Here is a 57,671-nt window from a genome sequence, read left to right as displayed (position 1 = left end):
GAACAATACCGAAATTAATATCGAGGCACTGAATTTAAACAGTTATTTAAACAGGGTACTCAACATTGTTAATGCCTATAGCAACAAGAATGATGTCACAATAATCAACAATGTTTCTCCTGAAGCAGTGGTTCATTTTAATCCGGCCTATCTTGAAAGTGTATTACAAAACCTGAGCAGCAATGCTATCAAATATGCAGATCCTAAAAAACCACTGATCGTTGAGTTTAATTTTTTCAAAGAAAATGGAAGAAAGGTATTAACCGTAAAAGACAATGGTTTAGGAATTGATCTTAAGAAACACGGAGATTTAATTTTTGGAATGTATAAAACATTTCATAAGCACGAAAAAGCAAACGGTTTGGGCTTATACATTACAAAAAATCAGATTGAATCTATGAATGGAAACATTACAGTAGAAAGTCAGGTAGGAGAGGGGACAACTTTTAAAGTCTTCTTTAAAGATTAAGGGTGCTGTGTCCAGCATTATAAATAGAATTTCAGATTACATAAATAATAATTTTTAGAATGGAAAAATTTATCGTTATTAAAAAAGCCAATGGAGAATTTCAATTCGAGTTTGTAAATAAAAATGGTGAAACTATTTTAAGCAGTGGTGATTATACCCGAAAATTCATGTGTATGAAAGGGATTGAATCAGTAAAAGTTAATTCACAGGACAATACAAAATTCTTCCGAAAAACAAATTCAAAAGATGAAAGATACTTTAATCTTAAAGCCTTTAATGGGAAGATTATCGGAACAAGTAAAATATTTAAAGACAGAGATTCCCGTGATGAAGGAATTCTGGAGTTTAGAAAACATGCACCACACGCAATTGTAGAGGATCACTCTAATACAGTCCTGGCAGAAAGTGCTGCATTTTAGAACGATTTAATAAAAACCGTTTGCCATTCGGTTTGATTTTATGGTATAGTGAACTTTATCGTTTTCCGGATTGTAATAACGGAATCGTTTTTTAGATAATTTAATTGGTATATTACACGTCTAAGACCGCTATTGCGGTCTTTTTTGTTTTTAGTAGACTCTAACTATAAGGTTAAAAGCCGAAAAATGGATCAGTTATAAGTTGAAGTGTAGATAATCTGAACAGTAAGAAATCTGGTTAGATTTGCTCTGAAAGAGCTTTAGCAATAACATAATGTGCAGCACTATGAATGATAATGGAAATTATAGGTTACGCCCTGAAAGGGCAAAAGCCTGATCGAAAAGGAAGGCATCCACATATTTTGTATAAGATTCTTTAAGAATGCGAGCGTTTTTTTTGAATTTGTTGGGGATGAAAATTGCTTTTGCCCCTTCAGGGCAATTCTGTATCTTGATCTAACACATAGTGCTTTGCACTATGCTGTTGCTTTTCAGACTTTCAGCCCTTTTTTCCGCAGCTTCTGTTCTTGATCTGCTATAAGCTGAAAAACATTTGCGTCTTTGTTACTTGTCCGTTTTATTTTATTACTTTTTTTATTGTTTTTTTTGTAAAAAAAAGAGATTAATATTTTACAAATAGTAAAAAAATGACTTTACAAAGAGATTACGCTTAATCAGGACTTAACTTTAGCTCCATGGAGTATTTTATCCGTTACTTTCCTTGAATTTCCTCGCTTCAAAGAGGTAAAGCCACCATTATTCGGTCAATATTTCAAGGATTATAAAGCTATTTTTTTACAAATACTTAACAAATTACACCCCTTAATTTTCTTTTCTTTAACAATTAGATAATTTTCAATTATTTACTATTTATAAAATTCATTGTTAATTTGCTTGTATAAATTTAATATTTGTAAACAAATTTAATCATGAAAACAATTTACAAGGCAATTTTATTTTTTTCTGTTGCACTTTTTACTCAAAACATGATGGCTCAAAAGGCAAGCATCAGCGGAACGATTACCGACACGCAGTCTCCGCTTCCGGGCGCGACCATTATATTGTCTGATAATTTAAAAGCCACAACTGATTTTAGCGGCTATTTTACTATTCAGGATGTGAGACCAGGCAGCTTCGAATTAGAAATCTCTTATATAGGATATGAAGTAAAACGTATCCAGATTGAAATTAAAGACAATCAAAAACTGAATTTAGGTACAATTCAGTTGCAAACCAATTCAAAAGAACTTAATGAAGTTGTGGTTAGCGGAATGACCCAAAGAAATAGTGAGGCGCGAGCATTGAACATGCAGAAAAAATCAATGAGTATTGTAAATGTAATTGCTGCCGACGGGATTGGAAAACTTCCGGATCGTAATGCTGCCGAAACTGTACAGCGTATGCCTGGAGTGTCGATAGAGCGTGATCAGGGTGAAGGTCGTTTTGTATCAGTGAGAGGATTGCCGCCGTTTTGGTCGTCGACTACCATTAACGGAAACAGAATTCCAACTGCCGAAGAAGAAACCACTTCGCGAGCTACCGCATTTGATTTTTTCCCTTCAGATCTTATCGCTTATGTTGAAGCTACCAAAGCGCTTACACCGGATATGGATGGTGATGCGATTGGCGGAAGCGTCAATTTTACGACACAAACCGCTCCAACTAAAAGAACCATTAAAGCAAGTGTTTTTAGCGGATACAATCAAAAATCTGATAAAGGAATTTATAGTGGATCGCTTACAATAGGGGATAAAAGTAAAAACGGAAAGTTCGGATACATTATCAATGGTACGTATTGGGACAGAAACTGGGCAACCGATAATTACGAGGCCAGAAGACAAGGTGATCAGGGAGTTTATAGATTAGAACTTAGAGACTACACGGGAGTTAGAAAAACTACTGGTTTAAATGGTGCAATGGAGTTTAACCCTTCATCGAGAGATAAAATTTTCCTGAAAATTACTTATGGCGGACTTACAGATGAAGAAACGCATTACAAACACCGTATTAGATTTGATAAATTCAACAGCACAACAAATGCGTTAACGGTGGAACAACAAGACATTCACAACCAGTTAATGACGCAGTTTTTAGGTCTTGATCTGGGAGGAAAACATCAATTGGCAAACGGAAAATTAGATTGGAGTCTGGCTTCTTATCGAAACAGATTCAAGTACGGGAATATTCCAAATACGGAAGACAACAGTTATTTTTTAATTCAGTTCAATCAAACCGGAGTAGGTGTTAAACCTGAATATTTAAAAACAGTACCGCTTGCCAATGGTGGAGCAGGAGGACCAAGAGCTTATTGGGCAGCTGATGGCGGAATTATGGATCCAAACAATCCAAAGTCAATATTTGATTTTTATTCCGATCCAAATTTTAAAACGGATCCGACAAAAATGAAGTTTTCTACTTTAGAACTTTACAAAATCAGTATCGTAGAAAGAGACAATATTATTGCTGCCGTTAATTACGAGCATAATTTTAATGAGAATCTTAAAATGAAGTTCGGAGCGAAAGTAACAGATAAAGATCGTATTGCCACTTTTAGAGACGAGTATTACAGCTGGACAGGTTCTCCAACCCCTTATTTATCCAACTATTCCTCTGATTTAATTCTTCAACCGGGAGGTACAGATTATTTAAGGAAAGAGACAGGTACTTTGATTGGAAATAGTTTTGGTCCGGTTTTATCGACAGACGGAATGACCAAATTGTTTACTACTTCAAAAGGAAACCTGGTTTTAAATCCTGCTGATTCTCAGATTCCGGAACTTGGAAAAGGATTAGGAAGAAACTTCAATGTAGGGGAAACGACTTCTTCTATCTATGCGATGTCAACTTATAATCTGTCTAATAAATGGACTATTTTGGGAGGTTTGCGTGTAACTAATACCATAACACAGGTAACGGGTAAAACAGTAGAAAATAATGTGGTGGTTGATGCTGAGAATACTAAAACCTATACCTCAGTACTTCCAATGTTGCACGTAAAATATACTCCGATTGAGAATTTGAACCTTCGTTTTGCCACAACGAGAACATTTGCAAGACCTAATTTTGGAGACATTTCACCAGCAGGTTCACTCAATACGATTGATGGAGAATATGCAGGAGGAAATCCGAATTTGAATCCAACTTATTCCTGGAACTTTGATTTGTTAGGGGAGTATTTTCTTGACGAAGTAGGAATCATTAACGCCGGAGTATTTTACAAATCGATTACAGATCCAATTTTTGACGATACGTATCAGGGTACTATTAATGGAATTCCGGATATAGAAATCAGTTCACCTGCTAATGGAGGAAATGCATGGATTGGGGGAGTTGAATTCGGAATTACCAAGAGATTCAGCTTTTTACCGGGATTCCTGAAATATTTTGGAACTCAGATCAATGCAACGCTTATGAATTCTGAAATGACTTTAGGAAAAAATGCTAACAATCCTAACGGAAGGAAAGTATCAACACCTTATCAGGCAAAAGAATTATATAACCTGCAATTGTTTTATGAGAGCGGTAAACTGAATGTGAGAGCAGCTTTCAACCACAAAGGAGCCTATGCCACAAGCTTTGATGCCAATGCTAAAAACACTGACATGAATGATATTTATTACGGTAAATACAACTCTCTTGATTTCTCTGCTTCTTATAAAATTGGAGATCATTTTACCATTTTCAGTGATGTAAACAATGTATTGAACGAGCCTTTGATGTATCATTTTGGAGAAACACCAAACCGTCCGAAACAGGTAGAATATTATGGGGTGAAGTTTAATCTTGGTTTAAAATATAATTTATAGACAACTATAAGTTAACCCGTTGGATGTGGGCAGATTTTATTTTTACAGTTTATTTTTTTTAATCTGCCGCAACCAACGGGTTTTTATAACAACAGTATATACTTCATATTTATAACACACTACTATCTTAAATTTTAAGAACTAATGTCTAAAAAAGCCTCTAATTTCAGGTTTATACTCAAAGCGTCCGTAGCTGCATTTGGCACGTACTTTTGTATGTACGCTTTCAGAAAACCTTTTACGGTTGCCACTTTCGATCAGTTGTCTTTTTGGGGAATCGATTATAAAATTCTGCTCATTTTAGCACAAGTCTTAGGTTATACTTTCTCTAAGTTTTTAGGAATCAAAATCATATCCGAGTTAAAATCAACAAAGAGAATTTTATACTTAATCAGTTTTATAGCCATTTCAGAATTGGCTTTACTGGGCTTTGCTTTGGTTCCGGCGCCTTATAACATTCTGTTCCTGTTCATCAACGGATTGCCTTTAGGAATGATTTGGGGAATTGTTTTCTCTTATATCGAAGGCCGAAAAACAACTGAATTACTGGGGGTAATTCTATGTTCGAGTTTTATCGTTTCGTCAGGAGCGGCAAAATCTGTGGGAGTATTTGTGCTGAAGGTTTTGGGGTGCAATGAGTTTTGGATGCCTTTTGTTTCGGGATTACTTTTCATTATTCCGTTGATTGTATTCTCATTGTTTTTGGAAAAAATCCCCAATCCGGACGACGAAGATTTAGCTATGAAATCCAAACGCAGACCTTTAGATAAAAAAGAACGTACTTCCTTGTTTCGACAATTTGCTTTTCCGCTGACCATACTGATCATTTTTTATGCGATGCTAACAGCAATGCGTGAATTCAGAGATAATTTTGCCAGAGAATTATGGGATTCTTTGGGATACAAAGAGAGTATTTCGATTTATATGTACTCCGAAATTCCTATAGCGATATCTGTTTTGGTCATTTTAGGGTTTTTAGGAAGTATGAAAAACAACTACAAAGCCTTCAAAAATTATCATCTGGTATTGCTCACAGGCTCTGTACTTATAGGGATTACAACTTTATTATTTCAAAAACATTTAATGTCACCACTTCCGTGGATGATGATTTCGGGATTTGGAATGTACGTTTGCTACATTCCGTTCAACGGTTTGTTTTTTGACCGTATGATTGCCACTTATAAAATAGACGGAAATACCGGATTTTTAATTTACATCGCCGACGCTTTTGGTTACTTAGGAAGCGTATTGGTATTGTTTTTCAAAAATTTTGGAGACAAAAATATTTCCCTGTTAAGCTTTTTTACCACCTGTATTTATCTGCTCTCTTTTGTTGGGATCATCACCACCATCATGTCCTTTAACTATTTTAAAAGGAAGTTTAGAAAGAGGGCTGAAATTCATACGGCTATCAGTTATGAGATGTGAGATGTGTTGAGAAACCTGAAACTTTCAACTTGAAACCTGAAACAACAAACCATAAACCAAAAACAAATGAATAATTAAACAGTAAAACAATTTAAAACACAAACACAAAAATGAAAGAGAAGTATGATTTAATAATTATCGGGGCGGGAGTTCTGGGCACATTTCACGCCTACCATGCCCTGAAAAAAGGAATGTCAGTTGCTATTCTGGAAAAAAACAGCAAGCCGGAAGGCGCGACCGTTAGAAATTTTGGACAGGTTGTACCGTCCGGAATGGATCGAAAATGGCAGAATTTCGGAAAAGAAAGTTTAAAGATTTATAAAGATATTCAATCGCAGTTTGACATCAGCCTTCGTCAGAACGGAACTGTTTATCTGGCTTCAAATGAAGAAGAAATGCAGCTGATCGAGGAATTGCATCAGATTAATATTTCGAACGATTACGAATCTAATTTACTAACCAAAGAGCAATGTCTGACTAAATATGATGGTTTACGTGCCGATTATTGCAAAGGAGGATTGTTTTTTCCGCAGGAAGTAACCGTTGAACCTTCCACAATGATTCATAAATTGCATCAGTTTATGACAGCCAGTCTGGGACTTGATTTGTTTATGAACACTACTGTTGTAGAAACTCAAGACTTAAAGGATGAAGTAATCGCAAGAACTGCGGCAGGAGTAATATACAAAGCTTCAAAAATCATTATTTGCAACGGAAGTGATTTCAAAATACTTTATCCTGACATTTACAACAACAGCGATCTGATTGTTTCTAAATTACAAATGCTGCAGACGAAACCTCAGAATAATTACAGACTGGACGGCTCTATTTTAACGGGATTGACCATCAGAAGATATGAATCATTTGAAGAATGTAAATCGTATCAAATAATCAAAGCAAAGGAAAATCCGGATAGCTTTGAGAAAAAGTACGGCGTTCATATCCTGTTCAAGCAGGCGCTTGACGGCTCGGTAATTTTAGGAGATTCACACGAGTATGCTTCCGCAAAAGATGTTGATTCTTTGGGATTTGATCTGAATATGGACATCGATCATTTTATGATTGAAGAAGCCAAAAAGATAATCGATCTGCCTACTTATGAAATTCAAAACAGATGGTTTGGAATGTACTCGCAATGCAAAACCAAAGATATTTTCGAATACACGGTTGGTAAAAATATTCACATCATAACCGGAATAGGAGGCAAAGGAATGACAGGAAGCGCAGGATTTGCAAAACACAATATTGATACGATTTTTAATGTTTAGGGAGTTATGAGTTATGAGTTGTGAGGGAAATTATTAATCATAGTTTATAATCTGCATTTATAGTGCTTTTTAGAGTAATGAACAATAAACAATAGATTTTAGACCATCAACCATCAACCAAAAACTATAAACTTTAAAAAAAAAAAATACACAAAATGAAAATTAATGAAATTGAAATGGTTGTTTTTGATATGGCAGGAACAACAATAAATGAACAAAATATAGTTTACAAAACATTACATAAATCCATCAACAACTTCGGGATTGAAGTTTCTTTGGAATCGGTATTGTCATTAGGAGCGGGGAAAGAGAAGCATCAGGCGATAAAGGATATTTTAGAATATAAAAACATTGCTGATGAGAATAAATCAGATGCAATATTCGAATACTTTAAAGAAACACTGGACAAGGAATATCTTTCAGCTGCGGTTTTACCTATTGAAGGCGTTGAAAATGTTTTTGAAAATTTAAAAAGAGACGGTGTAAAAGTAGTACTAAACACAGGCTACAGCAGTCATGTTGCGAATACCTTATTAGAAAAGTTAAACTGGAAAGAAGGAAAAGAATATGATGCCTTAATCACCGCTGATGATGTAGTGCTGGGACGCCCTTTTCCGGACATGATACACAAAGCCATGCAGTTATTTGCGATTAAAGACGCTTCAAAAGTACTAAAAGCAGGAGATTCTGCGATAGATATAGAAGAAGGTAAAAATGCCAAATGCGGTGTAACTATTGGTGTTTTATCCGGCGCACAAACCAGACAGCAGCTTGAAGCAGCCCAGCCCGATTACATATTAAATTCGCTGGCATCGCTTTATAGTGTTATGAGGTGAGGTCAAATGTGAATAATGTTAGATGTTAGATGTGAAAAGTAACAAGTAACAAGTAACAATTATCAATTATCAATTAACCATTAACAATTAGTAAAAACAATATCCCTGCAGGAAAAGTTTCAAACAAGTAAATAAATAGTAACCATAAAACAATTCAACCCAATGAAAAAGATTTTTAGATTAAGTTACATTACAATTCTTGCAAGTGTGCTTTTGGTCACTTCCTGTACAAACGATTCAGCGCTTCCAAAAGAGGAGCAGACGATTAATGGTAAAACAAATTCTAAAACCGGCAAATCTGCTTTAAGCAGTGGTACCAGAAAATTACTTATTATAGGAATCGACGGCTGTCGCGGGGATGCCTTAATGGGAGCCAATACTCCTAATGTTCATGCTTTATTGCCCAATGCGGTTTACAGTTTAGACGCTTTGACTGAGGCTCCTACGTGGAGCGGAAACGGCTGGTCGACGATGCTTACCGGAGTGACCCATTTAAAACATGGTGTAACCGATAATTCATTTTCAAGTCCGAATTTTACCGCGTATCCTAGTTTTTTGAAACGACTTGAGACGTATAATTCGGCCTTAAGAACCATGTCGATTGTACATTGGGCACCTATTAACACCTATATTGTGGATGGTATTGATGTAGAAAAAACGCTCACTACCGATTTGGCCGTTAAAAATGAAGTGGTGGCAGCGCTTACAAACGACAATCCGGATGCCTTATTTTTACATTTTGATGATGTGGATCACGCAGGACACAGTTACGGATTTTCGCTTAATGTGCCACAATATAAATCTTCAATCGAAACCACGGACGGTTACATAGGTGAAATCTTAACGGCTTTAAAGAGCAGACCTAATTATGCCAATGAAGACTGGTTGGTTGTGGTAGCACCGGATCATGGAGGTATTGTTACAGGTTCCAGCGGATCTCATGGCGGAAGTTCTTACGAAGAACGAAACATCTTTACCATATTCAACAATAAAAACTTTACTTCGACTAAAATCGAAAAACCGGTGGATCCCACTACAACGATAACAGGTAAGTTTGTCAATTTTAATTCCAATTCTATTTATGCTTCAACATCCAATGCACTTTACAATTTCGGAACTTCAAGTTTTACAGTGGAGTGTCGGGTAAAAACATCAGGATATAGCAGTGATCCCTCACTGGTTTCAAATAAAAACTGGGTGAGTGGTAAAAATCGAGGATTCGTCATCTGCGCCAATACCGGAGGAACATGGAAGGTAAATATTGGGGATACTCAAAGTCGTGTGGATATTTCCGGAGGGACGATCAATGACGGGAAATGGCATCATCTGACACTTGTGGTAGACCGTATAGCCAAATTGGTTAAAACGTATCAGGACGGTGCTTTTGTGGGACAAGCTGCCATCGGAGCCAGTTTTGGAAGCCTGACTTCTGGATTGCCTTTCGCAATAGGACAGGACGGAACGCTCACTTATGGTGCCAATGTAAACGGAAATATTGCTGAGGTGCGCGTATGGAACAAAGCGCTATCTGAAACTTCGATTTTAAATTATACCTGTTCTTCAGTTACGGTTTCACATCCGGATTACTCCAATCTTATTGGATATTGGAAAGGAGATAACGGATCAGGAAATAGTTTTACCGATTCAAGCGCTCAGCAGGTAAACCTTGCATTTCCAAATACTCCTACATGGATAAGCAGTACAGCTACCTTAAAATGTGGTACCGCAACAGGAGCAGTTCCAAAGATGGTAGATATTGCCTATTCTTCATTGCAATGGTTTGGTGTACCCATTAATACAAGTTGGTCATTAGACGGCCGTTCATGGCTTCCGACAGCGAACTAAAAAATTTGTGTTTTTTGTTTTTTAAAGGGTTATCTTCATTTTTGAAGGTAGCCTTTTTGATTTTAACCGCAAAGAACGCTAAGGTGTTGCAAAGGGTTCGAAAAGTTTTGCAGATTTTACCGCAAGGAACGCTAAGTTTTTTTACAGGTAAGACTTTTTAAAAAAAGGTAAGGTTCGCAAAGCTTTGTAGATAAAACTGTGCGAACCTTGCGTAGCATCTTTGCGCTCTTTGCGGTAAAAAAAAATCTAACTATTGCTCTCAGAATAAAAATAAAGCACCAGCATTACACAGTTTTCTGCTGTTCTGTTTTGAGGCACGTGCGGATGTCTTCCGTTGAAACATAGCGAATCACCTTCATTGACAACCACTTCCGCATCATCAATAATATAAGTCACACTTCCTTTAATGATATATTTGAATTCCCAGGCATCTGTAATTACTTTTTCGCGTTTACAGTTTGGTTCCACGTCAAGGATTACAGCCTCAAAACCAATGGAGTTAATACTTTTACTGAAAATATGATAATAGTTAAAACCGGTAGTTTCGGCGCGGTCTTCTTTTTCTATCTTTTGATAATCTTCTTTTTTAATATGAATGTATTTCGCATTCTTGGTATTTTCAACGCCTTCGAAAAAATAACTCACATCTGTATTTAAGGATTGTATCAGTTCAATTAGAACGGGTAGGGAAGGAATTGTTCTTCCGTTTTCAATTCTGGAAATTAAACCGTTACTAACTCCGGCTCTGCTGGCCACTTCGTGTATGGTTAATGAATTTTTTTTCCTGATTTCTTTTAATCTTTTTCCAATACCAATTAAAAAATCTTCCATAATAAAACTTCGGTTTAATAGGGTAAATATAACACAATTAGCGGGTGAGTTGCAAAAGAAGGGAATTCTTAATGTAAACTTTTATATTTTCTGTAGTTAAGCTTATGGCATACGGATGAAACTGATTCGTTTCACGAAAACGCTGATGAACGCGGATTTTTAAAAGAATAAAAATTCACTATTATATTAAAATAATCCCATTTAATTTAAAACAAATAAGATCCGTGCAAATCCGTGTCTTCGTCTTGCGAATCCGTATCATCCGTGTACTTTTTTTAAGTACCACTTCAAAACAAAAGAGAAGTTTTATAAAATAGGAAAGAAATCAATTCACCGTTACATTTCTCACCCTTGCTTTTTTAATGAGATTGAGAGAGTCCCTGATTAGCGATTTCATTTCTAAAGATGGGGCTTTGCGCATTTCATGTCGGTTTTGAATTGGACCTTCTATGTCCATTTTAGCAGCCTGTAAATGGGTTTCGAATGCTCGGAGCACCTGATTTTCGATAGTAGAATGTTTTTTGTAGTAATAGATCGCATTGTGCAAATCCTCGATATGACCGGTAAAATCTAAGATTGCTCTTTTGGATACCGCCCGATTGTAGTAAATAGAAAACTCCAGAGGATCAGTTTCAATGGCTTTGTCAAAATCCTCAATAGCATTGTAATGGTAATCCAGTTTTTGAAGACAATTTCCTCTTAAGGCATAAACACCCTGATCAAATCCGGAATTGATGGCACAGTTTAAATGCAACAAGGCATCCTGAAACCGGTTCGATAAATAAAATTGTCTGCCCTTTTCCAGATGAAGAGAACCATCATTAGAAATGGGCTTTGAAAGTCTTTCCGTAAACTTTTTTATTACTGAAGTGTTGAACCATTTCATGCTCTAGAGATTTTAGCCAACAGATTAAACAAGTCCTAAAAAGATGTATTAGAAATGGGGGGAATAAATTTAGATAAATTTTTGAAATATAGCAACTTACGATTGTTTTTATTTCGCAGAACACAGGAAAAGTGATCGAATCATCCGATAGGTAAGAAAATTTTTCCAAAGAAATATAACAGCTGAATAAAGCGATTTTTTTCGTCAAAAAGCTACTTTTTCTTTCTGCCAAGCCAAATGATTAATCCTGTAATGGGTAATGTCGCAGCAAAAAGACAAACCAAAAAAGCAATTATTTTAGTGGTTAATCCATAAACACTTCCGGTATGAATAGGATACATCAAACGTTTCAGTTTGTCACCGTTTGAATAGGATTTGTAAGGTCTGTTTTCAATATTTTCCGCCGTATACTTATCAAAATAAGCCGAACTGGATTGATGTGGAATGATTCTTCCCAGATCTTCCTTCAGAACTGTGATACTATTGATCGTATCTAAAGGCATTCTGATTTGGATATTGCCGGTATAAGGAAAAATACTGTCGGTCTTATCATAAATGCTTTGATAAAAAGCAGTGTTATTAAGTTTAGGGTCTATTTTAGTTGGATTTTCAACTTTTAAAGACATTTTTTTACTGGTGGTACCATCAGCGAGTAAATAAAGACCATTTTGAAACCAGTCGAAGGCAAACGACAAACCTGTTAACGAAATAATGAGTAAAGCTAAAAAGCTGTAAAAGCCAAAAGTAGAGTGAAAATCCCAATTGATTCTTTTGAAAGAACCGCTCCATTTAACCTTTAGTCGCTGTTTTAAATTTTTAATTTTTTTCGGCCACCACAACACTATACCTGTAATTAGCATCAGAACAAAAATAATACAGGAAGATCCCATAATTAGCTGTCCGGCATCGCCCATTAGTAATTGTCTGTGAAGCGAAAGTACCACTACAAAAAATCGGCTTTCCTGAGGGGTCGTGGCGAGCACTTTTCCGGTATAAGGATCAATAGAAAAAAACTGTGCCTTTTTATCTGCATCCTTTGCCAGAATCTGGAAGGTGCGCGAAGGATCATTAAAAGTAGAAATTCGGGTGATCTTTTTGATGTTGTATTGTTTCTGAAGGACATCTGTACAGTAATCAATCGTTTTTTTGGTTTTCCCTATTGAAGAAACCTGATAGTATTGAGGATTAACAAATTGATCAATCTCCTTTTCAAAAACTAAAATACTGCCGGTTAAGGCTGCAATAAAGACGATTAAACCTGAGCCAAGTCCCAGCCATAAATGTATTTGTCTGACTGTTTTTTTTATTCCTTTCTTCATTTAGTAGCTTATTTGGTTTTGTTGGCATTCTGGTTCACACATTAATAGTGGCATTTTTGATTCGGATTAAATTTGAATCTGCTGAAAATGCGTCGCAAATTTATACTTATTTAGACTAAATCTTTATTTTTTAAATAAAAAAAAAGAGTTGTAAAACCGCAAAAATGCTCATTTATTAATTTTTGAATGAAGTAATCTTAAACTTTGAGAAGAGAAAACTTACAGATTGATTTTGAGCCGTTTTGTGACATTCGTACAAATTTTTAAGCTGTTGTTGTGGTAATATTGCTTTTTTATCAAGAAACTGATTTATTTTCTGACAAAGTCAGATGAATTATTAAAAATTCTATAGAATAAATCGAAATAATACTTGTTAAACAATTATTAATCTTTATTTTTGAGCTGTTTTTATTAATTCTAAATAAGAATAAAATCACTAACCAAAAATTTAAAATCAATGAAATATCTTAGTTTAAGAACATCAAAGTTTTTATTTATTATCAGCCTTTTATTTTCGGTCTTTTCTTCTTTTGCACAACAAAATGGCGGAAAAATTAAAGGACAAATCACAACCTCTGACGGAAAATCGGCTTCGGGAGTTATTATTACACTTAAAAATTCAAAATATAAAACCATTTCAAATATCGACGGCAGCTTTAGACTGAACAAAATTGCAGAGAATATTTATACACTGCAAGCTTCATTATCAGGCTACGAAACGATTGAACAGGAAGTTACGGTTGCAAACAATGAAACGACCAATGTGACTTTTCAATTAAAGTTTAACGGTAAGGAAACTAAAGCTTCTGAACAGAATGGTGATCAATTGGATGAAATTATTGTTTCGGCCAGCAGGAAGGTAGAAACGTTATCTAAAACGCCTTCTTCAGTAACTGTAATCAACGCTAAAGACATCGAAGATTTATCGATCGTAAGTCCGAATATTGCCAATATTGTGGCATTTGCAGTTCCAGGCTTAGGATCGGGTACAAACAATACAGGGAATTACGGTCAGACCCTTCGCGGTAGAAATCCCTTAGTTTTGATTGATGGAATTCCACAATCGACACCGCTAAAATCTGCAGGACGTGAGCTTCGTACAATTGATCCTTCGGTAATTGAACGTATCGAGGTAATCAAAGGAGCAACTGCAATTTATGGGAATGGTGCTGATGGAGGTTTGATTAATTACATTACAAAATCAGGCAAAACTCAAAAGAAATTCGCCGGATATAGTGAGGCAGGAACTAACGGAAATATAAAGGGTGATAGTACATTGGGATACCGATTCAATCAGCAGTTTTATGGAAAAATTAGTAAGTTCAACTATATGGTAGGCGGAACTTATGAAAAAACAGGTGTTTTCCGTGATGGAGGAGGGAAGGTTATTTCTCCTGAATACGGATTAGGAGAAACTAAAACGTACAATGTTTTCACCAAAGTAGGATACGATTTAACCGCTAAGCAAAGAATTGATTTCATGTACAATTATTTCAGTTCGAATCAGGATTCCGATTTTATCCTTAAAAATGGAGTATACGGAGTGAGTCCTGCAATAGGAGTATTAGGCAAAAGACCGGGTGTTGACGAAGGAACCCGTTACAATCATAACGCTAATTTTCAATATGTAAACAAAGGAATTTTTGGAAATACTTCGCTTACTACAAACTTATACTTTCAGGATTTCTTAACCGCATTTTCAAACTCAACGTTTTTCTTTGGAGGCGGACAATCACAGATTAAATCTACTAAAAAAGGATTAAGAGTATATTTGAATTCTCCTTTTGTAATTTCGTCAAACTTTACGGGTGATGTGACTTACGGTTTCGATTTACTTAACGATAAAACGAATCAGAAACTGGTAGACGGACGTGTTTGGGTTCCAAACATCGACATGGTCAATCTGGCACCTTATGCTCAATTATCGACACAGCTGTTTGGTGACTGGAATGTAAAAGCGGGTTTACGTGCAGAAAACATTAAAGTGAACATCGACGATTACAATACGCTTGCTACCGGTGCAAATGGAGCGGGAAGTATTGCTGTAAAAGGCGGAGAACTTAATTATGATGCTTTTGTTTTTAACACGGGTATTCGATATTCAAGATTTAAATTCTTCAATCCGTTTGTGAGTTTTTCTCAGGCTTTCTCAGTATTTGATTTAGGAAGGGTTTTAACCAATGCCAAACAGGACGCGATCTCTAAATTAGAGACAGAGCCTATTATTGTCAACAACTACGAAGGAGGTTTTAGCAGCCAGTTAGGAAAATTCAATTTAAGTGCTTCTTATTATTTGAGTACGTCAAAATTAGGAACCAATTTGATCCAGGTAGACGGATTTTTGTTAGCGGAACGCTTACCGGAAAGAGTTTGGGGATATGAAGTTCAGGCCGATTACCAAATTCTTAAAGAATTGACGGTAGGAGGAAACTATGCGAATGTTCAGGGAAGAGGTGATAAAGATTCTGACGGTAACTTTTACGGACCTAACGATATTTATTTGAAATCAAATCGAATTCCTCCGGTTAAAATTACGGGTTACGCAAAGTATGGCGGTAAAAGATTAAATGTTGAATTGTACTGGATGTATGTTGGTGATCGTGATGTTTTCAAACCAAATGCCAAAGGAGCTTATGCAATTGGTGAAGGACCTATTCATTCTTTCAATTTATGGAATCTGGCGTCAGCTTATAAAGTAACAGACAGCATCAGAGTTAAACTTGGAATTGAGAATATCTTCAATACCGATTATTATCCAACAACTTCGCAGTTTTTCGGTACAAATGCCAATTATACAAGAGGAAACGGTACCAGATTTAATTTAGCACTGGGATATAGCTTCTAAGAGATCCCTTTTCAAATAGTATTATTTTGTTTTTTTTATTTAAAAGGTTCCTGACGCAGTTTTGTCAGGAGCCTTTTTTTGTTTTGAAGGATTTAAAAAGTCGCAGTTTACAGTATACAGTCTCAGTAATCAGTAAACGCTAAAACTGGATACTGTGACTTTGTTTTGAAGGATTTAAAAAGTTGCAATTTACAGTATACAGTCTCAGTAATCAGTGAACACTAATACTTGATACTGCGACTGAGAACTTACAAAGCCCCCTCTAATTCCAGCGACTCCTTAAGTAAAGGATAGTTTACTTTTCCGTTTGGTGTAAGCGGAACGTCTTCAATATGCATCACTTTTAAAGAACTGGCGTGAAGATTTAGTTTGGCTTTTAGCACTTTCAGAATCAATTCTTTGTTGAGATTTTCGTCGGTGTACATGACGGCCAGATGTTTATCGTTTATTCCGATACAGATAAACGTTTGTCCACCTAATGCATCTTTCAGCAACAATTCAGTTTCGTCAAGATTGAGACGTACTCCGAACAATTTCACGATTCGTTTGATTCGGCCTACAATATAGTAGTAACCTTCCTCATCTTGGCGGGCCTTGTCTCCGGTGTGGAGTCTTTCCTGTTCCTCGTAAAACTGAAGATCAGCTCTCACATTGGCATAACCGCCATAAACATTGGGACCAATATAAATCAGTTCCTCTGTTTCGTTATCAATCTCAAAACGTCCATTTTTAACGGGTAACCCGATAGAAGTTCCTTTTCGCAGCAGATCTTTCGGAGGCAGATAGGCCATACGGCCCGAAGCTTCTGTTTGACCATATTGTGCAAAGAATTGCTTGCCGAATTTTTCACTAAAATCTGAAATGGCTTCGATCAGTTTATGATTCAGCATTCCGCCTGTATGGGTCAGGTAACGTAAAGAAGGATGGTCTTTTTTGAAAAATCCAATACTGTACAGAATCTCATAGAAGTACGGAACTCCACCTAAGGTAGAGTATCCGTAGTTTTTGAAATCGGCCCAGAATTCTTTTTGAAAAGCATCTTTATCCGTACAAACAATCTGACTGGCTTTGATACAATTGGTGGTAAAAATCGACAAGCCATACACAAAATTGATCGGTACATTTAAAGGTACTACATCATCCGGTCGGATAGGCATATACTCCATAATCGATTTTGCATTGTGTACCAGGTTTTCATCAGAAAGCCTGACAAATTTTGGCGATCCTGTAGTTCCGGAAGTACTTAGCAAAAGTTTTATTTTGGCATGTATCGGGTAAATTAAATTTACGTTTCGTTTAAACAATACTATCGTTTCTGATGCATTTACTGGCGTATAACCTTCTATTTCAGTTCGTGTAGGGTCGTAGATATAATAAGGCGTATACTTCTGTTCCAGATTTTCCTTGAAATTTTCAAGCAAACTCATTCCCAGCAAAGCAATTGTAAATCTGCTCTGGTAAAAATTCAGAAGCGTTTCAATAGCCGGTAACTGATTGTCATTGTAAATAAAAACAACTGAACGGATGTCTTCGATTTCCAGTGACTGATCCATATCTGCAATAGATTTTGAAATCCCTGTACTGGCATCGGTAAAAGTCAGCTTTTCGTTTTTTCTGATTAAATCGTATAGTTCCATAAGTTTAGTGGTCTATTCTAATTGATTTCAAATCCGTATTTTTTAAGAATGTCTTTAATTTTTGCTACACTTCCCATCTCCAGAATGTCTTCCATTTCGATTGAGATTTTATAGGTACTTTCCAATTCTTCTACTAACACCAAATGGCTCATCGAATCCCATTCGGCTATAGCCTGATATTCCAGTCCGTCGTTTACTGATTCAACTGGAATTTCAAAAGCTCTTGCAAATACTCCGTGTAATTGTTCTATTGTACTCATTGTTTTATTATTTAATATTAAATTGATATTTTATTTATTGTGTAATGTTTTGTTATGTAATTCATATGCAATAGATATGACGCTCCTTCCGAGCTTTTGCAAAAAATGCGTTATAAATTCTATAAATATGATGCTCTTTTGGAGCTTTTTATAAATGCTAAGCTTCATCGAGGCAAAATATTTATAGGAATTGGTAAAATCGTTTCAATAAACCCCATCGGGGTGACATATTTGAACCGGTGCAGTTTTAAACCTTTGTATGTTTCCATTTTCCTTTTCGGAAGACGACAATACAGGCCACAGCCAATATAATTTCCGAAACCAGGATGGCCGTAAAAACACCATTGGATCCTAAGTCAAAAGAAATTCCCAAGGCATAAGCAAGCGGAATTTGTATGACATAGAACATCAGGATGTAAAGCCAGGTCACTACTTTTACTTCACCGGCCGCATTGAGGGCTCTTGAAATCACCATCGTGTAGCCTAATAATATGTAGGCAATCGAAATAAGATGAATGTACATGGTACTAAAAGAGATCACCTCGGGAATATCAGTAAAGATTTTTATGACCGGAACCGCAAGGAATATCCAGCAAATTCCAATTAAAACCAGAAATCCCATGTTTAACATTCCGGCTCTCCAAACCGATTTTTCGGCACGATCAGGCTGTTTGGCTCCCAGATTTTGTCCGGTTAGAATTCCTGCTGCGTTTCCAAGACCCCAGGCCGGCATCGTAGCGATCGAAGTAACTCTTTGCGCCAGAATGTAACCTGCAAGGGCATTTTCTCCAAAATGTGACATAATTTTGATCATGAACACCCAGCTGGATGCAGGAATGATAAATTGTACGGTACCACCAAAAGCCAGTTTCAGTACTCTTTTGAAAATAGCAAGATTGAAGACCATTTGTGCCCAACCAATTTTCAACAGGGTTTTACCATTGATCAGATACCAGGCCTGATACAGTACTCCAATTACTCTTGCAATTAAAGTCGCCAGTCCAACTCCCAACAGTCCGTAAGCCGGAATGGGACCCCAGCCATAAATAAATACAGGGCATAACACAATGTTCAACGCATTGGAAAGCCAAAGTATTCTCATAGCTGTCGAAGCATCTCCAACACCTCTAAAGATTCCATTTACGACTATTCGGAGAATTAAAAATCCGCTGGAAGCAAACATGACAATTCCGTAAGTTCTTCCTTCCGCCACCATAGCATCAGAAAGTCCCATGGCACTCATAATATCAGTGGTCCAAATCGTACAGACAATACTAATCAGTGCGGCAATGGGCACTGTAGCATAAATCACCTGCATGGTGGTCTGACCAGCTGCTTTGAATTTTTTCTCGCCAATTCTTCTGGAAATCATCGCTGAAGCCGCAATCCCCAAACCAATGGAAACTGAATAACAAAAAGTAATGAAAGTAGTGGTCGCTCCTGCGATTGAAATTGCATTTGTACCCAGTCGGCTGACAAAGAACAGATTGGAACATACAAATAGGGATTCCATCAGAAGCTCTACCACCATCGGAACTGACAGTAAAAGAATGGTTTTGTTAATACTGCCCGAAGTGAAGTTCTTTTCGCTTCCGGCAAGAGAACGCCTTAAGAGACCAAAGAAGGAGCGTGTTTTTAAAAGGGCTTCTTTCATTAGTTTTCTTTTACTGTTGCTACTTCTTCATTGATTAACTGATATAACGGATTCGGTACAAAGCCACTTTTTTTCATGTGTGGAAATCCGGCTGTTTCTTCATAACCATTGTACAAACGTCGGCTATTGAAAATAAGACGTTTGAATTCAGGTATAAACATATTGTATTTGTCGAATATTTCCTGAAGCTCAGGATGTTCTGCCTGATATTCGGTGATAATATCGTAAACACAATTCCAGAATTCTTTTTCTGTATAGTTAGCGTTTGTAATCATAACGTGACTCAGATATCTGAAGAAGGCATCAAAAATGGCGATAAGTATCGTTAATGGTGCATTTTCAGGATTTGGAGAGGCATTAAACAAGTTATCAATAAATTCCTGCGGCAGTTTTTTCTTCGCTTCTTCATTAATTAAAATATCTCCCACAAAGTCCTGCAAAGCAATACGGGTTGGCACATAATCTTTTAAAATCAGAATTACATTTTGTCCGTGTGGATCAATAGATAGCGAATGCTGGTAATAAATCTGAAGCACAGGTTTAAGATACGCAGTCATATAAGCTTTAAGCCATTGTTCTGTAGAAAGACCTGATTTTTCTATAAGCTCCTGTATAAGACTTTTTCCGGTATTGTCTACATATAATAATGCCGCCATCGTCATCAAATTCTCTCCTTCTCTAAGGGAATTTATAGGGCTTTCGCGCCACATAGCACCCAGATATTCATTGTACTGATAAGGAGGATTGTCAATTTTACTATAACTCGGGTGAGCATAAGTAACCGAAACGACTTCGCCTAAAAGTACAACTCCCATTTTTTGTAAATGCTCGTCCTTTTTAAGAACATTTTTCAGATACTCCGTCAAACGAGGAGCTATCAATAATTGTTTTGGAGACAAACCTCTGACATGACTGGTGTTTAAAATAGACATTGATGTTTTTACATAATGTTTATGAGGAGCACTTTCGTTGAAAAAAGTACGAATACTTTGTTGAGGGCTGTAGATGTCTTCTGTTAACTCTAAGGGAATAAGATGCTTGGAGGCAATATCATTCGAAAACTGCATCACAAGTTTATTTTGCCATTGCCATACATGTACCGGAATAAAAACATATTCATACGGCTCTACATGCAATGCCGCTAACTTGTTTCTAAAGGCATCCAGCTTCTCTTTACCAATTTCATTTTCATAAAAATCCTGATCGTTTACATCGGTCTGTAAACGCAGATTAGCTCTGTTTTTATGGGCTGCAATCCAAATCAAACGTGTTCTTTGGTCAGACTCCGGATTGTATTTTGTATAATCTTCCGAATCAAAACCAATACGGCCTTTGTTGACAATTACCCACGGGTGACCGTCCAGACTGTGTTCGATGGTTTGAAAATCAGCATCAGCTAATTCAGCTGCAGGCACACGACGGTTCGACTGAATGTAAGCATCAGCATATAAGGTATGAAGTAATTCTTCGATATAATGGGCTAAGGTAAAAGAGTTGATACCAAAGGTTTCCTGAAGTTCGATAAAGAAATTCGGTACATCGATATGATCTAATTTTACTTCATGTTCCACTTTACAAAGGCTGTCTTTAACAATATGCCAATAGTTCAAAAACCTCGGATAAGCCGAAAAAGTATAGTAAATACTCTCTGTGTCAGTTTCTAATCTGAAGTGGGTAAGACCATCCTCATCTTTAGCTGTTATTTGAGGGTTTGCGACATCTTCACGCATCAATTCCGAAATACTTTTGGCCAGTAAGTTTCGATTGGCCTGATTCCAAATATCGGCGTTGAGGTGCTGAGCGTCTTTAAAGGTATTTTCTGGGGTTATCATTTTTAGTTGATTTTTAGTAAGACCTGTCAATAGGGGGTATTTTTTTTAACACATAGAGACATGAATAACATAGCTTGCGGAAAAATAAAAGACGTTTCATTTTTCATTAAAGTACATAGCTATGAGAAGAAAGAAATGAGTTTCTTTTCGAGCCTCCTTATTCAACATTTAAATTCTATGTTTCTATGTGTTGATTTTTTTATTTACACCAAACAGCTTATGATCTAATTGTTTAAGGGTTCATTTACTAATTCCAAAACATTCGCTGATGAAAATTCAGAAGTGGCTCTTTGTACTCCGAATTGTTGAAAAGCAATACGTTTTTCAACCTTATACACTTCACGATTAGCGATTTGGTTAATGATGTACGAATTTCGATAAGCACCCATTCCCAAGTCCGGAGTCGAAAGTCCATGCGTATGTAATTCAGCATTCTGAACAAAAATATCTGTACCGTTTTTGTCAATAGTATAATTACGATGCACTTTGAACAAGCCATTTTCCAGTCGGCCAATTTTGTCCTGAATTCCTGAAAGAATAGCAGGTTCTTTGTATTTGTAACCCGTTGCCAGAATCACATAATCGGTTTGGTCTTCGAAAGGCAGCTCCAGTTCTGTCTGCACAAAATCTAGTAAATGTGAGCCATCTGTGTCTTCTTTTACCGAAGTCAGACGCATGTTCGAGCGTAATTCTACATTCAGCGGCGTATCTTCTAAGCTCATCTCGTACAAGCTGTCGAAAATCTCGTTAATCAATTCGTGATCAATCCCTTTGTATAACCCATGCTGACTGTCTAAAAGCTGTTTTCTTTTTTGTGCCGAAAGACTGTGAAAATGATCTACGTATTCCGGAGAAGTCAGCTCCAAAGTCAGCTTAGATTTATTGTCAAGAGGGAAGAAGTGCGACGAACGTGTAAACCATTTCAATTGCAATCCGTCTTCCGTTTCCGGTAAAAGATCACGGAATACCTCGGCGGCACTTTGTCCCGAACCAATGATTGTTACCGACGCATTTTTCTGAATCTGAGGTTTGAAATACAAATATTGAGAGGCATGAATCACATTTGGAAGGGCTTCAGTGTCAATAAAATCAGGTACATGTGGTGAAGTTCCAGTCCCTAAAACTATTTTATGCGTATAATAAACAGAAGTAACACACGTCTGAGTATTGATCACCGTAACTTTGTACACATCGTCAACAGGGTCAATTGAAATTACCTTGTGCGAAAATCTAAGGTTGGTTAATTGAGCAGCTGCCCATTTGCAATATTCATTGTATTCTCTTCTGTAGATAAAGAAATTTTCACGGATGTAAAATTTATAAGCACGTCCGCTCTGTTTGATATAATTTAAGAAGCTGTATTTATTCGTCGGATCAGCCATGGTAACCAAATCGGCTAGGAACGGAACCTGCAGTGTAGCATTGTTTAACATTAAACCCGGATGCCAGTCAAAGCCTTCTGACTGATCAAAAAACAGTGCTGATAAATCTTCAATGGGTTCGATAAGTGCGGCAAGTCCAAGGTTGAAAGGACCAATTCCAATTCCGATTACCGAATATATTTTTTCTGTATTCATTGTGGTTATTTTATCAATTAAACTTGTGAGGCTGAAACCCTATTTTTTTGAAACTCTTCAGCAGCCGGGAATTTTGCCCAGTACCATTCTCTGTAACAAAAGTTCAGATTGGCTTTTTTATGAGGCATTTCGATTACTTTTTGAATTTTAAATCCAACGTGAGCTTTGTTCATCATCGAAGCGATAGAATCAACAGAACCTTCACCTACCATTTTGCCTACTTTGGCTTCGCTCAATACAAAATCCATCATAGATTGTGTTGCCGGAGAACCGTATTTCAGTTTCGGATCAGTTGGTGCGATAAACTGGTGCGTTCCGTAATCAGATGGGAGTACATCGTAGTATTCACCCACAATGTCACGACTTGCCCAATACACTTCGATATTAAAAGTTGGTACCCCATTGGCTTCTCCAATGTAACTGTGCGAATGACCACCAGGAAGTAATGTGCGGTAAAATACCTCCAAATCACGAATTGGCCAGTTCATTTGCCAGATTTTCAAAGCATGTTCGCGGTGAAACCACTCGTGAAGCATCTCCAAATCTTTGTCGACATCTACCGGACGCAGAGTAATCGTTACATTTTCTTTCTCGAAATAACGGCTGAAAACAGTAGTACCTGTTTTTGGCTGGATTAGTTTTTTAGAGAAATAGTGTCGGTTTAAAGGATTAGGAAAAGTTTTGTACACCGCCGGATTAGTTCTTGGCGCACTGGCTTCATCCATATTGTTTAAACTGGTTAGTAAATTCCCTTTTACGATTAGTTTGACACTTTCGGTAAAATGAGAAACTAAACCGGTTACATCCGATTCTCCCTCTTTTTTGATCGCTTCGTAAATCAGGTCAAGCAGTGTATCTTCGTCAGCCAATTTGTTTTTACCCAAAGCGCTCACAATTCCAAGCAAGTGATTGATTAAGAAATAATAGCCCCAGAAATCAATGATTCTTTTTTCGGCAATAAAAGAACGGCTGTCTTTACCAAATTCCGGAATCAAACGCTCCAGTTCTTCCACTTGTCCCTGACGGAAAAAGTACCCCTGATTGTCTCTGAAATAGAATTTGGAAGGCAAAAGATTTTCATCAAATTCAACCATTACATTCTGTTGGTGAAATTCTGATCCAAATCCGTATTTGTTAAAGATGCCAATTAAAGGCGTAAGGCTGATATTCAGGTATTGTTTGAACCATGCAATAGCAGTGTCCACTACGGTCAAATCTTGTCTTTTGGCCGATTCTTCGATCAGCGTTACGATTCTTGGCTGCTCTGTCAAAATGTTATCCTGTGTCAAAGAAGCAACTAGCGTTACATTTTTATTGGCGTTGGCTCCATGAAAAGGGTTTTCACGAATACTGGTGCTGAAACCGTCAATAATTTGATCTTCATAAACCACTGTAATGAAAGCCGGATCAGTAATAAGCTGAATTTGTGGGTAATCTTTTTGAATGCCTTTTCCCCAATCTGTTTTCATCAGCTGTGCGGCATCATAACCGCGATTCAGTTCGTGCAGGTAATTGACGCGGAAGGAATTAGTGATTTTTACATGCAAAGAGAATTTATACATCCATTCACTGTCGGCATTGTAAACGGTACGAACAGATGAGGTCGCTGCATAAGAAGGTCCAAATTGCCCCAAACTGAAAAGAAGCTGTTTAGACTGCATTTCTTTAACTTCTTTTTGCTCCAATAAATAAGTTGCTTCCCAAGGGTGAACCGGTACTATTTTGTATTGCGAATAGAAATCCAGTAATTCTTTGGCATTTTTATCAGCAAATTGCGAAACTTCTTTTCTCAGATAATCAGTGATCAAATAGTCTTCAGCACTTTTTTCAATCACATTTTCAGGGTGAATCAGGAAATAGTGTAGCGGGAATTGTCCTTGGGTTTCAGGAGAATATTGAACCAATTCGTCCTTTGTAAATCCTTCTCTGCTTTTTGGCAGCGGATGTACGGTATGTCCCAGGATCAAAGATTGTTCAGAAGCTATAAAGGACTGTTCCGGATTGTTGGCTGTACGATCACTGTTTTTGTAATGTTCCAGATAAAGCGCCAGATTCTCGATACTGTTTTGCATGCGTTTTTGCGTAGGAACAGGATCAATATCAGGGCTCTCTGTTTTAGAATAAGCCGCAACAAGTTCCGTAAATTCGATTGGATTTATTTCTCTGAACTCGTCCGTTGCAATAGTGCGTGACACCACCGGAAATCCGTATGCATGTACGCCACTTTGAGAAAAATAAACCAATGGAGCGAAAACTTCCTGACCAATAACACTGAAATCAAATTTAAGAAAAGAGCTATGATCGATCGTTTTCATAAATTCGGCCAAAGCAGGATCGTATTTCGGGACACCTTCGTATTGGATCCAGTTGCTAAATTCTCTGCAATAGCAGTTCAGCAGGGATTTGTAGTTAACTTGTTCTGCCAGTTGGTAAAAATTAGTTGAGTCTGTGGTATTCATCTCCGTTTTGTTTTATGAGGTTAAGAATGTTTTTAATATCATTTAGGGTGGTAAGAGGATTTAAAATGGTGAACTTCAGGTAGAATTCTCCATTTACTTTGGTACTGGCTACCAGTACTTCGCCGCCATAGAAAAGCTTCTCTTTGATGTATTTGTTGACATCGCAAGAATTGGATTCAACTGGTCCGTCCAGATAACGGAACAATAAAATACCCATATCAGAGTGGCATAACAGTTCGAAATTAGGATCGGCTTCAATGTAGGCAGCAGTTTGTTGAGTGGTTTCGATTAAGGCTTCGGTGAATTTTCCGAGTTTCTTCTTGCCCATGTAACGGAGTGTAAACCAAAGTTTTAAAGCATCAAAACGACGTGTCGTCTGAACAATCGATTTATTAACCTGAGCCGGAAGCACATCGTAATTTTGTTCTTTTGGATTTAAGTAATCAGCGTGGTGCTTGATAATGTTGAGGTGAAGGTTATCTTTCACAATAAAAGCACTGCTGCTCACCGGCTGGAAGAATGATTTGTGGTAATCAATAGTTACAGAATCGGCCAGTTCGATACCGTTTAATAAATGCCTTTGTTTCTCTGTCAGCAATAATCCGCAGCCATAAGCAGCATCTACGTGAAGCCATAAATTATAACGGTTGGCAATATCAGCGATGGTTTTCAAGGGATCTACGTTACCGAAATCGGTGGTACCGGCTGTTGCGGTAATAGCAATTGGAATGTTTCCTCTTCTGATTTCGTCGGCGATTGCTTTTTCCAGCTTTTCAGGATCCATGCGGTATCTTTGATCAACTCCGACGTTTACGATGGCCTGTTCTCCAAGACCTAAAACCCATGTCGTTTTATGATTGCTGAAGTGCGCTTTGTCCGAAACAAAAATTCTGTATTTGTGTGCATCAGGAGGAAGACCTTCCAATTTGATATTCCATTTCTGATACTGTAAAGCATAATAATCTCTTGCTAAAAGCAAGCCCATTAAATTACTTTGAGAGCCTCCGGCCGTAAAAACGCCATCACCTTTTGTATAGCCAATCTGCTCGCTAGTCCAGTCAATCAGTTTTCTTTCAATAAAAGTTCCACCGGCGCTTTGGTCGTAAGTATCTTGCGAAGAGTTGATGGCGCTTATCAGAATTTCTGCTGCTAATGCCGGAATAACAACCGGGCAGTTTAAATGAGCAATATATTCAGGTAGGTGAAAGGCGGTAGCGTGGTTCACATAAAGTTCGTCTACTTCGTTCAGCAGGCTTTCGTAATCGGGTAGTGGAGTGTCAAAATCTACTTCATCAACTTTAGCTCTGATTTCTTCAGGTTTGATTCCGCTGAAAGGTTTTTTATTGTTTTTTAGGAAATTAGAAACGCGTTCCTGTGCTAATTTCATGGCCTGTGCGTATTCTGTTCCGGAGTTCTGGTGGAAAATGTCTTTATAAAAATCCTGGTCCGACTGGACTCCTTTCTCGGTGACTTCTGTACGAATCAATGTGGTATTCATAAAATAGTGTTTTAAGGGGTTAAAGTTATTTTTCAGTCGAGGTAGACGACTTTTTTAGATAAAGGGGTTCTCTTTTTTTTGGAGGGTTTTAAGGCTTCGGGATAGTACCCCAGATAAAGAAGTCCTAGTGATTTTTCATTTTCTGAGAGACCAAATTTTGCGACATAATCAATAGCTACACCTTTGGTACTCCAGTAACTGCCTATTTTATGAGCATGGCAGGTAAGCGCTATATTTTGCACAGCCGAAGAGACTGCAGCAATTTCTTCCCACTCGGGCAGGTCAATTTTGGTGTTTTTCACCATGATTACTCCAATCATGCAGGCAGCGTTTAACGGGTAGTTTTCGAGATAAGAAAGCTTGTCTTTTTGATCTTCGGGAGACAATTCACTGTAGAAATCTCTGTAATAATGAGCCATATATTCGCCGTACTTCTTCAAATATTTGCCCCTAAAAACGATAAACCTCCAGGGTTCTGTCATTTTATGGGTAGGGGCCCAGGTCGCATTTGTCAAAATTTCTTCAAGCAATTGATCCGGTAATTCTCCCTTGATAAACTGATTGGCATAGACGCTTCTCCTGTTACGGATGTTCTTCGAAATTTTGTTTAATTTATAAGAAGAGTCTGATAGCTTGATTTTACTGGGGTTGTTCTTAATTTTCATTTATTTTGGAAATTTTTCTAAGAAAATTCTTTTTTATTTTGGCCAAATAAAAATAAATTTGTAAGTAATTTTTATTTAGAATGAATAAGAATAGTTTGAAACAAAAGTATAAATTAATCTGGTAGAAAAAAATATTTTTTTATAAATTTATACGAATGAACGTACAGTTGTCTTTGAGAATTTCTAAATTTTAATATTTAATTATTTGATTTTTAGAATGTTGAGTTTTCGTGATTAAAGTTTTTTTACAGCTATTATTAAATTGTAAAAAAGAAGTTACGTGTAGTTTTTATAGATGAAAAGAGTAATAAAAACACTTATTTTATTTTGTATTCTTACAAGTAGTTAAATAATGAGAGAAGACCAGCAGGGAAGGAGCATTTAGTCTGGTTTTAGGAACTTTTTAGCGAAATTTTAATGGAATTATTCTCGTCCATTTTGAAACAAAAAAGGGGGCGGAATTTTAGAATTTTGAAGTTTTTTTGGATAAAAATGGCTGGGGTTGGATTATCCAAATTTTAAGTTGTGAGTAATTGTTGTGAATTAACTTTTAAAATAGATAAAATGTTTTATTTTTTGTTTTTGAATGTGATAATTGTAATTTTTATTGCTGTAAATAGTTAAAATGATAAAAGTTGTTTGCTTCTTGTTCTCAGTAGGAAATTATTTTGCGACATCGTTTAAATTTGTGAAGTGCGAAAAATCATTATATATATCTTCATCTTTTTAATTGTATCCAATATTGGGTTCTTTCAGCAGTTTTATAAATTGCCAATATTGCTGGAGCATTTTAAAGAGCATCAGCTAAGAAGTGAGGTAAGTTTTTTTGATTTTTTGGAAATGCATTACTGGGGAGAAGATTTAAAAGACAATGATTCTGATCGTGATATGCAGCTTCCGTTTAAAAACATATCCGGACCTTACGTACAGTTAGTATTTGTTCCGCAGGACAAAACAGTATTTTACATTCCTTTTACTGTTGGATTTTCACCATCGGGTACAATTCCTTATACTTCAGATTTGTATTCAAATCCTTCATTGTTTTCGGTATTCCGTCCTCCTATAGCCTAATTTGATTTTATCGAATTTTTATTGTGGTTGAAACATTTTTGATGTTTTGACCATGGCATTATTATTTCAAATAAATTAAATTATGCTTAATAAGATCATACAGTTCTCCGTTAAAAATAAACTGGTAATTGGGATCTTCACATTGCTATGGATTATCTATGGCGTGTTTGAAGTAACCCGTTTGCCTATTGATGCGGTTCCTGACATCACCAACAATCAGGTACAAATTATTACAACAGCTCCGTCTTTGGGAGCAGAAGATGTAGAGCGTTTAATTACATTTCCAATCGAACAGGCAATAAGCAACATACCGCAGCTGAAAGAAAGCCGCAGTATTTCGCGTTTCGGACTTTCGCTGGTTACGATTGTTTTTGCAGACGATACAGATGTGTATTGGGCACGTCAACAGGTTGCCGAACGATTGCAAAAAGTTGAAATTGCAGAGAACGCCAGTATTCCTGAAATGGCACCCGCAACCACAGGTTTGGGAGAAATTTATCAATATGTCCTTAAACCGCAACCCGGATACGAAACTAAATATTCTCTAGAAGATTTGCGTACGATTCAGGACTGGACAATAAGAAGACAGCTTTTGGGAACTCCCGGAATTGCCGACGTCGCTACTTTTGGAGGGAAACTCAAGCAATACGAAATTGCCGTTAATCCTTCACGGCTTAAAGCACAGAATCTGACTATAAAAGAGGTTTTTACAGCACTGAACAGTAATAACGAAAACACAGGTGGGGCTTATATTGAAAAAGGACCAACGGTACTTTACATCCGAAGTGTTGGACTGACCCGAAACATAAAAGACATTCAGAATATTATTGTCAAAAATACACAGGCCGGAACTCCAATTTTGATTAAAGATATTGCAGAGGTAAAAATGTCATCGGCTATACGTTACGGAGCATTAACGACAGATGATATTGGCGAGTCGGTTGGTGGAATTGTAATGATGCTTAAAGGAGAGAACGCGAATAATGTTATCGTAAAGGTTAAAAAACGGGTTGCTGAGATTGAGAAAATTTTGCCCAAAGGTTTAAAAATAGAACCTTTTTTAGATCGGACTAAGATGGTAGATAATGCGATTGGTACAGTAGAGAAGAACCTTATTGAAGGAGCGTTGATCGTAGTACTGGTGCTGGTACTCTTCCTTGGGAATTTAAGAGCAGGTTTTATTGTGGCTTCGGTTATTCCGTTAGCGATGCTGTTTGCAATTATCATGATGAATACATTTGGTGTAAGCGGTAATTTGATGAGTCTGGGTGCGCTCGATTTTGGTTTGATAGTCGATGGTGCCGTAATTATTGTCGAGGCCATTTTGCATCATATTCATTCCGCTAAAAAATACAAAGAAATCGATTCTATTTCGCAAGAAGAGATGGATAAGGAGGTGACGGGATCAGCAGGACGCATGATGAATGCCGCAGTATTCGGGCAAATTATTATTCTGATCGTATACCTTCCAATATTGTCATTAGAAGGTATTGAAGGAAAAATGTTCAAGCCAATGGCGCAAACGGTGGCCTTTGCCATTTTAGGCGCCTTTATATTGTCGCTTACCTATGTTCCTATGGTCAGTGCATTATTCATTAGCAAAAAAATAAATCATAAGCCCAATTTGTCAGACCGAATAATGGCAAAAATGGAGTTTTATTATGAAATAGCATTGTCACGAGCATTGCAAGTTAGAAAAGGGATTGTGATTTCAGCTTTCGTTCTGTTTGGTATTGCCTTGTTGCTTTTTAGCCGAATGGGAGGTGAATTTATACCACAACTGGAAGAAGGCGATTTTGCTGTAGAAACCCGATTGTTATTGGGGACAAATTTGTCAACGACTACTGCAACAATTGAGAAAATTTCGTCAGCATTGAAAAGTACTTATCCGGAAGTAGAAAAAGTAGTTTCAAGAATTGGGAGTGCTGAGATTCCAACAGATCCGATGCCTATAGAAGGAGGTGATATGATTATTGTTCTGAAAGATAAATCAGAATGGACCAGTGCTTCTTCGTTTCCTGAATTGGCAGATAAAATGACCCAAACTGTTAAAGAGGTTGCTCCGGGAGTTACGACTGGTTTTCAGTTTCCGGTTCAAATGCGTTTTAACGAATTGATGACAGGAGCAAAGCAGGATTTGGTTTGCAAAATTTACGGAGAAGATCTCGATAAGCTGGCTCAATATACCGAGCAGTTAGGCGCTATTAGCAATACTGTTGAAGGAGCTACAGATCTCTATGTTGAAAAGGTTACCGGAATGCCACAAATCGTTATTGACTATGACTGGGCAGAAATGGCGAAATACGGTATTTATGTTTCAGATATCAATCAAACCGTAAATGCTGCTTTTGCAGGAGCTGTAGCAGGCAGTATTTATGAAGGAGAAAAAAAGTTTGATATGGTGGTGCGCGTGGAGGCTAATGGACGGAAAGATATTCAGGACGTTCGAAATTTACTCATTTCAACCCGTTCCGGAATACAGATTCCGTTGTATCAGGTGGCTTCGGTAAAAGAAGTCGAAGGCCCGAACCAGATTCAGCGGGAAGATGCCAAAAGAAGAATTATTGTCGGTTTTAATGTAAGAGGACGGGATGTAGAATCTATTGTAGAAGAATTGCAGAAAAAAGTTAACAGTCAGATCAAATTTGCTCCCGGATATTACATTACCTACGGAGGTACTTTTGAAAATCTGCAACAGGCAAAATCGCGCCTTGGAATTGCAGTCCCGGCAGCTTTGTTTATGATTTTGGCGCTGTTGTATTTTGCTTTCCGATCTTTTAAAGAAGGAATTATCATTTTTACAGCGATTCCTTTGTCGGCAATTGGCGGTGTTTTTGGACTGGCATTGCGGGATATGCCGTTTAGTATTTCTGCCGGAGTTGGTTTTATAGCACTGTTTGGCGTAGCGGTTTTAAATGGAATTGTTTTAATTTCTGAATTCAATCGCATACAAAAACATGGTGAAATTACTAATCCGTTTCAAATTATTATTATCGGAACTAAAAACAGATTGCGCCCTGTATTGATGACCGCTGCTGTTGCTTCTTTAGGATTTTTACCTATGGCTTTGAGCAATGGCGCAGGAGCAGAGGTACAGCGTCCGCTCGCCACGGTCGTTATTGGCGGACTGATTACGGCTACTTTGCTCACACTGTTTGTACTTCCTGCTATTTATTTAATGACGTATCATACCAAAGTTTTTTCTAAGAAAAATAAAAAAAATAAAATGGATAAGCTGACTTCATTACTGCTGGCTTTGTTTCTTACTGCTTCGGTACAGGCACAAGATGCCCCTGTCTCGCTTGAAGAATCTTTGTCAATAGCGATTCAGCATAACAGAAGAATTAAATCTTCTCTGTTGAATGAAAGATCAAAAGAACAATTGGAAAAATCTGCTTTTGATATTCCTAAAACAGCTCTTACAGCCGATTATGGTCAGTTTAACAGTGCCGTAAACGATACCCGTTTTGGAATTAGTCAGACTTTTGCTTTTCCAACACTGTATACGAATCAGAAAAAAGTGTTGAGAGAGCATCACAATGCCGCAAAAGCAGAATCGCAGCTAACAGTGCAACAGGTTAAGTCGAATGTGAGAAGCTTATTTTATGATTACATCTGGCTCAACAGTAAAAAGGAATTGTTAGTTTATGCCGACTCGATTTACAGATTAATGGAACAGAAATCAGAGCTGCGTTACAAAACAGGAGAAACCAATGTTTTGGAAAAAACAGCTTCTCAATCAGCACGGCAGTTTTATTCGAACCAGCTTGCAATGGTGAATAAAGATATCGCCATCACGCTTAAAACGTTTAATACGGTTCTTCAGGACAGTATTATTCACGTGCCCACTTCAGAAAGGGTGAAAAATGATTTTGTGGTTTCATTCAATCAAAATAAAGATACCGCAGAGCTTCCTCAGGTACAGCTTTCAATGTACGAAGCCGAAGCGGCAAAATGGCGATGGAAAACGGAACGGTCCAAATTAATGCCTGATATTACTATCGGTTATAATAATTTAAGCATCATTGGAACACAAACCAGCGCTGTAGGTCAGGAGGTTTATTATAGTGGCAGTCAAAGATTTAATTATGTCAATTTCGGTTTGTCAGTCCCTCTTTTTTTCGGCAGTCAGTCGGCACGTAATAAAGCGGCCAGAGTGGAGTATGAAACGTACAAAATGCAGGCAGAAACTACAAAGATTGAATGGAAGACAGAAATAGTCAATGCAGTAAATGAAATCGAAAAATACAAAGAAAGCCTTTCTTATTATGAAAATGAAGGACTAAAAAATGCGACGGTAATTATCGACGCTGCCAATAGTCAATTGGAAAACGGAGATATCGATTACCTGCAATGGGTTTTAGTGGTCAATCAGGCGATAACCATAAAAAATGAATATTTCGACAGAATTAAAGATTATAACAACGCAGTAATTCATTGGCAAACCCTTAATAATTTATAAAAAAATGAAAATATATAGCAGTATCATCTTTCTTTTTCTATGCTTGGTTTCCTGCCAGAGCGACAAAAAAGAACAACAGAGTACAAAAGTACTAACACCCGGAAACAGTATTCAATTAAGCGATGCACAGATCAAAAATGCAAAATTGGTTGCTGGGTATCCTGAAGAAAGAACCGTAAAAGGAATATTACAGCTTCAGGGAACCGTAACGGTGCCTCCAAAGAGTGTGGTAACAGTGAGTATTCCTTTAGGCGGTTACATCAAAAAAACAGATTTAATGGCAGGTATGCATGTTAGAAAGGGACAAGTATTGGCGGTAGTCGAGGACATGCAATACATACAATTGCAACAGGATTATCTTACCGCGAAAGAAAAATTTCAGTTGGCTCAAAGTGAGTTTAACCGTCAGAAAGAGCTTAATGCTAAGAAAGCAAGTAGTGATAAGCTGTTTGAACAGACTGCAACTGAGATGCAGACACAACACATTTATATGTCATCGTTAGCCCAAAAACTGAGGTTGTTAGGAATCAATGTTAAAACACTAAGCGCTTCTACTATTAGTAAAACGGTTGCAATTCATTCGCCAATAAATGGTTTGGTCGCGAAAATTAATGTGAATGTGGGGAAATACATTTCACCAACCGATATGCTTTTTGAGTTAATCGAAATGAGTGACATTGTCCTGACGATGAATGTTTTTGAAAAAGACATACAGCTGCTTTCAGTCGGGCAGACCGTTACGGCTTTCACCAATGCGAATCCGTCTAAAAAGTATAAAGCAAGAATTGCTTATATCAATCAAAGTCTAAATGATGATCGCGCGGCAGAAGTAATCTGTAAAGTAAATCAGTATGAAAGCTCGTTAATACCGGGACTTTTTATTAATGCCGAGGCAGAATTTAATAACGAAAAAGCCATTACGGTTCCGGAAGATGCTGTGGTAAGATGGCAGGGTAAATTCTTTGTCTTTTCGGTAAGTACAAACGGAATCTATAAGATGGTTCCGGTAGAAACCGGTTCTTCAGCTGACGGATATCGACAGATAAAATCATCTATTATAGATGAATCTTCGAAAATTGTAATTAAAAACGCTTATACACTTTTAATGAGCTTTATGAATAAAGGAGATCAGTAACACAAAGGGCAGCTTTTTTTAAGCTGCCTTTTGTATTGGTTTTGTTTTAAAGTAATACACAATTGATTATTACATTCCTGTATTTGATTTTACGCATCATATTCAAACGATCAGTCGTAAAAAAAAGAACATTTTATCTCAAATTATTTTTATATTTATACAAGTTTACCACTAGCTGCAATGAAAACTTCCAAATTTCCAATACCGGTCAACGAATCAGAGCGTTTAGCTGCTCTGAAACGTTACAATATACTTGATACACTCCCTGATCATGCTTTTGATGACGCAACCAAATTAGTGTCCTATATCTGTGATGTGCCAATAGCTCATATTTCCTTTATAGACGAGAGCAGACAATGGTTTAAATCTGAAATAGGGATTGGCGTTTCTGAGGTACCTCGTGAAATTTCTTTTTGTCAGTACACTATTTTAGAATCTAAAATGGTGGAAATAAATGATACTTTTTTAAATGAGAGATTTAAAGACGATCCTAATGTTACGGGTGGTTTTAAAGTTCGATTTTATGCCGGTGTACCGCTGACAACACCGGACGGTTATAATATCGGAACGTTATGTGCTATTGATCATGTTACAAAAGAACTGAATGAAGATCAGCGAAATGCACTCAGAATTGTAGCAAAACATGTAATCAGCCAGCTGGAATTGGGAACAAAGAATATTGAACTTGACAGACAGAAAAAGATTGCAGAGAAAGCCGTTCTGGCAAAGGACAGTTTTTTGGCCAATATGAGCCACGAAATCAGAACGCCTTTGAACGGTATTATTGGTTTTACGGATCTTCTTGCACAGACCAAACTCGATGCTGTTCAGCGTGACTATATCAACAGTGTGCAGATAGCAGGAGAAAATCTGCTTTTAATTGTCAACGATATTTTGGATCTGTCTAAAATAGATTCCGGTAATCTGACCATAGAAGCCATGCCTTTCCATTTAAAAAGCACTTTAAAGCATGTTTATAATTTGCTTAAAATAAAAGCTTCTAAAGAGGTGGAATTCAATCTTTTCCTGGATGCCGATTTGCCGGAAATTATTATTGGAGACGAAGGAAGATTAAATCAGATATTGGTGAATTTAATAGGCAATGCACTTAAGTTTACTCATGAAGGAGAAGTCACGGTCTCAGTAAAAGTGATGGAACAAACAGAAGATTATTACTCGCTTAAATTCTCTATTAAAGATACAGGTATTGGGATTCCTGCCGAGAAACTGAAAACTATATTTGAACGTTTTACTCAGGCGGAAGATAGCACTACAAGAAGATTTGGAGGAACCGGTTTAGGGCTTAATATTGTAAAACAATTAATTGAATTACAAGATGCTGAAATTAATGTAAAAAGTCAGGAGAACAGAGGATCGGAATTTTTCTTTGTCATTAATTACAAAAAAACAGATTACATTCAGGAAACAGCCGAAGAAGTATCCGGAGAAAGTCTGGGTAAACTAAAAATACTGCTTTGCGAAGACAATGTTTTAAACCAGAAACTGGCCAAAAGTGTCATTGAGAATTTTGGTTTTGAATTGGAAATAGCTGAAAACGGAGAAGAAGGCATCGAGCTTTTATCAAAAAAAGAATACGATTTGGTATTGATGGATCTTCAAATGCCGGTTAAAGACGGATATCAGACTACGGATTATATTCGAAATGAAATGAATTCGAGTATTCCGATTATTGCCATGACGGCACATTCGCTTGTAGGCGAACAGGAACGTTGTTATAATGTAGGGATGGATGGTTATGTTCCAAAACCGTTCAAACAGCCCGTACTTTTAGAAGCCATAAGGGCAGTAATGAATTCGGAGTATAAAGTTACTCGTAAGAGAAAAGTGAATTTGTCCTTTATTGATGAAATGGCATGTGGTGATTTAAACTTCAGGCAGGATATGATCCATCTTTTTATCGAAAAAATCCCGACCGAAGAAATTTTACTTCAGGAAGCATTTAAAAACAATGATTTTCTAAAAGTAAAGAATTTGGCACATAACATGAGATCCAGCATGGACTTGTTTATGTTGGATGATCTCAGTAATTGTTTAGCTGTAATTGAGGAAGAAGCCAGAATTGAAAAATTTACAAATGAAACAGCAGATAAGGTAAATATTTTTCATAGTGGCATAATTGAAGTAATTAAATATTTAAAAGAACTATGATAAAAGCGAAATATCCCGTAGCTTTACAGTAGTTTTTAGTTTTAGAATATAAAATTATCAATTCCCCCCAAAGACAAATTTTGAACCTATGAGAATAGTTTTAGCCGAAGATAATGATATCCTACGCAAATCATTATCATTTTTCTTAGAGTCGAAAGGATATAACGTTGACCAGTTTTCTGATGGTAAAGACGCACTCGGAGCTATTAAAAACAATAGCTATGATCTGATCCTTACAGACATAAATATGCCTGGCATAAGCGGAATGGAAATTACGCAGTATGTAAGGCAGACTCTTAATTTAGATATTCCGGTAATTATACTTACTTCGTCAGGGGTTGAGCAAACTGAACTTGATTCTTTTGACATTGGAGCAAACGAGTTTATTGCAAAACCTGTAAGCCCGGCTGTGCTTTTGGTAAGAATTAATAAGTTGCTAAATGTACGTGCCTAATGAGATGGGGGTACTATCTGGCAGTCCTGTTGTTGGTTTCGATTACTGTCACGGGACAGGAAAGTAATATTGATGAAACTCTGACAAGTGCAAGGAGCGAAGCAGAGCAGAGTCGTTATGACAAAGCGCTATCATTAATTGATCCTTTGCTTAAAAAATATCCTGAAAATGAAGATATAAAAACTTTTGCGGGACGTATTTACAGCTGGAAAAAAGAGTATAAAACAGCCATACAAACATTGTCTCCAATGGCAGATAGGGTTAACCCAAATCCGGATGCTCTGTTGGCCATCATAAATGTGTATTACTGGACAGAAGATTTTGAGAAATGTATATCCTATTGCGACCGATATCTGACAGTTGATGTTGCGAATGTTGACATCTTAAAAATAAAAGTGACCTGTCTTGAAAAACTGGGCAGAGACAAAGAAGCACTGGAGATTATCGAAAAAGCATCCGTAAACGAAAATAGTACTCAGGCCTTTAAAGCGCTGCGTACACTTATTGATCGTAAGACTAAAAATGCAGTTTCGGTTTCATATTTAAACATTTCGACTTCAAATCCGGGGCAGGAGCCATTACATTACGGTTATGTTGAGTATGTGCATAAATTCGGTAAATCAGCTCTTGTAGGACGTGCTAATATGGGGCATATCGGGAACGATACTCAGGTAATGTTTGAGGCAGATTATTATCAGACTTTTGCCAAAAAAGATTATTTGTATGTAAATGCAGGAGTTTCAACAGGCGAAACGATATTTCCAGTGGCAAAATTTGGTGCCGAATATTATTTCAGACCGCAAAAAAGATTCGACTATGCTTTGGGAGCGAGATATATGCATTTTGAAACCGATGATGTAACCTTGCTTACCGGACAAATTTCTTATAAAACCGGAGCAAATACAATTGCTTACAGACCGTATTATGATACAGGAAATGCGTTATTTTCTCATGTTTTAAGTTTCCAGCATACAAATGAAGAAAAAGAACAAGTAGTAAGATTCGAAGTTCAGTACGGAAATGTGCCGTATTTATATTTGTACAGCAATTTTGTACAGCCTTTGAAAGCATACAGAGCAGGAGTGCAGTATCAGCATCGTTTGGGCAATTCATTTTTTGTACGCCCCATTTTTCTGTATGAATATGAAGAATATCTGCCAAACGAATACAGAAACAGGTTTAACGCTCAAATAATTATCACGAAACGATTTTAAGATGACTGATGTATGGGAATTTTATAAAAGCGGTACATGGGTAAAACCATTTTTGACCTTTTCAATAGGTCTTTTTGTATTGGCAGCGTTATTTTTTTACCTTTTAATTATTCAAAGCCGTAATAGAAAAATTAAAGAAGAAAGACACAGAGAAGGATATGATGTGTTTATTGATAAGCTGTTGTTTTCTGTCGTTTTTGAAGATATTTCTTTTTCTGATGTCTCAAAGAATAATGATTATGCGGTAATGGCTGAAAATAAGTTTTTCAGAGAAGTTATTACAGAATCTCTTATCAATCTTCATAAAAACTACCAGGGTGTTTATGCACAAAAACTGGAACAGTTTTATCAAGATTCCAGGCTTATAAATGATTCTTTGAAAAAACTAAAAAGCTTAAAATGGGATGTTAGATGCAAAGGAATCACAGAATTGGCAGAAATGAATGTTTATGACGCTTTTGATACCCTAATAACATTCTCAAATGCCCGTAATAAAGTACTGCAGATTACAGCCATAAATGCCTGTATTAAACTGGCAGGAACAAAAGGGATTGTACACCTTACAGAACATACCAATCCTATTGACGACTGGACTCAGGTCAATATTATTCATGCCTTCAAAAAACATGATATCGGAGATACAAAAGGGATCGAACTTCTATTGGAATCGCAAAATACTACAGTGGTTACACTTGGTTTAAAACTCATTAAAGAACTTAAATTGACGCAAAAGTTAATTTATGTAGAACAATTAGCAGAAAGAACTTCAAATACATCAGTGAAACATGGAGCTCAGCATGTAGTGTTGGCATTAACCGTTTAAAAATAGCAGCTAATGACATTTTTTAATCAAGAAATAGCATTTTTTGTCCATACTTATTTAATTCTGATATTGGCTTATGCGATATTGATTATGTCGTCTTATCTTATATTGGCCTATCTCTCCGCAAAGGAATTAAGAGATTATTTAAAAAGAAACAGTTTTATAGATTATGATGTGCTCTTAACGAGTGGATTGGCTCCTAAACTTTCTTTGATTGCCCCTGCATACAATGAAGGTTTTACTATTGAAGAAAATGTAAAATCACTACTTTCCTTAAACTATAATCAATATGAGGTAATTGTGGTGAATGACGGAAGTAAAGACAATTCGATGGAGTTGTTGATTCATACTTACGACCTTGTTCTTACGGAGCTTTCTTTTCATCAACAGATTGAAACAAAAAAAATCAGAGGACTTTATACTTCCAGAAATGCTGCTTTTAAAAAGCTAATTGTAGTGGATAAAGAAAATGGGGGTAAAGCCGATGCGCTTAATGCGGGACTGAATATCGCACAGAATCCGTATGTAGTTTGTATTGATGTGGATTGTATTCTTGATAAAGATTCGCTTCTTAAACTGGCAAAACCATTTTTAGAATCCAATGAACAGCGTATTATTGCAACTGGCGGTGTCGTTCGTATTGCAAATCAGTGTATTATTAAAAACGGACGTTTGATTGAAGTGAATGTTCCGGATGTAATGTTGTCCAGAATACAGGTTTTAGAGTATTTAAGAGCTTTTCTTTTAGGAAGAATGGCTTGGGGAAGATTAGACGGTTTATTGCTTATCAGCGGGGCTTTTGGTGCTTTTGATAAAGAAATTGCTTTACTGTCGGGAGGTTACAGCACCAAAACTGTGGGGGAAGACATGGAACTGGTCGTAAGAATGCGCCGTTATATGCTCGAAAACAAACTGCCATATTCAGTGCGATACATTCCTGACCCGCTTTGCTGGACAGAAGCTCCGGAAGATTTTAAAATATTCAAAAAACAACGCAGCCGCTGGATGAGAGGAACGATTGAAACCTTAGGTTTTCATAAAAAAATGTTCTTAAATCCTAAATATAAATTGTTGGGAATGCTAAGTATTCCGTATTGGACTTTATTTGAATTTTTGGCTCCCGGTATTGAATTTACTGGTCTTCTTATTACCATTGTTTTTTTTGCATTTGGACTGCTCAATTGGCATTTTTTCTTTTTGCTGTTGTTATTTGTGTATGCCTTTGCCATTTTCTTTTCGGTTATTGCTTTGTACAGCGAAGAAAGAACGTACCATAAGTACCCCAAACAAACCGATTTTTTCAAACTTTTGATGGCTGCTTTTATCGAACCTTTTTATTTTCATCCTTTAGCGGTTTATGCTGCTTTAGTAGGGTACAAAGAAAAAGTTTTAGGGACAAAAGGCTGGGGGGAAATGACCCGAAAAGGTTTTACCAAAAAAGAATAGAAAATAGAGTATATTCTTCCTTATCTGATTCTTAATGATTATTGGAATTATTTGCTCTGGCTCTTTCAGGGCAATTCCTGAGATTAATTTATTTCGTAGTGCGATGCACTACGCTAATGTCTTTTAGGCTTTCAACCTATTTTTACGATGGTTTGGAGAATATCATTGGAAATTCGGAACCTTGCTCTGAAAGAGCATTAGCAACAACATAGTGCGGAGCGCTATGAATAAAAACAAGGGCCTTAAATAAAAATCCCCCGGTTTCAAAGGGACTGAAACCGGGGGATAATAAAAAAATAAAACACAATCTTTAGAACGTATACCTCACTCCAAATTGTCCCTGGAATCTAGAGGCTAACTGATCTACAGTATAAGGAGATGTCGAAGGTTTTTGGAACGTATAAGTTGGATCGCCAGTAGCAACTCCGCCTAAGTTTCCAGTTTTTGTTAAACCAAGATTTGCCGTTGAATTGTAGGTGTTCGGAACAAAATAACTTCTTCCCCAATCTTTGTTGATAAGGTTTCCAACATTTGCTATGCTGAAGGAAAGCTGTAAAGTACCCGCTTTGGCAATTTTAATTTCATCCATTAGTTTCAAATCAGCTTGTATGTTCCATGGTGTAGTGGCACCGTTTCTTTCTGTGAAATTTCCTCTTCTGCTTTTCAAATAATCATTTCCATTAATGAAGGCTTCATAATCTGCCACCTGTTGTGCTGCGGTTGCCGAAGGAACTCCTGCTGCATTTACTCCAATGTATTTCGCGGCTTCTGCTGCATCTTTGAAGATATAGGCCAATCCTGCCGCCTGACCGGTTCCTGCAATAGTTGAGTTTACAAATCCCCACGAAAACGGATTTCCGGATTGAGCATTGAAATATACATTTGCTGAGAACATGTTGTTGTCAGCCACTTTTACGGCATACCCAACATTAGAAACGATTCGATGCTTGATGTTGAAGTTGGATGTTGCTAATTGAGGATTATTTGGTGTTAGTGATTGGTTCATCTGAAAGTTACTTTCCATTGAGTTACGTATTCCATTAGTAATATCTTTAGAATTTCCATACGTATAAGCCACCATAAAATTAAGACCAAAATCGTATGTTTTCGAAACCATTTCGGTAATGCTGTATCGGTATCCTTTGTTGGTGTTGGATAATAAATAAGCATTCGAAAAAGCCGGGTTTATATTAGCAGCATAAATTGGCATCTGGTGATTCGTATCATAAGAAAAATAAGTCGGGTTATCCGTTTTATTCACTTGTTGAAATTCCAGATCACGAATTACTTTGGTGTAAATTCCTTCGGTAGTAAATTTATAACCGTTGATGATTTTATCGATTGCAAGTGAATTTCTCAATACCGCCGGCATTTTAAATTTATTGTCAACTAAATCGGCCTGTACTTTTGGTGTTGCATCGTGATATCCGTTTAATCCGTTGGTTGCCAAAGGATCTCCGGCCGCCGCAACCTGTGCCGGAGTAAGGTTGTTTTTGTCATAACTTCCGTAACCTACACCATCATTGTAGTAAGCATATCCCAACCAGGCAAATGGAATTCTTCCTGTAAATACTCCGGATCCGCCACGAATAACAAGTGTTTTGTCTTCGTCTACATTGTACGTAAATCCAATTCTTGGAGAAACTAAAGCCGTACTGAAAAAGTTGTTTTTAATCTGATTTAACGGAGTGTACGAATAAGTGTTACCATAATTTGGATCAGCAGGAGAGTTTTGTACCTGTGGGCTTAATTTTGGTTTATTAGGTAAGTCTGTGTAGTCTATTCTGACACCAGGAGTAACTTTAAGTTTGTTGCCAATTCTAATTTCATCCTGTACATAAACACTGTAAAGATTTACTTTGAACTGTGCATAAGGATTGTTGAAGATTTGGTCTCTTGAAGAACCGTCAAAAGGATAGGTTCCGCGAACTCGCGTTGGAAGTTTGTTATAGAAATCTGCCAGAGATTTGTAAGATACTCTTCCGTTAAGAGCATTTACAAAACCGTAATTGATGTCGTAAAACTCATTGTGTGTACCAAACAATAACGTGTGGTTTCCGGTTTTATAGGTAAGGTTGTCTGTGATTTCGGCAGTATTTTGTTTCATGTTGAATACTGTTGCCTCACGATCATTCCCTAAAAAGATGGTTCCGCCGTTATACCCAATTTCGGTTTGCGGAAACATGAGATTGCCTGATTTTGGGTCGCGATAATCTTTGATAGCTGAGTAGCTTGCAATGAACGAGTTGGACCATTGACTGTTGAAATGGCTTTTAAGCTCTAAAACTGTACTGACAGATTGGTTTTTTTGCGTGAAATCCATACTTGAAAATCGGAAGTTTGCTGCATCGCGCTCTAAGTTGGATGCCTGCGAAATAACAGTGTTGTTTCGTAACGATAACGAATGTTTTTCGTTAATTTTCCAGTCTAATTTGTTGAAGAATTTCTGACTTTTTGCAAAGTTGTTGTACGAACCGAAAGTTCCGGTATCAAATCCGTAGTTTGTTTTTACAAAGTCTGAGATTTGCTGTGCGGTAGTATTGTCTACCAATGAAGTCAGTTTTCCATTAGAATCGGTTTGACCCGCATTGTAAAATATAGGATCTGTTCTTTCGGCATATTCCATATTGGTAAAGAAGAACAATTTATCTTTTACGATCGGTAAGCCTAATCTGAAACCAATTTGATAATCACCAAAAGAATTTGGCATTTTAGAACCGTCACCGGCGTTGTTACGGCCTGTAATGGCTGCGTTTCTTCCGTAACTGTAAATCGATCCCGTAATAGTGTTGCTGCCGCTTCTGGTCACGGCATTAACGCTTCCGCCTAGAAAGTTTCCTAATTTAATATCGTAAGGCGCAATATAAACCTGAATATCCTGTATCGCATCAAGACTTATAGAATTAGAACGTGTACTGCTTCCCGGCATTCCTGAAGTTCCCGATTGACCTCCTAAAGACGGACTAAAACCGATCGCATCATTGTTGATCGAACCGTCAATCGTAACGTTGTTGTATCTGAAATTGGTACCTGCAAAAGAGTTGTTGGAACTTTGCGGAACTAATTTTGTCACATCCTGAATTCCGCGATTGATTAACGGAAGACCATTGACCTGTTTTTCATTAATATTCGTTCCGTTATTTTTTGAAGAAGGTTTAGAACTTGTAATTACAACTTCTTCCAGCACATTGTTGTCTGCTTTGCCAACTACTATTACCGGCAGGTCATTATCGCCAAGTGCCAAGTGTATTTGTGCGTTAGAGTAGTCTTTGGTAGCGGCACTTTTAATCTCTAATTCGTAAGGTCCGCCGGCATTTAAATTTTCGAAACTAAATCTACCTTGTTTGTCAGTTACAGCTTTGTATACTGCGTTAGTAGGTAAATGTGTTAAAGTAACTTCTGCACCTGAAAGCGGGCTTGTACCATCATTAACTTTTGCAGATAATGTAGAGGTAGTAATCTGAGCAAAAATGTTTCCCATAACAAGAAGCATTACAGCCGAAAAAATGAGTTTTAGTTTTGTCATTGATTTTTTAGTTTTTATTTGACAAAGAAACTCGGTTTGTTTCGATCGGATTTAATGCTTTTGTTAACTTAAAATGATAAAAACAGTCAGTGTTAATTTAAAATTATCAAGCTGTTAGGTTTGTGGAATGCATTTAGGCCTTTAAAATCAATGATTTGTGTAAAATGTTAGAAATAAAAGGATTAGAGTTGTATTTAAAGTAGATTAGAGAAAGATTAGAGTGTTAAGCAAAGGTTACCAATTGCAAAAACAGACCGGATTGAGTCTCGCGGAAACAGCAAAGAAATGAATCCTACTAAGGAAATAGTAAGGTTACGGAAGTACCTTTTCCAACTTCAGAATCTACTTTAACATTAATATGATGTAGTTTGAGTATTTGCATGGTAATGAAGAGACCTAAACCTTGGCCCTGGATGTGACGAGTGTGATCGCTTCTGAAAAAAAGATCAAAAATCGATTCTTTGTCCTGTTCTGAAATTCCGGAACCCTGATCTGTAATTTGTATAAGAAGTTTATTTTGCTCACTGAAAGTTAAAACAGTTACCGGCTTTGGGGATGAAAACTTAATCGCATTGTCTAAAATATTGTAAAGGGCTATAAAAAGCATGTGTTTATTGGCATGAACTGAAAGTAAATTTTCACGATCGGCTAAAGCGTTTAGATCTACCGATACTTTAGATTCAGGGTATTCAATTGCTTTTTTCTCCAGTACATTCCACAGTATTTCATCAATTCTTACGGTTTCCATCTGCTGAGGTTCAGACAGCTGAAGCCCCGATAGTACCAGAAGACCATCTAAGGTTGATTTTAAATGCAGTGTGTCTTTTTTAAGAGATTTTAAAATTTCTACATATTGCTCGTTGGTTCTGGGCTGTTGCAGGGATACGTCAATATCACCGATGATAATGGTCAAGGGAGTTTTGAGTTCGTGTGAGGCATTTTTCAGGAAATTTTTTTGCGTCATCACACCGGTTTCAAGTCTTTCCAAAAGATAATTGAAAGTGGTTATAAGTTCTTTAATTTCATCTTTTTCCTGAGCTTGCTGTACTTCTAATCTCGAATGCAGGTTTTCGGTGGTGATGGTATTTACTTTTGCAATGACTTCTTTAAAAGGGCGAAAGGTTTGTCTGGCCAGAAATGTCCCTAAAATATAATTTAGAGGAATACCCGCGAGATAGAAAAGAAGAAACATAAAACCCAGGATCTCAAGCTGTCGGTTTCCGGTGTGATTGACGCCCGAGACTACAATTATAAAATCGCCCTGATTGTCTTTGTAAAATAAACCTACAAACTGTCTGCCGTTTATGGTAAACGATTCTATTTTGTTTTTGGCGATGTTATTCAGTTCATGATTACTAATCTCAATGTTAATGGAGTCTTTTAAGTATATTTTTTTGGTTTTGGCATCGTAAACCCTAATCGATTCATTGTTGATTCGGTGGTACTGAACTTCAATCTGATGGTAACGTTCGTTGGTAAATTCTTTTATTTCATCCTTCTTAAAATAAAATAGGGCAGCAGTCAACGCATGATCTTCTAGATTATCATAATATAGATCTTTCATATGACTTCTGAAAAGCAGAAACGATCCGGTCATGAGCAATCCGACGATAAAGGCAAAAAGCAGGGTCGAATTTACCGCTAACTTATTCTTAAGATTCATAACTCTTTGGATTTGTTTTAAATATATGTGTAAGATGTAAAAAGTAAAAAGTAAAAAGTAAAAAGTAAAAAGTAAAAAGTAAAAAGTAAAAAGAATTGACCTATAGAATACCGATTAAAAATCTGCGAGAAAAAATAAACATCCAGTCTTGCAGATTAATCTGAGTTAAACGGCCATATCATCTCACATTTTACATCTCACATTTCACATTTTTAATTCTTCAGCTTGAGCATGTATCCGGTTCCTTTTATGGTGTGTATGAGCGGAGTAGGGAAGTTTTTGTCGATTTTATTTCTCAAATAATTAATGTATACGTCAACCGTATTAGAGGTACTGTCAAAATCAATGTTCCAGACCGCTTGTGCGATGGCAACTCTTGACAAGGCTGTTTCGCGATTTTTCATGAAGAAAATTAAAAGTTTGAGTTCTCTTGACGAAAGGTTGAGCTCTTTGCCGTCTCTTGTAGCACTTTGTTCTTTCATATTGATTTCGATTCCGGCATAGGAGTGAAAATCCAGAATTCCGGTACTGAATTCGGCACGACGGAGCTGTGCATTAATTCGGGCCAAAAGTTCTTCAAATAAAAAGGGTTTGGCGAGATAATCGTCGGCTCCGGATTGTAAACCTTTTACTTTTTCCTGAGGAGTATCAAGCGCACTTAAAATAAGTATGGGCACTATAATTTTTCTGCTTCGTAAAACTTCGCAAACTTCAAAGCCGGTAATGTCCGGAAGCATGATATCAAGAATGATGATATTGTACTCGTTTTCCATGACCTCTTTGATGGCTTCAAAACCTTTGGTAATGGTTTTAACTTCATACAAATGTTCTTCTAATCCTCTTGTGATAAATGATGCCACTCTCGGATCGTCTTCAACTAATAACACTCTGTTCATATTCGAAGTATAATTGAGGTGTAATTCCTCTTTAGGTAATAAAGTAATTCTTATGTTGTGTTACCGGACTTATTTTTTTATCGTTTAATTCTAATAAGGTGTTTTCGATCATTTCAGACATTGCGTCGAGAGCAAGATCGTTAGGCTGCAAACCAAACGGATTTTCGAGTTCATCCGCAATGGCTTCCAACGCCACAAAAGTATAGGCAATAAAAACAATGATAAAAGGTGTAATCCAGCCCATAGTTTCGACAAAACCAAAGGACAATAAAAAGCAATAAATATAAACGGTTCTGTGTAATAACACACTGTAGGTGTAGGGGATAGGTGTACCGGCAATTCGTTCGCATCCTCCCACAATATCGGACAATTTATTTAGATTTTCTTCAAAAGCCAGTTGTGTGACGCTGTCTATTTTGTTTTCTGATTTAGCGCCTTTTACCCAAAGTCCTAATTCTCTTAAGATGAGGATTGGTTTATAGCGGGTTTCTTTTAGTTGTTTGGCAAACTCTTTGGGTAATAATCGATTCATATCGGCATCAGAGTTGGTTTCCCGAAGCTGATGTTTGAGACTGTATACAAATGCAATAAGCAAATTAGTGAATTTTCCACGTTGGACTTCGTCTTCTTTATCAGGGACAAGAGTGATGCTTTGTCGGGCAAGTGATCGGGTGTCATTGAGTAATGCTCCCCAAAGTTTTCGCCCTTCCCAAAAACGATCGTAACTCACACTGTTTCTAAAACCAAGGAAAATGGCCAGCGCAATTCCAAACAATGTAAAAATAGCGGGATTGATGTGCAGATTATATTGAATGAGCCAGGGTTTAAAATAAACGACGGCAAATGAAAACAACAGTAATAATAAAAGTCTCGGAAGCAGCTGTGGCAAAACGGAACCTCGCCATTCAAAGAGCATTTTAAACCAGGTATTCTTTTTCTTTATAATCATTGAAGCTGATTAGATTTAATACTATAAAAGTAATTAAAAGTAAGACCTCAAACAAAAAATGATAGAAATATATAAGACATAAACGAGATCGGGCGTATAGATTAGAGTTTAATCTTTCGCGCTTACAGGGCTTTGATAGATTGTTTATTTATTTCATAGTGCGTTGCATTATACTGTTGCCTTTGGGCTTTCAGCCCATCTTCGAGATTTAAATTATAGTATTAAGAATATTATTCGAAGCTGCAATGTTTTTTATACAGTTTGATTTAAAAGAGATTACTTTCTCAAACTAGCTCTGAAAGAGCATAAGCAACAGCATGGTGCAATGCACTATGTAGTAAATTAAGATTGACCATTACCCTGAAAGGGTAAAAGCAAAAAGATATTTTACCTTTATCCATAGAACAGGTTTTAATCCATAAAAAAAAGCCGATTTCCCCCAAGAAACCGACTTTTTTAATTTTTCCCGAGCGGGAAAAGTAGTGATTTAATATTTTTTATTTGATAATTAACGTAAAGCAAATCTCAGTTTAAGTCCGTATGAAACTAGTCTGACATTGTGTACGGATGGAGAATCTAATACGCTGTTGTATTGCAGCTGTACAGGAAGGTCGGGATTGTACTGTACCAGACTTTTGTCTCCATTTTTATTGTAGATGTTATTTAGACCATAATCGATATAAGCACCTAGATAGAATGAAGTTCTGTTTCCAATCTTTTGTTTTACACCTGTTTCAAAAGTAGCAGAGTAGGACACTTTAGTATCTAAATCCTGTTCGCTGGTTTTTACATCATTAGTACTGGCAAAACCGGCAAACGCAGGATTAAACAATTCTACATTGTATTGCGGATAGTAACCGCTTGTAGTAAGGTTTTGAAAGCTACTTTGATAGCATCCTTTGATTGCAAATCCAACCTTAGCACCCGCGGCAACATACAATTGGGTAGTTCCCGGAGTTTCAAATTGAATGGCGATTGGAACATTTATGTAACTCAAGCTTTGCTCTTCTCTGAAGTTAGTGGCTTTGTATCTGAACTGAAAGGTTTCATTTTCGGCATCTTTAGTAACATATTGTCCATTAAAAGAAGCATATTTTGCATCAGAATTGTAGGATTGATACTCAGCTCCAATTCCAATACTTAAGCCTTCGTTTAGATAATAGGAGTATCTGATTCCTGCACTAATTCCGTTGCCGGGTACGATAGTACCACCGCCACTGTACTTTAGAAAAGAACCTGGTCCTGCGACAGAGATCGATATTTCCTGTTTTTTATCCTGACTATAGCCCTGAAGGCATATCGCTAAGAACGCCGTAACTGTAGCTATAGATTTTATAGAGGTACTGATATATTTTTTCATCTTAAAGTTGTATTAGCCAGTACCATTTTGAAGTGGTACTGGCATGATTTTGATTATTTTACAATTACTTTGAATGACTTTTTGATATTGCCTGACTCAATAACTACAAGAACCATATTACTTTCAGTACTTGGAGGTAATTGTACCTGTGTTTGAGCAGTAGATGACTTCATTGTAGTAAGTAATTTACCTGTAACAGAGTAAAGACTTATTTGCATGTTTTCTAAATCACCCTCTGGTAAATCAGCGTCTACAGTAAGCATTTTTCCTGTTTCAACCGGGTTTGGATACAATTTAACTTCAAGTGATTTCTGTGTCTTAATTTTAGAAGGACACGTTTGTAATACTTTACCATCTTTGGTCGTCATTTTTACACTATAGTCGGCTGTTAAATCCAATGTATTGGATTGAGATTCACCTGCTGAAAAGTATTGATTAGTTCCAATTACTTGTCCATTTTTAAACCATTGGTAAGAAACAAATTCGTAACCTCCATTAGTCTGAGGGTTGTTGTTTACGATAAGTACATTATTGAATTTTTGGTGTACAATATCATAGAATCCAAATGGTTTTTCTACCGTTATAGCATAAGTAGCGTTGGCGCTTCCGTCTTCAGAAGTAATTGTTACGTTTTGCGTATAAATTCCAGGTTTAGGGGTATTGATTGTAAAATTAGCCGCTGGATTAAAGGTTGCATTGGTTGTATTAGTCAATGCTACATTTACATTGTTCTCACCACATGCCATCAGGTAATTAATAGTTTTAGCCGGATTTGGATAAACTTTAGTACCAACAGTAATTTGAGTAACGGTGATGTCGTTGTTTTTGATCACCAAAAGCTGTGTAACATCTGGAGCAGGTAAATAATTCGCATCACCGGCCTGAGCGGCTACAATTGTTACTTCTCCCGGTCTTAACATAGTAACTACCCCGGTTAAAGGTGCAACAGTAGCAGCAGGTAAAGCTGTTTTGTAGGTGAAAGAATAGTTCACTGCTAAACCTGAACTGGCAGTAGCGCCTAGTGTGAAAGTATTTACAGTCCCAAGAGTTTTTACTCCTAAAGCTGCAAAAGTAATTTGTTGCGCTGCTTTTTGAATAGTAAGCTGTGCAGTAAGCGTAATTGGAGAACAATTAGGCTCGCTTGCCGAAGGACTTACTACTGCAGTTACCGTATACGTACCCGCATTTGTAGCTGAATTTCCTGAGCCTCCAGGGGTTATTGTATAAGCAACAGTGGCTCCTGCTGGTAAATTCGCAACTTGTAATGCTTGTGGGTTTTTGTTGTATGTTACCGTAGCATTGCTAAAAGTTACAGCCTGAATAGATGAAGGAAGAACTTTTATAGTCTGCGTTTGTGTACTTGTATTTCCGGCAGCATCCGTATAAGTCCAGGTTATTGTATAAGTTCCTGGTGTGTTATAAGTTAACGGATTTGTTGTTGTTGCCGTAATGGTACCGCTGCAGTTATCAGTTGCAGTTGGAACTGGAATCTGAGCCGATAAAACAGCACAAGCACTTGTAATTACAGGAAGTGTAGCCACGTTTGGTACTGGTGGTGTTACATCAGGAGTAGTGGTTAAAGTTACTGCTAGTGATGCAGTACAGCCATTAGCATCTGTAACTGTTAGGGTATATGTTCCTGCTGTTAATCCGCTGATGTCTTTAGTTGTAGCTCCATTCGACCATAAATAGGTGTATGCAGTTGTACCACCTGTTATAGTAGTAGTAATCGCTCCATCGCTTGCTCCATTGCAGGAAATGTTTGTTTGGGTTGCAACTGCGGCGTTTAATAGAGCCGGTTCGTTGATAACAATATTAGCAGTTTTCGTACATCCATTTGCATCAGTAACTACTACTGAATAATTTCCGGAAGGTAAACCACTTGCTGTTGCTGAGTTTCCTCCGGTTGGAGACCAAACATAAGTATAACCGCCTGTTCCTCCTGTTGCAGTAACAGTAGCTGTACCATTGCTTCCTCCATTACAGCTAACATTTGTCCCTGTAATTGTAGTTGCGATTGCAGCTGGCTCTAAGATGTTATAGACTTGTGTTTTAGTACAGCCGTTGCCATCTGTGATGGTTAGGGTATAAGTTCCTGCGGCAAGTCCGGTTGCTGTTGCTGCCGTACCTCCCGATGGAGACCATGAATAGGTATAGCTTCCGCCTCCACCACTTACGGTCGCTGAGGCCTGTCCGTTTTGTCCTCCGTTACAACTCACATTGGTTTGTGAAGGGACAACTGTTATGGCAGTTGGTTGAAATACTGTAACATTATTTATTGTTTTTGTACACGAGTTAGCATCGGTAATGACAACATTATAGTTTCCGGCAACAAGACCAGTTATGGTTTGTGTAGTTGCTCCATTAGACCATAAGTAGGTATAACCAGCTGTACCTCCGGTTGGAGTAACAGTTGCAGTACCGTCAGCTTGTCCAAAACAAGAAACAGCTGTGGTAGTAGCAGTTCCGTTAAGAGCAGTTGGCTGTCCAATAACAATATTATTTATGATTTTTGTACAAGCGTTAGCATCTGTGATGGTAACACTATAAGTTCCCGCTGGAAGTCCCGTTGCTGTTGCAGCTGTACCTCCTGTTGGAGCCCATGAATAAGTGTATCCTGCAGTACCTCCTGTTGCCGTTACTGTTGCAGTACCATTAACACCTCCGAAACAAGAAACAGCAGTTGTAGTTGCAGTCCCGTCAAGAGCCGCAGCCGGTTGTCCTACCACAATACCGGTTATTGTTTTTTGACAAGCGTTAGCATCTGTAATGGTCACACTATAAGTTCCTGCAGCAAGCCCTGTTGCTGTTGCGGCTGTACCTCCTGTTGGAGCCCATGAATAAGTGTACCCTGCAGTACCTCCGGTTGGGGTTACTGTTGCAGTACCATTTGCTCCTCCAAAACAAGAAACAGCAGTTGTAGTTGCAGTACCGTCAAGAGCTGCGGCTGGCTGTCCTACAACAATATTATTTATAGTTTTAGTACAAGCATTAGCATCCGTAATGGTAACACTGTAAGTACCTGCGATAAGCCCGTTTATGGTCTGAGTTGTTGATCCGTTAGACCATGCATACGTATATCCTGCAGTACCTCCTGATGGAGTTACTGTTGCAGTACCGTTGGCTCCTCCGACACAAGAAACAGCTGTTGTAGCTATCGTTCCGTCCAGAGCAGCTGCAGGCTGGCCTACCGCAATATTGTTGATTATTTTTGTACAGGCGTTGGCGTCTGTAATAGTAACACTATAGGTTCCTGCGATAAGTCCGGTAATAGAAGCTGTTGTAGCTCCATTAGACCATAAATAAGTATATCCCGCAGTACCGCCTGATGCTGTTATAGTAGCCGTACCGTTAGATCCTCCAAAACAAGAAACAGCTGTTGCATTTGGGGTTCCGTCAAGAGCAGCGGCTGGCTGACCTACGGCAATACCTGTTATCGTTTTGCTACATCCATTAGCATCTGTAATGGTAACACTATAGTTCCCCGCAGCAAGTCCTGTTGCAGTGGCTGCGGTACCTCCTGTTGGCGACCATGAATAGGTATATCCAGGTGTACCCCCGTTTGGAGTTACTGTTGCTGTACCGTTAGATCCTCCGAAACAAGAAGCAGCGGTTGTGGTGGTAGTTCCGTCAAGAGCCGATGATGGCTGTCCAACAACAATACCCGATACCGTTTTTGAACATGCGTTAGCATCTGTAATAGTAACACTATAAGTTCCGGCAGCAAGTCCGGTAGCCGTTGCTGCTGTACCTCCTGATGGCGACCATGAATAGGTATATCCAGGTGTACCTCCGCTTGGAGTTACTGTTGCTGTACCGTTAGATCCTGTAAAACAAGAAGCGGGTGTGGTAGTAGCAGTTCCGTCAAGAGCCGCAGCAGGCTGACCTATAACAATATTGTTTATAGTTTTAGGGCATCCATTGGCATCTGTAATAGTAACACTGTATGTTCCGGCTATACGGCCAGTTATAGTAGCAGTTGTAGCTCCGGTAGACCATAAGTAGGTGTATCCTGCAGTACCTCCTGATGCTGTTATAGTAGCTGTACCGTTAGATCCTCCAAAACAAGAAACAGCTGTTGTACTAGGAGTTCCATCGAGAGCAGCAGCTGGCTGACCTACGGCAATACCTGTTATCGTTTTAGTACATCCATTCGCATCTGTAATGGTAACATTATAGTTTCCTGCGGTAAGTCCTGTTGCAGTGGCTGCAGTACCTCCTGATGGAGACCATGAATAAGTATATCCTGCAGTACCGCCTGATGGTGTTATAGTAGCCGTACCGTTAGCTCCTCCAAAACAGGAAACAGCCGTTGTACTAGGAGTTCCGTTAAGAGCAGCAGCTGGCTGACCTACGGCAATACCCGTTATCGTTTTAGTACATCCATTAGCATCAGTAATGGTAACACTATAGTTTCCTGCGGCAAGTCCTGTTGCAGTGGCTGCGGTACCTCCTGTTGGCGACCATGAATAGGTATATCCAGGAGTACCTCCTGATGGAGTTACTGTTGCTGTACCGTTAGATCCTCCGAAACAAGAAGCAGCAGTTGTAGTGGTAGTTCCGTCAAGAGCTGATGATGGCTGTCCAACAATAATACCCGATACCGTTTTTGAACATGCGTTAGCATCTGTAATCGTAACACTATAAGTTCCGGCAGCAAGTCCGGTAGCCGTTGCAGCTGTACCTCCCGATGGTGACCATGAGTAGGTATATCCAGGAGTACCTCCTGATGGAGTTACTGTTGCTGTACCGTTAGATCCTGCAAAACAAGAAGCGGCTGTGGTAGTAGCAGTTCCGTCAAGAGCCGCAGCAGGCTGACCTATAACAATATTGTTTATAGTTTTAGGACATCCATTGGCATCTGTAATAGTAACGCTATATGTTCCGGCTATACGGCCTGTTATAGTTTGTGTTGTAGCTCCGGTAGACCATAAGTAGGTGTATCCTGGTGCACCTCCAGTCGGAGTTACTGTTGCGGTACCGTTAGATCCTCCAAAACAGGAAACAGCCGTTGTTGTAGGCAGCCCATTTAGTGCCGTTGGCTGCGTGATCGAAAAGTTTCTGGTAATTTGTGTCAATTCAGCGTCGGTAATGGTAACGGTGTATGCATTTGCAGACAGTCCTGTTGCCGATGATCCTGTACCTCCTGAAGGAGACCATGAGTAGGTATAGGGAGTAACTCCGCCAATTACGGTAACACTGGCAGCTCCGGTAGTTCCTCCGTTACAAGCCACGTCTGTTTTTGAGGTAGAAGAAGTGCTTAAAGCAGCCGCTGTGACAAATGTTGATTCGGCACCATAAGCTGTCCCGGCAGTATTCTTTGCATAAGCCCTGTAATAAATTGTCGAACCGGGAGTAAGCCCTGTTACGGTATTGCTAAAAATTCCCGTTCCGGTTCCAATTTGAAATTTATTGTTTGCGATAGTAGGGTTTGCAGTGGTCGCCCAAACTATTCCTCTTTCTACGCTGGCATCTCCGCCATTTGCAGTTACATTTCCTCCAATTGTTGCTTTCGTAGAACCAACATTGGTAGCTGTAGTTGTAGTAACTGTTGGTAAACTTACCCCGTCAACCCAGGTAAAGTTGTCAATGGCAAAATAATCATAATTACCGCTTAATTGAACTTCAAGCTGGTCAATGTTGATATTGGTGTAATTAGCCGCTCCGTCGGTAGCAAAATTAACGGGGATAAAACCATTTCCGGGCAAGGTATAACCTATATTGGTTCCCGCAGTGTTTTTTACAATAGTGAATTGAGTCACACCGCCAAGTTTTCCCGTTAAGGTAACAGAACCAGGTGCGCCATTAGAAGTAACATTAGGACTCTGAGTAGAATCACCTGTCAGGTAAATCCATAAACTATTCATCTTAAAACTTCCTGTAGCAGCGGTTATGTATCCGGTTTGCCCCAAGCTTTGTGATGCAGTACCATCCGCAACTTGTATGTAATTGTTTGAACCATTATAGCCATAGCCGGGAGAACTAACCACCTGAAAAGCGATATAAGTATTGGTTAAGTTAAATATTTTGCCATTACTGGTAAAATTGGACAGATTTATTGTCTGAGCTTCAAACGTTTCTACGGTTTGGGCAGTTAACTGCTGCAGCGTAAAAAACAGTAGAATGAGTAATAGGTAGAGTTTTTTCATAATTAACTGATATTAGATTTATCATTTTGTATTCTTACATTTGTTTTTCAGTTCCGGCTTTTAAAGCTTTCACCAAAATTGAGTATCATGTATAAACAAGAGCTTACGATTATTGTTCAATCTATCATTGCGTCAAATACTATTGATGAGCACACAAGATGTGCGCGAAACCTTTCAGATTTTTATGAAAAAATAGCAACGGTCGACCATTTTGAAAACAACGAAGTTGCTGTGAAAGGAGGTGTTGCCTTGTCCAGTTCCGGTGCGGCAGACTGTGTTGATGACTATTTACGCACCGTTTATTTCATAAAAGGCATTTATAAGGCCTTGACAAAATTGTGTAATGATTTTCCGGAGAGAAGTATTAATATTCTTTATGCGGGTTGTGGTCCCTATGCAACATTAATTCTTCCTTTACTACCATTGTTTAATAAAGATAGAATTAAGGCCATTTTATTAGATATCAATACTGCTTCCATAGCATCTGTACACCATATTTTATCGGTTACCGGTCTAAACAATTATGTCTTGCAGTTGATCGAAACGGATGCCATTACCTATACCAAACCTCAGGATTTTGTAATTGATTTGGCTATTTCTGAAACCATGCATTATGCTCTAACCCGAGAGCCGCAAGTGGCTATTACGCGAAACATTGTTTCGCAGTTGCCTTCACATGGGATTTTAATTCCACAGGAAATTAAAATTGATTTGACTTATAGTTTTCTTGATTATGAGCCGTCTCTCAAAAATGCTAAAACTGAGGTTAAGGGCCGCAACGAAATGCAGCCCTATCCTCATAGTGTATTTGTAGATAGATTATTTACAATAAGCAAAGAACTTTTTGGCAATACAAGTCAGGATTTAGTATTTAAAAGCGACTTTTATAATTTGCCGGCTGATTTTAGCAATCACCCTGATGTGTGTATTTTTACTGAAATCAGGATATTTGAAGACATCGAATTAAAAAATGCAGAGTCTTATATAACAAACCCTTTTTGCATTGCTTCTATGTATAATCTTACTGAATATTCTGAAATTCAGTTTCTATACGATTTCAGTGATATACCCAAATGGTCTTATAATGTAAAAAATGCTGTTAAATAGCTTAATTTCTGGAAGGGAAAATTCCTTCTAAACAAATGATATAAGACAATGCTAAATAAGGCTGCATGATCGATATCGGAATGTTACTACCAGTTGGTCCAGTGGTTACATTGCTTAATAAATCGACACTTGGAGTCGCTGTTGCGAAACCTAGTGTTGGTGTGAACACTCTGGATACAAGAGCTCCAGGTATGGCTATTGATGCTCCGGCTACCGGTGTAGAGTCTGATGCATTTGTAGCAGTAACTGAAATTTTACCTGGTCCTGCGTGAACGTGAGCAGGAAGGTTGCTTGTTAAAATAGAAACGTTTGGTGTACCGGCACTTTGTCCTAAAACATAAGTTCCTCCACCTCCGGTTCCGGCTCCGATTGCTGTTGTGCCCTGAAGATTTGGCAATGCAAAAGTCGTTTGACCATTACCACCATAAGTGGTCCCAAGGATTGCGAACAATGCAGTATTTTGTGCAATTGACATGATTTGTCCGTTGCAGAAGGCCCAGCCTCTAGGCGCAAAATTTCCTGCAAAAAGCTTTACAATTCCAATGTATTCTTCCATAATTTACTTGTTTTAATAGGTTAGTGTTTATATTTGTTTTTGATATTATCGTTGTTCAGCGCTATGGTTTAGAATAAAGAGTTTTCTTTGAAAACTAATGTATAACTAATAATTAGTTGAAAAACACGTATTTATACCTGATTTTATCTCGTAAAACAGGTTAAAACTAAGAATCTTAGGCACCGAAACTGAAAAATATGTCATGAGACGGTTTTTTATTGTCATGAAAGGTGCTTTTAGTGTTGGAAACCCTAATAATTAATGAGATAAATCATAGTTAGCCAAAAAAATGGCTAGGACTTATGTTTATTGATGTTTTGAACGATTTTACAGCAGAAATATGATAGCTGTAGGAGGTGTAGTACAACTTAACTGTTCTGTTGACTTTCTGTTATCAAAATATCGAGAGAAATTTCTCCGCCAATGGCAAAAAACACTGCATCAAATTCACAATTACTTGAAGTATTCTTTCCTTTAACAAGTGAGATTTTACAAAGGGGATACCTAATTAAATATCCTATGAATATTGACGTAACATAAAACATTAGATGTTAATATAATGTTGTATAATGAGGTTCGTTTATTAATGTAAACGTAACCTTCCAGACCTACCCTCATCTTTAATTTTGAAGACATATTATAAACAACACAATTGTAGTATATGTCATTTTTTAAAGTCAGAATATATCGCAGTATAAAGATTGGATCGAAAGTCTTATTTCGAATACTTCATTCGCCAAATTATTTAAAAACGATACCTCATGTATAAGAAGTTTACAGATGAGGAGCTTGTTGAGTTATTGAGACAAGGAAAAGATAAAGCGTTTGATGAATTGTATTTCCGATATCGGGATGTATTAGTTCGGTTTGTTTATGTGAGGATGAAGTCGATTCCGGTTTCTGAAGAGATTGTTCAGGAAGTTTTCACAACGATTTGGGAAAGGCGAAAGGACTTGGTTATTCAAAAGAAATTTTCAGCTTATATCTACACCTCCGTTCGATATACCACTTTAGATTACATAAAATTGCATACCATCACCGATCAGTATGTTAGAGAGGTAATAGACAGAAATACCAATGATTGTGACGGCAGCAACACTACCGAAGATTCTATTTATTATGAAGAACTGCAGGAAGCAGTTGATAAGGCTGCATTA

At 37.6% G+C, this 57,671-nt stretch carries 36 protein-coding genes (2 of these 36 cut by a window edge); 18 read left to right on the top strand and 18 right to left on the bottom strand.

Annotated elements, in window-relative coordinates:
- From ACAM30_RS20840 to ACAM30_RS20810, 7 genes are all read left to right on the top strand, one after another.
- A protein-coding gene (locus ACAM30_RS20840; protein ID WP_369616434.1) for a PAS domain-containing protein crosses the window boundary here: on the top strand, positions 1 to 469 show its 3' end. The gene continues 1,046 nt to the left of window position 1, outside the view; 469 of the gene's 1,515 nt are visible here — the last part of the coding sequence; the start codon falls outside the window, past its left edge; it ends in the stop codon at positions 467 to 469.
- A 59-nt stretch (positions 470 to 528) separates the two neighbouring features.
- Positions 529 to 888 (top strand): YegP family protein, encoded by a 360-nt coding sequence (locus ACAM30_RS20835; protein WP_369616433.1) that lies wholly within the window; start codon positions 529 to 531, stop codon positions 886 to 888.
- Positions 889 to 1,817: 929 nt separating this feature from the next.
- On the top strand, positions 1,818 to 4,694 hold the full coding sequence (locus tag ACAM30_RS20830) for a TonB-dependent receptor (protein WP_369616432.1): 2,877 nt from the start codon (positions 1,818 to 1,820) through the stop codon (positions 4,692 to 4,694).
- A gap of 144 nt (positions 4,695 to 4,838) precedes the next feature.
- The gene (locus ACAM30_RS20825; RefSeq protein WP_369616431.1) at positions 4,839 to 6,122 is read left to right on the top strand and encodes a DUF5690 family protein; all 1,284 of its coding nucleotides are present in this window, start codon (positions 4,839 to 4,841) and stop codon (positions 6,120 to 6,122) included.
- Between the two features lie 110 nt (positions 6,123 to 6,232).
- A complete protein-coding gene (locus ACAM30_RS20820) occupies positions 6,233 to 7,390 on the top strand; it encodes a TIGR03364 family FAD-dependent oxidoreductase (RefSeq protein ID WP_369616430.1) in 1,158 nt (385 codons plus the stop codon).
- Between the two features lie 155 nt (positions 7,391 to 7,545).
- Entirely contained in the window at positions 7,546 to 8,226 is a 681-nt protein-coding gene (locus ACAM30_RS20815) for a phosphonatase-like hydrolase (protein ID WP_369616429.1), read from the top strand.
- A gap of 162 nt (positions 8,227 to 8,388) precedes the next feature.
- A complete protein-coding gene (locus tag ACAM30_RS20810) occupies positions 8,389 to 10,071 on the top strand; it encodes a DUF4983 domain-containing protein (RefSeq protein WP_369616428.1) in 1,683 nt (560 codons plus the stop codon).
- 246 nt (positions 10,072 to 10,317) lie between these two features.
- On the opposite strand, the gene ACAM30_RS20805 is transcribed toward ACAM30_RS20810, so the two are convergent.
- The 3 genes from ACAM30_RS20805 to ACAM30_RS20795 all read right to left on the bottom strand — a co-directional run bounded on the left by ACAM30_RS20805 (position 10,318) and on the right by ACAM30_RS20795 (position 13,107).
- Positions 10,318 to 10,902 (bottom strand): helix-turn-helix domain-containing protein, encoded by a 585-nt coding sequence (locus ACAM30_RS20805; protein WP_369616427.1) that lies wholly within the window; start codon positions 10,900 to 10,902, stop codon positions 10,318 to 10,320.
- A 325-nt stretch (positions 10,903 to 11,227) separates the two neighbouring features.
- Positions 11,228 to 11,788 (bottom strand): hypothetical protein, encoded by a 561-nt coding sequence (locus tag ACAM30_RS20800; RefSeq protein ID WP_369616426.1) that lies wholly within the window; start codon positions 11,786 to 11,788, stop codon positions 11,228 to 11,230.
- A gap of 212 nt (positions 11,789 to 12,000) precedes the next feature.
- A complete protein-coding gene (locus ACAM30_RS20795) occupies positions 12,001 to 13,107 on the bottom strand; it encodes a PepSY-associated TM helix domain-containing protein (RefSeq protein WP_369616425.1) in 1,107 nt (368 codons plus the stop codon).
- A 457-nt stretch (positions 13,108 to 13,564) separates the two neighbouring features.
- Here ACAM30_RS20795 and ACAM30_RS20790 point away from each other — a divergent pair, with 457 nt between their 5' ends.
- Positions 13,565 to 15,952 carry a TonB-dependent receptor gene (locus ACAM30_RS20790; RefSeq protein WP_369616424.1) on the top strand — a complete coding sequence of 796 codons (2,388 nt, stop codon included), beginning with the start codon at positions 13,565 to 13,567 and terminating at the stop codon, positions 15,950 to 15,952.
- 248 nt (positions 15,953 to 16,200) lie between these two features.
- Here ACAM30_RS20790 and ACAM30_RS20785 read toward each other — a convergent pair whose 3' ends face one another.
- From ACAM30_RS20785 to ACAM30_RS20750, 8 genes are all read right to left on the bottom strand, one after another.
- Positions 16,201 to 17,589, bottom strand: a complete 1,389-nt coding sequence (locus ACAM30_RS20785) for an AMP-binding protein (protein ID WP_369616423.1) — start codon at positions 17,587 to 17,589, stop codon at positions 16,201 to 16,203.
- A 17-nt stretch (positions 17,590 to 17,606) separates the two neighbouring features.
- Positions 17,607 to 17,849, bottom strand: coding sequence for an acyl carrier protein (locus tag ACAM30_RS20780; protein WP_017495693.1), 243 nt, complete (start codon positions 17,847 to 17,849; stop codon positions 17,607 to 17,609).
- 247 nt (positions 17,850 to 18,096) lie between these two features.
- Positions 18,097 to 19,503 (bottom strand): MATE family efflux transporter, encoded by a 1,407-nt coding sequence (locus ACAM30_RS20775; RefSeq protein WP_369616422.1) that lies wholly within the window; start codon positions 19,501 to 19,503, stop codon positions 18,097 to 18,099.
- Positions 19,503 to 21,335 carry an IucA/IucC family siderophore biosynthesis protein gene (locus ACAM30_RS20770; RefSeq protein WP_369616421.1) on the bottom strand — a complete coding sequence of 611 codons (1,833 nt, stop codon included), beginning with the start codon at positions 21,333 to 21,335 and terminating at the stop codon, positions 19,503 to 19,505. The genes ACAM30_RS20775 and ACAM30_RS20770 overlap by 1 nt, the downstream gene beginning before the upstream one ends.
- A gap of 224 nt (positions 21,336 to 21,559) precedes the next feature.
- Complete coding sequence (locus ACAM30_RS20765) at positions 21,560 to 22,912, bottom strand: lysine N(6)-hydroxylase/L-ornithine N(5)-oxygenase family protein (RefSeq protein ID WP_369616420.1); 1,353 nt, start codon at positions 22,910 to 22,912, stop codon at positions 21,560 to 21,562.
- A 17-nt stretch (positions 22,913 to 22,929) separates the two neighbouring features.
- Positions 22,930 to 25,371 carry a GNAT family N-acetyltransferase gene (locus ACAM30_RS20760; RefSeq protein WP_369616419.1) on the bottom strand — a complete coding sequence of 814 codons (2,442 nt, stop codon included), beginning with the start codon at positions 25,369 to 25,371 and terminating at the stop codon, positions 22,930 to 22,932.
- Positions 25,349 to 26,869, bottom strand: a complete 1,521-nt coding sequence (locus ACAM30_RS20755) for an aspartate aminotransferase family protein (protein WP_369616418.1) — start codon at positions 26,867 to 26,869, stop codon at positions 25,349 to 25,351. The genes ACAM30_RS20760 and ACAM30_RS20755 overlap by 23 nt, the downstream gene beginning before the upstream one ends.
- 32 nt (positions 26,870 to 26,901) lie before the next feature.
- Positions 26,902 to 27,534, bottom strand: a complete 633-nt coding sequence (locus ACAM30_RS20750; RefSeq protein WP_369616417.1) for a nitroreductase — start codon at positions 27,532 to 27,534, stop codon at positions 26,902 to 26,904.
- A gap of 693 nt (positions 27,535 to 28,227) precedes the next feature.
- On the opposite strand from ACAM30_RS20750, the gene ACAM30_RS20745 reads away from it, so the two are divergent.
- The 8 genes from ACAM30_RS20745 to ACAM30_RS20710 all read left to right on the top strand — a co-directional run bounded on the left by ACAM30_RS20745 (position 28,228) and on the right by ACAM30_RS20710 (position 40,308).
- Complete coding sequence (locus ACAM30_RS20745) at positions 28,228 to 28,605, top strand: hypothetical protein (RefSeq protein WP_369616416.1); 378 nt, start codon at positions 28,228 to 28,230, stop codon at positions 28,603 to 28,605.
- Positions 28,606 to 28,687: 82 nt separating this feature from the next.
- Positions 28,688 to 33,067, top strand: coding sequence for a CusA/CzcA family heavy metal efflux RND transporter (locus tag ACAM30_RS20740; RefSeq protein ID WP_369616415.1), 4,380 nt, complete (start codon positions 28,688 to 28,690; stop codon positions 33,065 to 33,067).
- 4 nt (positions 33,068 to 33,071) lie between these two features.
- A complete protein-coding gene (locus ACAM30_RS20735) occupies positions 33,072 to 34,202 on the top strand; it encodes an efflux RND transporter periplasmic adaptor subunit (RefSeq protein WP_369616414.1) in 1,131 nt (376 codons plus the stop codon).
- Between the two features lie 180 nt (positions 34,203 to 34,382).
- Positions 34,383 to 36,371 carry an ATP-binding protein gene (locus tag ACAM30_RS20730; protein WP_369616413.1) on the top strand — a complete coding sequence of 663 codons (1,989 nt, stop codon included), beginning with the start codon at positions 34,383 to 34,385 and terminating at the stop codon, positions 36,369 to 36,371.
- Between the two features lie 88 nt (positions 36,372 to 36,459).
- Complete coding sequence (locus tag ACAM30_RS20725) at positions 36,460 to 36,825, top strand: response regulator transcription factor (RefSeq protein WP_369616412.1); 366 nt, start codon at positions 36,460 to 36,462, stop codon at positions 36,823 to 36,825.
- On the top strand, positions 36,825 to 38,039 hold the full coding sequence (locus tag ACAM30_RS20720; protein ID WP_369616411.1) for a YaiO family outer membrane beta-barrel protein: 1,215 nt from the start codon (positions 36,825 to 36,827) through the stop codon (positions 38,037 to 38,039). The genes ACAM30_RS20725 and ACAM30_RS20720 overlap by 1 nt, the downstream gene beginning before the upstream one ends.
- Position 38,040: 1 nt before the next feature.
- On the top strand, positions 38,041 to 38,862 hold the full coding sequence (locus tag ACAM30_RS20715; protein ID WP_369616410.1) for a hypothetical protein: 822 nt from the start codon (positions 38,041 to 38,043) through the stop codon (positions 38,860 to 38,862).
- Between the two features lie 12 nt (positions 38,863 to 38,874).
- Entirely contained in the window at positions 38,875 to 40,308 is a 1,434-nt protein-coding gene (locus tag ACAM30_RS20710) for a glycosyltransferase family 2 protein (RefSeq protein ID WP_369616409.1), read from the top strand.
- Positions 40,309 to 40,618: 310 nt separating this feature from the next.
- Here the strand turns inward: ACAM30_RS20710 and ACAM30_RS20705 are convergent, their stop codons facing one another.
- The 6 genes from ACAM30_RS20705 to ACAM30_RS20680 form a co-directional block, all read right to left on the bottom strand.
- Positions 40,619 to 43,834: a TonB-dependent receptor gene (locus ACAM30_RS20705; RefSeq protein WP_369616408.1), complete on the bottom strand. Its 3,216-nt coding sequence runs from the start codon at positions 43,832 to 43,834 to the stop codon at positions 40,619 to 40,621.
- Positions 43,835 to 44,129: 295 nt separating this feature from the next.
- Positions 44,130 to 45,497, bottom strand: a complete 1,368-nt coding sequence (locus tag ACAM30_RS20700) for an ATP-binding protein (RefSeq protein WP_369616407.1) — start codon at positions 45,495 to 45,497, stop codon at positions 44,130 to 44,132.
- A 212-nt stretch (positions 45,498 to 45,709) separates the two neighbouring features.
- Positions 45,710 to 46,393 carry a response regulator transcription factor gene (locus ACAM30_RS20695; RefSeq protein ID WP_369616406.1) on the bottom strand — a complete coding sequence of 228 codons (684 nt, stop codon included), beginning with the start codon at positions 46,391 to 46,393 and terminating at the stop codon, positions 45,710 to 45,712.
- A 31-nt stretch (positions 46,394 to 46,424) separates the two neighbouring features.
- A complete protein-coding gene (locus ACAM30_RS20690) occupies positions 46,425 to 47,342 on the bottom strand; it encodes a bestrophin family protein (RefSeq protein ID WP_369616405.1) in 918 nt (305 codons plus the stop codon).
- A 508-nt stretch (positions 47,343 to 47,850) separates the two neighbouring features.
- Complete coding sequence (locus tag ACAM30_RS20685; protein WP_369616404.1) at positions 47,851 to 48,702, bottom strand: hypothetical protein; 852 nt, start codon at positions 48,700 to 48,702, stop codon at positions 47,851 to 47,853.
- Positions 48,703 to 48,755: 53 nt separating this feature from the next.
- On the bottom strand, positions 48,756 to 54,851 hold the full coding sequence (locus ACAM30_RS20680) for a T9SS type A sorting domain-containing protein (RefSeq protein ID WP_369616403.1): 6,096 nt from the start codon (positions 54,849 to 54,851) through the stop codon (positions 48,756 to 48,758).
- 87 nt (positions 54,852 to 54,938) lie between these two features.
- On the opposite strand from ACAM30_RS20680, the gene ACAM30_RS20675 reads away from it, so the two are divergent.
- Positions 54,939 to 55,958: a hypothetical protein gene (locus ACAM30_RS20675; RefSeq protein ID WP_369616402.1), complete on the top strand. Its 1,020-nt coding sequence runs from the start codon at positions 54,939 to 54,941 to the stop codon at positions 55,956 to 55,958.
- Between the two features lies 1 nt (position 55,959).
- Here ACAM30_RS20675 and ACAM30_RS20670 read toward each other — a convergent pair whose 3' ends face one another.
- Positions 55,960 to 56,514 carry a phage tail protein gene (locus ACAM30_RS20670; protein WP_369616401.1) on the bottom strand — a complete coding sequence of 185 codons (555 nt, stop codon included), beginning with the start codon at positions 56,512 to 56,514 and terminating at the stop codon, positions 55,960 to 55,962.
- 761 nt (positions 56,515 to 57,275) lie between these two features.
- Here ACAM30_RS20670 and ACAM30_RS20665 point away from each other — a divergent pair.
- A protein-coding gene (locus ACAM30_RS20665) for an RNA polymerase sigma-70 factor (RefSeq protein WP_369616400.1) crosses the window boundary here: on the top strand, positions 57,276 to 57,671 show its 5' portion. 162 nt of this gene lie beyond the right edge of the window; 396 of the gene's 558 nt are visible here — the first part of the coding sequence; its start codon is at positions 57,276 to 57,278; the stop codon falls past the right edge of the window.

The sequence above is a fragment of the Flavobacterium sp. CFS9 genome (assembly GCF_041154745.1).
GTDB lineage: Bacteria > Bacteroidota > Bacteroidia > Flavobacteriales > Flavobacteriaceae > Flavobacterium.
This window is presented reverse-complemented; position numbering and strand designations above follow the sequence as displayed.

What these genes read in the sequence shown, in the direction of transcription:
- ACAM30_RS20720 (WP_369616411.1), top strand. Translation starts at nt 36,825, where the DNA reads ATGAGATGGGGGTACTATCTGGCAGTCCTGTTGTTGGTTTCGATTACT.
- ACAM30_RS20695 (WP_369616406.1), bottom strand. Translation starts at nt 46,393, where the DNA reads ATGAACAGAGTGTTATTAGTTGAAGACGATCCGAGAGTGGCATCATTT.
- ACAM30_RS20710 (WP_369616409.1), top strand. Translation starts at nt 38,875, where the DNA reads ATGACATTTTTTAATCAAGAAATAGCATTTTTTGTCCATACTTATTTA.
- ACAM30_RS20770 (WP_369616421.1), bottom strand. Translation starts at nt 21,335, where the DNA reads ATGATAACCCCAGAAAATACCTTTAAAGACGCTCAGCACCTCAACGCC.
- ACAM30_RS20820 (WP_369616430.1), top strand. Translation starts at nt 6,233, where the DNA reads ATGAAAGAGAAGTATGATTTAATAATTATCGGGGCGGGAGTTCTGGGC.
- ACAM30_RS20780 (WP_017495693.1), bottom strand. Translation starts at nt 17,849, where the DNA reads ATGAGTACAATAGAACAATTACACGGAGTATTTGCAAGAGCTTTTGAA.
- ACAM30_RS20685 (WP_369616404.1), bottom strand. Translation starts at nt 48,702, where the DNA reads ATGAAAAAATATATCAGTACCTCTATAAAATCTATAGCTACAGTTACG.
- ACAM30_RS20670 (WP_369616401.1), bottom strand. Translation starts at nt 56,514, where the DNA reads ATGGAAGAATACATTGGAATTGTAAAGCTTTTTGCAGGAAATTTTGCG.
- ACAM30_RS20690 (WP_369616405.1), bottom strand. Translation starts at nt 47,342, where the DNA reads ATGATTATAAAGAAAAAGAATACCTGGTTTAAAATGCTCTTTGAATGG.
- ACAM30_RS20680 (WP_369616403.1), bottom strand. Translation starts at nt 54,851, where the DNA reads ATGAAAAAACTCTACCTATTACTCATTCTACTGTTTTTTACGCTGCAG.
- ACAM30_RS20795 (WP_369616425.1), bottom strand. Translation starts at nt 13,107, where the DNA reads ATGAAGAAAGGAATAAAAAAAACAGTCAGACAAATACATTTATGGCTG.
- ACAM30_RS20730 (WP_369616413.1), top strand. Translation starts at nt 34,383, where the DNA reads ATGAAAACTTCCAAATTTCCAATACCGGTCAACGAATCAGAGCGTTTA.
- ACAM30_RS20675 (WP_369616402.1), top strand. Translation starts at nt 54,939, where the DNA reads ATGTATAAACAAGAGCTTACGATTATTGTTCAATCTATCATTGCGTCA.
- ACAM30_RS20755 (WP_369616418.1), bottom strand. Translation starts at nt 26,869, where the DNA reads ATGAATACCACATTGATTCGTACAGAAGTCACCGAGAAAGGAGTCCAG.
- ACAM30_RS20810 (WP_369616428.1), top strand. Translation starts at nt 8,389, where the DNA reads ATGAAAAAGATTTTTAGATTAAGTTACATTACAATTCTTGCAAGTGTG.
- ACAM30_RS20705 (WP_369616408.1), bottom strand. Translation starts at nt 43,834, where the DNA reads ATGACAAAACTAAAACTCATTTTTTCGGCTGTAATGCTTCTTGTTATG.
- ACAM30_RS20760 (WP_369616419.1), bottom strand. Translation starts at nt 25,371, where the DNA reads ATGAATACCACAGACTCAACTAATTTTTACCAACTGGCAGAACAAGTT.
- ACAM30_RS20790 (WP_369616424.1), top strand. Translation starts at nt 13,565, where the DNA reads ATGAAATATCTTAGTTTAAGAACATCAAAGTTTTTATTTATTATCAGC.
- ACAM30_RS20700 (WP_369616407.1), bottom strand. Translation starts at nt 45,497, where the DNA reads ATGAATCTTAAGAATAAGTTAGCGGTAAATTCGACCCTGCTTTTTGCC.
- ACAM30_RS20825 (WP_369616431.1), top strand. Translation starts at nt 4,839, where the DNA reads ATGTCTAAAAAAGCCTCTAATTTCAGGTTTATACTCAAAGCGTCCGTA.
- ACAM30_RS20815 (WP_369616429.1), top strand. Translation starts at nt 7,546, where the DNA reads ATGAAAATTAATGAAATTGAAATGGTTGTTTTTGATATGGCAGGAACA.
- ACAM30_RS20735 (WP_369616414.1), top strand. Translation starts at nt 33,072, where the DNA reads ATGAAAATATATAGCAGTATCATCTTTCTTTTTCTATGCTTGGTTTCC.
- ACAM30_RS20835 (WP_369616433.1), top strand. Translation starts at nt 529, where the DNA reads ATGGAAAAATTTATCGTTATTAAAAAAGCCAATGGAGAATTTCAATTC.
- ACAM30_RS20740 (WP_369616415.1), top strand. Translation starts at nt 28,688, where the DNA reads ATGCTTAATAAGATCATACAGTTCTCCGTTAAAAATAAACTGGTAATT.
- ACAM30_RS20800 (WP_369616426.1), bottom strand. Translation starts at nt 11,788, where the DNA reads ATGAAATGGTTCAACACTTCAGTAATAAAAAAGTTTACGGAAAGACTT.
- ACAM30_RS20775 (WP_369616422.1), bottom strand. Translation starts at nt 19,503, where the DNA reads ATGAAAGAAGCCCTTTTAAAAACACGCTCCTTCTTTGGTCTCTTAAGG.
- ACAM30_RS20785 (WP_369616423.1), bottom strand. Translation starts at nt 17,589, where the DNA reads ATGGAACTATACGATTTAATCAGAAAAAACGAAAAGCTGACTTTTACC.
- ACAM30_RS20750 (WP_369616417.1), bottom strand. Translation starts at nt 27,534, where the DNA reads ATGAAAATTAAGAACAACCCCAGTAAAATCAAGCTATCAGACTCTTCT.
- ACAM30_RS20715 (WP_369616410.1), top strand. Translation starts at nt 38,041, where the DNA reads ATGACTGATGTATGGGAATTTTATAAAAGCGGTACATGGGTAAAACCA.
- ACAM30_RS20725 (WP_369616412.1), top strand. Translation starts at nt 36,460, where the DNA reads ATGAGAATAGTTTTAGCCGAAGATAATGATATCCTACGCAAATCATTA.
- ACAM30_RS20765 (WP_369616420.1), bottom strand. Translation starts at nt 22,912, where the DNA reads ATGAATACAGAAAAAATATATTCGGTAATCGGAATTGGAATTGGTCCT.
- ACAM30_RS20805 (WP_369616427.1), bottom strand. Translation starts at nt 10,902, where the DNA reads ATGGAAGATTTTTTAATTGGTATTGGAAAAAGATTAAAAGAAATCAGG.
- ACAM30_RS20830 (WP_369616432.1), top strand. Translation starts at nt 1,818, where the DNA reads ATGAAAACAATTTACAAGGCAATTTTATTTTTTTCTGTTGCACTTTTT.